57 protein-coding genes and 1 pseudogene (2 of these 58 cut by a window edge) are annotated in these 54,341 nt (G+C 65.6%); 26 read left to right on the forward strand and 32 right to left on the reverse strand.

Annotated elements, in window-relative coordinates; translation table 11 throughout:
* Positions 1–305: the 3' end of a phytoene/squalene synthase family protein gene (locus ACSC1Y_RS14000; RefSeq protein WP_435335538.1), read on the forward strand. 763 nt of this gene lie to the left of the window's left edge; 305 of the gene's 1,068 nt are visible here — the last part of the coding sequence; its start codon lies beyond the left edge, outside the window; its stop codon occupies positions 303–305.
* A 28-nt stretch (positions 306–333) separates the two neighbouring features.
* Here ACSC1Y_RS14000 and ACSC1Y_RS14005 read toward each other — a convergent pair whose 3' ends face one another.
* On the reverse strand, positions 334–735 hold the full coding sequence (locus tag ACSC1Y_RS14005) for a DUF7522 family protein (RefSeq protein ID WP_435335539.1): 402 nt from the start codon (positions 733–735) through the stop codon (positions 334–336).
* A gap of 55 nt (positions 736–790) precedes the next feature.
* Positions 791–2,107, reverse strand: coding sequence for a hypothetical protein (locus ACSC1Y_RS14010; protein ID WP_435335540.1), 1,317 nt, complete (start codon positions 2,105–2,107; stop codon positions 791–793).
* A 58-nt stretch (positions 2,108–2,165) separates the two neighbouring features.
* Between ACSC1Y_RS14010 and ACSC1Y_RS14015 the strand changes: the two genes are divergently transcribed.
* The gene (locus ACSC1Y_RS14015; protein WP_435335541.1) at positions 2,166–2,993 is read left to right on the forward strand and encodes a hypothetical protein; all 828 of its coding nucleotides are present in this window, start codon (positions 2,166–2,168) and stop codon (positions 2,991–2,993) included.
* 24 nt (positions 2,994–3,017) lie between these two features.
* Here the strand turns inward: ACSC1Y_RS14015 and ACSC1Y_RS14020 are convergent, their stop codons facing one another.
* Together ACSC1Y_RS14020 and ACSC1Y_RS14025 are read right to left on the reverse strand one after the other, a co-directional pair.
* Positions 3,018–4,265 carry a hypothetical protein gene (locus tag ACSC1Y_RS14020; protein ID WP_435335542.1) on the reverse strand — a complete coding sequence of 416 codons (1,248 nt, stop codon included), beginning with the start codon at positions 4,263–4,265 and terminating at the stop codon, positions 3,018–3,020.
* A gap of 183 nt (positions 4,266–4,448) precedes the next feature.
* Positions 4,449–5,312: a 3-hydroxyacyl-CoA dehydrogenase family protein gene (locus ACSC1Y_RS14025; RefSeq protein ID WP_435335543.1), complete on the reverse strand. Its 864-nt coding sequence runs from the start codon at positions 5,310–5,312 to the stop codon at positions 4,449–4,451.
* 145 nt (positions 5,313–5,457) lie between these two features.
* Here ACSC1Y_RS14025 and ACSC1Y_RS14030 point away from each other — a divergent pair, with 145 nt between their 5' ends.
* The 3 genes from ACSC1Y_RS14030 to ACSC1Y_RS14040 all read left to right on the forward strand — a co-directional run bounded on the left by ACSC1Y_RS14030 (position 5,458) and on the right by ACSC1Y_RS14040 (position 7,855).
* Positions 5,458–6,015 (forward strand): DUF7409 domain-containing protein, encoded by a 558-nt coding sequence (locus tag ACSC1Y_RS14030; RefSeq protein ID WP_435335544.1) that lies wholly within the window; start codon positions 5,458–5,460, stop codon positions 6,013–6,015.
* Between the two features lie 182 nt (positions 6,016–6,197).
* Positions 6,198–6,992: a class I fructose-bisphosphate aldolase gene (locus ACSC1Y_RS14035; protein ID WP_435335545.1), complete on the forward strand. Its 795-nt coding sequence runs from the start codon at positions 6,198–6,200 to the stop codon at positions 6,990–6,992.
* Positions 6,989–7,855, forward strand: a complete 867-nt coding sequence (locus tag ACSC1Y_RS14040; protein WP_435335546.1) for a class 1 fructose-bisphosphatase — start codon at positions 6,989–6,991, stop codon at positions 7,853–7,855. Before ACSC1Y_RS14035 ends, ACSC1Y_RS14040 begins: the two co-directional genes overlap by 4 nt.
* Before the next feature lie 33 nt (positions 7,856–7,888).
* Here the strand turns inward: ACSC1Y_RS14040 and ACSC1Y_RS14045 are convergent, their stop codons facing one another.
* Entirely contained in the window at positions 7,889–8,209 is a 321-nt protein-coding gene (locus tag ACSC1Y_RS14045) for an ArsR/SmtB family transcription factor (protein WP_435335547.1), read from the reverse strand.
* Positions 8,210–8,467: 258 nt separating this feature from the next.
* Between ACSC1Y_RS14045 and ACSC1Y_RS14050 the strand changes: the two genes are divergently transcribed.
* The gene (locus ACSC1Y_RS14050; RefSeq protein ID WP_435335548.1) at positions 8,468–8,782 is read left to right on the forward strand and encodes a hypothetical protein; all 315 of its coding nucleotides are present in this window, start codon (positions 8,468–8,470) and stop codon (positions 8,780–8,782) included.
* 185 nt (positions 8,783–8,967) lie between these two features.
* Complete coding sequence (locus ACSC1Y_RS14055) at positions 8,968–10,689, forward strand: acyl-CoA carboxylase subunit beta (protein WP_435335549.1); 1,722 nt, start codon at positions 8,968–8,970, stop codon at positions 10,687–10,689.
* A gap of 295 nt (positions 10,690–10,984) precedes the next feature.
* Here the strand turns inward: ACSC1Y_RS14055 and ACSC1Y_RS14060 are convergent, their stop codons facing one another.
* From ACSC1Y_RS14060 to ACSC1Y_RS14075, 4 genes are all read right to left on the reverse strand, one after another.
* Complete coding sequence (locus tag ACSC1Y_RS14060; protein WP_435335550.1) at positions 10,985–11,125, reverse strand: hypothetical protein; 141 nt, start codon at positions 11,123–11,125, stop codon at positions 10,985–10,987.
* A gap of 157 nt (positions 11,126–11,282) precedes the next feature.
* Complete coding sequence (locus tag ACSC1Y_RS14065) at positions 11,283–11,843, reverse strand: PH domain-containing protein (RefSeq protein WP_435335551.1); 561 nt, start codon at positions 11,841–11,843, stop codon at positions 11,283–11,285.
* Entirely contained in the window at positions 11,840–12,595 is a 756-nt protein-coding gene (locus ACSC1Y_RS14070; RefSeq protein WP_435335552.1) for a PH domain-containing protein, read from the reverse strand. The genes ACSC1Y_RS14065 and ACSC1Y_RS14070 overlap by 4 nt, the downstream gene beginning before the upstream one ends.
* Before the next feature lie 82 nt (positions 12,596–12,677).
* Positions 12,678–15,125, reverse strand: coding sequence for a heavy metal translocating P-type ATPase (locus ACSC1Y_RS14075; protein WP_435335553.1), 2,448 nt, complete (start codon positions 15,123–15,125; stop codon positions 12,678–12,680).
* 285 nt (positions 15,126–15,410) lie between these two features.
* Here ACSC1Y_RS14075 and ACSC1Y_RS14080 point away from each other — a divergent pair, with 285 nt between their 5' ends.
* Positions 15,411–16,022 carry a J domain-containing protein gene (locus tag ACSC1Y_RS14080; RefSeq protein ID WP_435335554.1) on the forward strand — a complete coding sequence of 204 codons (612 nt, stop codon included), beginning with the start codon at positions 15,411–15,413 and terminating at the stop codon, positions 16,020–16,022.
* On the opposite strand, the gene ACSC1Y_RS14085 is transcribed toward ACSC1Y_RS14080, so the two are convergent.
* From ACSC1Y_RS14085 to ACSC1Y_RS14095, 3 genes are all read right to left on the reverse strand, one after another.
* On the reverse strand, positions 16,019–16,639 hold the full coding sequence (locus ACSC1Y_RS14085) for a toll/interleukin-1 receptor domain-containing protein (protein WP_435335555.1): 621 nt from the start codon (positions 16,637–16,639) through the stop codon (positions 16,019–16,021). The two genes, ACSC1Y_RS14080 and ACSC1Y_RS14085, sit on opposite strands and share 4 nt — an antisense overlap.
* A gap of 106 nt (positions 16,640–16,745) precedes the next feature.
* A complete protein-coding gene (gene tpiA / locus ACSC1Y_RS14090) occupies positions 16,746–17,390 on the reverse strand; it encodes a triose-phosphate isomerase (protein WP_435335556.1) in 645 nt (214 codons plus the stop codon).
* A gap of 146 nt (positions 17,391–17,536) precedes the next feature.
* The gene (locus ACSC1Y_RS14095) at positions 17,537–17,935 is read right to left on the reverse strand and encodes a YlbF/YmcA family competence regulator (RefSeq protein ID WP_435335557.1); all 399 of its coding nucleotides are present in this window, start codon (positions 17,933–17,935) and stop codon (positions 17,537–17,539) included.
* Positions 17,936–18,151: 216 nt separating this feature from the next.
* Between ACSC1Y_RS14095 and ACSC1Y_RS14100 the strand changes: the two genes are divergently transcribed.
* From ACSC1Y_RS14100 to ACSC1Y_RS14115, 4 genes are all read left to right on the forward strand, one after another.
* Positions 18,152–19,798: a Na+/H+ antiporter NhaC family protein gene (locus tag ACSC1Y_RS14100; RefSeq protein ID WP_435335558.1), complete on the forward strand. Its 1,647-nt coding sequence runs from the start codon at positions 18,152–18,154 to the stop codon at positions 19,796–19,798.
* 115 nt (positions 19,799–19,913) lie between these two features.
* On the forward strand, positions 19,914–20,429 hold the full coding sequence (locus tag ACSC1Y_RS14105; RefSeq protein ID WP_435335559.1) for a DNA-binding transcriptional response regulator: 516 nt from the start codon (positions 19,914–19,916) through the stop codon (positions 20,427–20,429).
* 75 nt (positions 20,430–20,504) lie between these two features.
* A complete protein-coding gene (dph2, locus tag ACSC1Y_RS14110) occupies positions 20,505–21,542 on the forward strand; it encodes a diphthamide biosynthesis enzyme Dph2 (RefSeq protein ID WP_435335560.1) in 1,038 nt (345 codons plus the stop codon).
* A gap of 84 nt (positions 21,543–21,626) precedes the next feature.
* Positions 21,627–21,911, forward strand: coding sequence for a DNA-directed RNA polymerase subunit L (locus ACSC1Y_RS14115; protein ID WP_435335561.1), 285 nt, complete (start codon positions 21,627–21,629; stop codon positions 21,909–21,911).
* 55 nt (positions 21,912–21,966) lie between these two features.
* On the opposite strand, the gene ACSC1Y_RS14120 is transcribed toward ACSC1Y_RS14115, so the two are convergent.
* Complete coding sequence (locus tag ACSC1Y_RS14120) at positions 21,967–22,767, reverse strand: hypothetical protein (protein WP_435335562.1); 801 nt, start codon at positions 22,765–22,767, stop codon at positions 21,967–21,969.
* Between the two features lie 89 nt (positions 22,768–22,856).
* The gene (gene hisF / locus ACSC1Y_RS14125) at positions 22,857–23,672 is read right to left on the reverse strand and encodes an imidazole glycerol phosphate synthase subunit HisF (RefSeq protein ID WP_435335563.1); all 816 of its coding nucleotides are present in this window, start codon (positions 23,670–23,672) and stop codon (positions 22,857–22,859) included.
* Between the two features lie 92 nt (positions 23,673–23,764).
* Here hisF and ACSC1Y_RS14130 point away from each other — a divergent pair, with 92 nt between their 5' ends.
* From ACSC1Y_RS14130 to ACSC1Y_RS14140, 3 genes are all read left to right on the forward strand, one after another.
* The gene (locus ACSC1Y_RS14130; RefSeq protein WP_435335564.1) at positions 23,765–23,989 is read left to right on the forward strand and encodes a DUF7550 family protein; all 225 of its coding nucleotides are present in this window, start codon (positions 23,765–23,767) and stop codon (positions 23,987–23,989) included.
* 114 nt (positions 23,990–24,103) lie between these two features.
* Positions 24,104–25,042: an ABC transporter ATP-binding protein gene (locus tag ACSC1Y_RS14135; RefSeq protein WP_435335565.1), complete on the forward strand. Its 939-nt coding sequence runs from the start codon at positions 24,104–24,106 to the stop codon at positions 25,040–25,042.
* Entirely contained in the window at positions 25,039–25,812 is a 774-nt protein-coding gene (locus tag ACSC1Y_RS14140) for an ABC transporter permease (protein ID WP_435335566.1), read from the forward strand. The genes ACSC1Y_RS14135 and ACSC1Y_RS14140 overlap by 4 nt, the downstream gene beginning before the upstream one ends.
* A gap of 20 nt (positions 25,813–25,832) precedes the next feature.
* Here ACSC1Y_RS14140 and nucS read toward each other — a convergent pair whose 3' ends face one another.
* From nucS to ACSC1Y_RS14170, 6 genes are all read right to left on the reverse strand, one after another.
* A complete protein-coding gene (gene nucS, locus ACSC1Y_RS14145; protein ID WP_435335567.1) occupies positions 25,833–26,621 on the reverse strand; it encodes an endonuclease NucS in 789 nt (262 codons plus the stop codon).
* A gap of 99 nt (positions 26,622–26,720) precedes the next feature.
* Positions 26,721–28,892 carry a catalase/peroxidase HPI gene (gene katG, locus ACSC1Y_RS14150; protein ID WP_435335790.1) on the reverse strand — a complete coding sequence of 724 codons (2,172 nt, stop codon included), beginning with the start codon at positions 28,890–28,892 and terminating at the stop codon, positions 26,721–26,723.
* A 225-nt stretch (positions 28,893–29,117) separates the two neighbouring features.
* Positions 29,118–30,149 (reverse strand): S1C family serine protease, encoded by a 1,032-nt coding sequence (locus tag ACSC1Y_RS14155; RefSeq protein ID WP_435335568.1) that lies wholly within the window; start codon positions 30,147–30,149, stop codon positions 29,118–29,120.
* A 90-nt stretch (positions 30,150–30,239) separates the two neighbouring features.
* Positions 30,240–30,959: a cytochrome c biogenesis protein CcdA gene (locus ACSC1Y_RS14160; protein WP_435335569.1), complete on the reverse strand. Its 720-nt coding sequence runs from the start codon at positions 30,957–30,959 to the stop codon at positions 30,240–30,242.
* A gap of 43 nt (positions 30,960–31,002) precedes the next feature.
* Positions 31,003–31,608 carry a TlpA family protein disulfide reductase gene (locus ACSC1Y_RS14165; RefSeq protein ID WP_435335570.1) on the reverse strand — a complete coding sequence of 202 codons (606 nt, stop codon included), beginning with the start codon at positions 31,606–31,608 and terminating at the stop codon, positions 31,003–31,005.
* Positions 31,609–31,716: 108 nt separating this feature from the next.
* The gene (locus tag ACSC1Y_RS14170) at positions 31,717–32,319 is read right to left on the reverse strand and encodes a DUF420 domain-containing protein (protein ID WP_435335571.1); all 603 of its coding nucleotides are present in this window, start codon (positions 32,317–32,319) and stop codon (positions 31,717–31,719) included.
* 160 nt (positions 32,320–32,479) lie between these two features.
* On the opposite strand from ACSC1Y_RS14170, the gene ACSC1Y_RS14175 reads away from it, so the two are divergent.
* Positions 32,480–32,896: a cobalamin B12-binding domain-containing protein gene (locus ACSC1Y_RS14175; RefSeq protein ID WP_435335572.1), complete on the forward strand. Its 417-nt coding sequence runs from the start codon at positions 32,480–32,482 to the stop codon at positions 32,894–32,896.
* Entirely contained in the window at positions 32,893–33,951 is a 1,059-nt protein-coding gene (gene meaB / locus ACSC1Y_RS14180) for a methylmalonyl Co-A mutase-associated GTPase MeaB (protein ID WP_435335573.1), read from the forward strand. Before ACSC1Y_RS14175 ends, meaB begins: the two co-directional genes overlap by 4 nt.
* Before the next feature lie 50 nt (positions 33,952–34,001).
* On the opposite strand, the gene ACSC1Y_RS14185 is transcribed toward meaB, so the two are convergent.
* Positions 34,002–34,667: a helix-turn-helix domain-containing protein gene (locus ACSC1Y_RS14185; RefSeq protein ID WP_435335574.1), complete on the reverse strand. Its 666-nt coding sequence runs from the start codon at positions 34,665–34,667 to the stop codon at positions 34,002–34,004.
* Positions 34,668–35,094: 427 nt separating this feature from the next.
* Between ACSC1Y_RS14185 and ACSC1Y_RS14190 the strand changes: the two are divergent.
* A pseudogene (locus ACSC1Y_RS14190) lies at positions 35,095–36,033 on the forward strand (alpha/beta fold hydrolase); the annotation flags it as partial.
* Between the two features lie 235 nt (positions 36,034–36,268).
* Here ACSC1Y_RS14190 and ACSC1Y_RS14195 read toward each other — a convergent pair.
* The gene (locus tag ACSC1Y_RS14195) at positions 36,269–36,655 is read right to left on the reverse strand and encodes a Zn-ribbon domain-containing OB-fold protein (RefSeq protein ID WP_435335575.1); all 387 of its coding nucleotides are present in this window, start codon (positions 36,653–36,655) and stop codon (positions 36,269–36,271) included.
* Positions 36,652–37,818: a thiolase domain-containing protein gene (locus ACSC1Y_RS14200; protein ID WP_435335576.1), complete on the reverse strand. Its 1,167-nt coding sequence runs from the start codon at positions 37,816–37,818 to the stop codon at positions 36,652–36,654. The genes ACSC1Y_RS14195 and ACSC1Y_RS14200 overlap by 4 nt, the downstream gene beginning before the upstream one ends.
* A gap of 220 nt (positions 37,819–38,038) precedes the next feature.
* On the opposite strand from ACSC1Y_RS14200, the gene ACSC1Y_RS14205 reads away from it, so the two are divergent.
* From ACSC1Y_RS14205 to ACSC1Y_RS14230, 6 genes are all read left to right on the forward strand, one after another.
* Positions 38,039–38,464, forward strand: coding sequence for a DUF7541 family protein (locus tag ACSC1Y_RS14205; protein ID WP_435335577.1), 426 nt, complete (start codon positions 38,039–38,041; stop codon positions 38,462–38,464).
* 54 nt (positions 38,465–38,518) lie between these two features.
* Entirely contained in the window at positions 38,519–38,848 is a 330-nt protein-coding gene (locus tag ACSC1Y_RS14210) for a DUF6684 family protein (protein ID WP_435335578.1), read from the forward strand.
* 79 nt (positions 38,849–38,927) lie between these two features.
* The gene (locus ACSC1Y_RS14215) at positions 38,928–40,778 is read left to right on the forward strand and encodes a cbb3-type cytochrome c oxidase subunit I (protein WP_435335579.1); all 1,851 of its coding nucleotides are present in this window, start codon (positions 38,928–38,930) and stop codon (positions 40,776–40,778) included.
* 77 nt (positions 40,779–40,855) lie between these two features.
* A complete protein-coding gene (locus ACSC1Y_RS14220; protein WP_435335580.1) occupies positions 40,856–41,305 on the forward strand; it encodes a hypothetical protein in 450 nt (149 codons plus the stop codon).
* Between the two features lie 139 nt (positions 41,306–41,444).
* Entirely contained in the window at positions 41,445–41,729 is a 285-nt protein-coding gene (locus ACSC1Y_RS14225; protein ID WP_435335581.1) for a DUF7520 family protein, read from the forward strand.
* A gap of 135 nt (positions 41,730–41,864) precedes the next feature.
* Entirely contained in the window at positions 41,865–42,107 is a 243-nt protein-coding gene (locus tag ACSC1Y_RS14230; protein ID WP_435335582.1) for a hypothetical protein, read from the forward strand.
* A 15-nt stretch (positions 42,108–42,122) separates the two neighbouring features.
* Here the strand turns inward: ACSC1Y_RS14230 and acs are convergent, their stop codons facing one another.
* From acs to ACSC1Y_RS14265, 7 genes are all read right to left on the reverse strand, one after another.
* Positions 42,123–44,108: an acetate--CoA ligase gene (gene acs, locus ACSC1Y_RS14235; protein ID WP_435335583.1), complete on the reverse strand. Its 1,986-nt coding sequence runs from the start codon at positions 44,106–44,108 to the stop codon at positions 42,123–42,125.
* A 91-nt stretch (positions 44,109–44,199) separates the two neighbouring features.
* Positions 44,200–44,937 (reverse strand): ABC transporter ATP-binding protein, encoded by a 738-nt coding sequence (locus ACSC1Y_RS14240; protein ID WP_435335791.1) that lies wholly within the window; start codon positions 44,935–44,937, stop codon positions 44,200–44,202.
* The gene (locus ACSC1Y_RS14245) at positions 44,937–45,695 is read right to left on the reverse strand and encodes an ABC transporter ATP-binding protein (protein WP_435335584.1); all 759 of its coding nucleotides are present in this window, start codon (positions 45,693–45,695) and stop codon (positions 44,937–44,939) included. The genes ACSC1Y_RS14240 and ACSC1Y_RS14245 overlap by 1 nt, the downstream gene beginning before the upstream one ends.
* Positions 45,695–46,837 (reverse strand): branched-chain amino acid ABC transporter permease, encoded by a 1,143-nt coding sequence (locus tag ACSC1Y_RS14250; RefSeq protein WP_435335585.1) that lies wholly within the window; start codon positions 46,835–46,837, stop codon positions 45,695–45,697. Before ACSC1Y_RS14250 ends, ACSC1Y_RS14245 begins: the two co-directional genes overlap by 1 nt.
* Positions 46,834–47,778, reverse strand: a complete 945-nt coding sequence (locus ACSC1Y_RS14255) for a branched-chain amino acid ABC transporter permease (protein ID WP_435335586.1) — start codon at positions 47,776–47,778, stop codon at positions 46,834–46,836. The genes ACSC1Y_RS14250 and ACSC1Y_RS14255 overlap by 4 nt, the downstream gene beginning before the upstream one ends.
* 67 nt (positions 47,779–47,845) lie before the next feature.
* The gene (locus ACSC1Y_RS14260) at positions 47,846–49,063 is read right to left on the reverse strand and encodes a substrate-binding protein (RefSeq protein ID WP_435335792.1); all 1,218 of its coding nucleotides are present in this window, start codon (positions 49,061–49,063) and stop codon (positions 47,846–47,848) included.
* A 401-nt stretch (positions 49,064–49,464) separates the two neighbouring features.
* Entirely contained in the window at positions 49,465–51,165 is a 1,701-nt protein-coding gene (locus ACSC1Y_RS14265; protein ID WP_435335587.1) for a methylmalonyl-CoA mutase family protein, read from the reverse strand.
* 161 nt (positions 51,166–51,326) lie between these two features.
* On the opposite strand from ACSC1Y_RS14265, the gene tuf reads away from it, so the two are divergent.
* Together tuf and ACSC1Y_RS14275 are read left to right on the forward strand one after the other, a co-directional pair.
* On the forward strand, positions 51,327–52,628 hold the full coding sequence (tuf, locus tag ACSC1Y_RS14270) for a translation elongation factor EF-1 subunit alpha (RefSeq protein WP_435335588.1): 1,302 nt from the start codon (positions 51,327–51,329) through the stop codon (positions 52,626–52,628).
* Positions 52,629–52,730: 102 nt separating this feature from the next.
* Complete coding sequence (locus tag ACSC1Y_RS14275; RefSeq protein ID WP_435335589.1) at positions 52,731–52,958, forward strand: hypothetical protein; 228 nt, start codon at positions 52,731–52,733, stop codon at positions 52,956–52,958.
* A gap of 311 nt (positions 52,959–53,269) precedes the next feature.
* Here ACSC1Y_RS14275 and ACSC1Y_RS14280 read toward each other — a convergent pair whose 3' ends face one another.
* Both ACSC1Y_RS14280 and ACSC1Y_RS14285 read right to left on the reverse strand, forming a co-directional pair.
* Complete coding sequence (locus ACSC1Y_RS14280) at positions 53,270–54,070, reverse strand: CBS domain-containing protein (RefSeq protein WP_435335590.1); 801 nt, start codon at positions 54,068–54,070, stop codon at positions 53,270–53,272.
* 92 nt (positions 54,071–54,162) lie between these two features.
* Positions 54,163–54,341 carry the end of a DHH family phosphoesterase gene (locus ACSC1Y_RS14285; protein WP_435335591.1) on the reverse strand. It continues 1,303 nt past the right edge of the window, so the window shows 179 of its 1,482 coding nt (coding positions 1,304–1,482); the start codon falls outside the window, past its right edge — the gene reads right to left on this strand; the stop codon is at positions 54,163–54,165.

Raw genomic sequence — 54,341 nt, forward strand, 5'->3', positions numbered from 1 at the left:
TCGTCGACCACGCCTCCAGCTACCTCGACGACACGCAGGCGTACCTGGAGAACCTGCCCGAGCACCGAGGAAACACGCTCTCGGCGTGGGGTATCCCGTACCTGCTCGCCGTGGCGACCCTGCGGGAACTCCGGAAGCGCCCGCGAGACGTCATCCGAGAGGGTGGCGTGAAGATCTCCCGGATGGAGGTCCTCGCCATCATCGGCTGGTTCCGCCAGAACGGCGACCGACAGGCCCTCGATCACGTGCGGAAGATAGTCGAGACGAAGCCGCTTCACCAGGCAGACCTGTCGACGGCGACGTAAGTATCGAACACCCGTTCTTCGACTCTCCTCAGAGGAGCGGCGTTACGGCATCGAGCACCGGTCGCGCCGAGATGTTCGGGTCGAGCGCGATGTACATACCCTCGTCACCCCGTGTGTAGCGAATGATCGTCAGGTTCTCGAACAGCAGGACGAACCCCGAGAACCGGCCGGCGTCGACGAGCAGGTCGGTGTACAGCTCATCCTCGCGAAGGTCGAGTCGGAGCGACCTGTGAATCTCCTCGGCGACCTCGAACGCCGCCTCCTCGTTCCCGTAGCGCTGGATGGCCTCCTCGGTGATGAACAGCGGGTTCCAGTCGGGGCCGTGGTACTCGACGACGGCGCGAAGTCCCGACGAGAGGTTCTCCCGGAGGAACGCGGCCACGGCATCCGCGTCGAACTCGACCAGTTCGGAGCGGTTCGAGACAGTCACGAACAGAGAGGAGTGAGTCGGCGGGATGAACCTGACGGCCGTCTCGCGCTGGCGCTCAGAAATCGGGCTCGAACCCACGCCGGCGGGTGACGACACGGCCGAGGACCGCGTAAGGGAGTCCCACCACGACGCAGACGAGCGCCCAGATGGCGAACACCGGGGCCATCAGCGCCTCCATTCCCACGATGGGGGCCATCCGTATCGCCAGCAGGAGCGGCCAGCAGACGACCAGGCCGGCCAGCAGGCGGAACCAGTTGTTGCCGCGGTCAGCGAACGCCCCGAGGGGGAAGAACAGCAGGGCCGGTATCGCCATCGCGGTGACTTCGCCCCAGCCTGCGAGGAACGGGACCCCTTCGACACGGAACATGCCGGCAAAGAGGAACTGTATCGCGAGACCGGCGACGACTGTCGCCACTGCTACCAGCGGCGTCTGCCAGTCCGCACTCACGAGCGCGGCCATCGGGACGAACAGGAACGGGAGTGCAGGGACGAGTGGCTCGAGCAATCGCCACTGGGACATCGATGCGGCGAGGACGAGGCCGAGGCCGACGACCGCCAGTGGAAGCGCCGCGGCTCGAACGATCGACCAGTCGTCGTACCGTCCGAGTTTGCGGACCGAGCCGAGCCCGCTGATGAACAGCGCCATCGGGACGAGCGAGAGGAGGAGCGTGTCCTTCAGGAACCGGGGGCCCAGTCGCTCGACGATGGTCGCCTCCGCGGCGACACGGCCTGCGACCCCGCCCTCGTCGTGGAACGCGACGAACGTCTCCTTCGAGAAGTCGACGCTGTACGGCGGGGTATCGGGTCGAGCCCACGTGGCGGCCTCGTCGCCCGCGTTCGGGGACCCGGGCGGGTCGTTCGAGACGATCGTCCCGTCCGGCCCGCGTATCTCGAACTCGGCGACGTTGAACTCGTAGCCACTGCCCCGAAAGGAGTGGAACCGGTCGACGAGGAGGGTCCCGCCGACGCCACGGGAGGCCACGTCGGGCTCCTCGTACTCGATGGTGAGCGTCTGCCCGTCGAGGCCGTAGGTGTAGGGTGTTCCGTCGGTCGTTTCACCGTACTTCTGGTTCAGCGCCTCGTTGATCGTGTACTCGAGGTGCATCTCGTTCTCCCGGAACCACTCGGCCGTCGCCTCGTCGAGCGTGAGCCGGGCGGTCCACTGCCCGTCTCCGTTCTCGTCGACGGCGAGTGTCGCGGTGGAGCGTTCCACGGTCGGCTGGACGTAGTCCTGGTTCGCGGCTCGCTCGAACTCCTCACCGCAGACCTCACAGAGCGGCTGGGGCGGCGAACTCGCCATCGCCGCCGGCAGTGCCGTGCCGACGAGGACGACGACGGCGAGCATCGCGAGTGCTGCACGTTCGGAGGGCATCTGTCAGATAATTCAGTATCGGTGGCAAATACTTTGTGCACCGAAAAAAGGGGCGCGTATGAAGCGACGGGCCCTCCTCACTCGACTCGGCTGCCTCACAGCAGTAGCCGCGGCCGGCTACACCGGTCAGTTGAGAGGTACGAACGACGGTTCCGACACGACACCTGCCCCGACGCCATCTCCCGACCGGTTCTCCATGTCTCGGGCGTATCTGCGAGATGCGTTTCTCTCCGTTTCCGGTGCCGACACGGCGACTGTCTCCTCGAAACCGGACGCACGCGTTCTCTTCGCCTCCGTCAGGAACTCGTCGGGAGCCACATTCAGCGAAGACGAGTTCGTCCTCCGCCTCGGGAACAGCGAGGTCGCTGGTGAGACTCAGTTCGACCCGCAGAGTCGAACCGCGTTCCGGTTCGTCGACGACGGCGGCGGTGTCCACGCCACCTGCGACGGGGTCGACTCGGGAGAGCAGTGGGTCCTGTTCACCGTGCCCGCGGAACAGCAGATAGAGACGGCGAGGCTCACCGTTCCGGGCGACGGAGATGCGGGCTGGAACCTCGACTCGACCATCGTGGAACGAGTGCGGAAGCCGCTTCCCACCATCTCGCTCTCGTCTGTTTCGGTCCCCGAGTCGGTCGGGTCCGAAGAGCCAGTTCCCGTCTCCTTCGAACTCGTGAACGACTCGTCGTTCGACGGCGTGTTCCGGGCGGCGATGAACGAACACGGCTACTACAACGGCTACTACCCCGTATCGATTCCGGTTCCTGCCGGAGAGTCGGTCTCGAAGACGGTCGAACTCCCGAACCGCGCCCCGGACGCCGAGAAGATGGAGTACGAACTCAAGACGGCGGATAACGAGGAACAGTTCGAGGTGGCGGTCACCTCGTGAGTTCTGCGAGAGAGATGTACAGGGTCAGTACGGGAGCTCCGGTCCAGCCTCCCGGAAGCGCCGTGACGCTTCGCTGATTCTGACGCCGGCGACGTAGAGTGGGGCGCCGAGTGCGGCACTACCGACGGCCCACGCGACGAGCATGGGCGGCGTCACGAAGGAGAACCCGTCACCCACCACGAACGGGAACGCCAGTGCGAACGGCGCGATGGAGACGAACACCGGGAACAGGAACCTGAGCGGGTTCGACCGGGCGGATAGCTGTCCGAACCAGTAGGCGGCCATCGGGGTGGCCACGTAAACCGCAGCGGTCGTCTGTAACGAGTCAGGTCCGAGCGCGACTGCCGACACCAAAACGAGCCAGCAGGTGAGAGAGAGTATCGATAACCCCGTCGCTGCTCCCCCGACGAGTCTCCGATAGACTGCGAGGCCGACGACCGCCAGCGCGGACTGGCCGACGAGTCCGCTCGCGAGCACCGGAAGGAGTTCGAGCACGGGAACGCCGACCCCGAGGATTCGACCGCCGTCGAGGAAGGCGAAGCTGAACCAGACGGCGCTGAGGAGGGCGAGGGTGGTGGTACCGAGGAACGCGACGCGGTCCCTGCCGAACCGGTGATTCTTGGCGAGATGGCCGCCGACGAACAGGAGACCCGTTGCCGAGACCCCGAGAATCACCGACGGGACTCCGGCGAAGCGAGCGAGGGTGGGCCAGAGGAGCGTGAGGGCGGTCAGTCGAAGCGCGAGCACGGTAGCGATTCCCCCGACCGGTCCCGGGTCCGGGGCGAATATCACGGTCGCGGCACTGTCGATATAGGCACCGGCTCCGGTGGTCGACCAGCGGGTACTGTTCCCGTCGGTGCTGGTACTGCCGCTGGCGTGCGTCACCACCGCGTCCGCTGGGCCAGACAGGGTCATCCTGTCGGCGTCGACCACGATCCCGAGCCCTGGACCACGGGCGAACGCATCGAAGACGAGGACGTCAGCCGGCCCGTGGTCGGCGACGGCCGGCGTGTCGAACCGGACCGTCAGCGTGTCTCCGGTGACCGTCGTCGAGAGGTTCCGCGGGTCGTCGAACACGGTCTCGTCGGAGGCGTAGATGGTTCGAACGATTCGGTTCCGGCGCGTCGCGTCGTCAGCGAGTGCGCTCGCTCCTTCGTCGAGTATGACCGTGGCGGTCCAGGTAGCCGACCCTGACTCGTCGAGGTCGCCAGAGAACGTACTCTCAGCCACGCGAACCGTGACGCCTTCCGCCCTCGCAGTCGTCTCGAGCATCTCGCTGCAGACTCCACAGATCCGTTGCCTCGGTTCGTCTGCGGCGGCCACCGATGTGGCACTAGGTCCAACAGACAATATGAGAACAAATGCGAGTAATACGAACGGTCTTCGCATCGGGCCAAACGTTCAGGAGTTCCCCCCAAAAGAGGTTTGGCCGACGTGGTGGTTCGTCGGTGGATTCTACTCGTACTCGTAGAAGCCCTTCCCCGTCTTCTTGCCGAGGTCGCCGGCGTCGACCTTCCGCTTCAGCAGGTAGGCCGGCTTGTACCGGTCGCCGAGTTCCTCGTGGAGCGTCTCGGTCGCGTGCAGACAGATGTCGAGACCGATGTGGTCGGCCAGCTGGAGGGGGCCCATCGGGACGTTCGTTCCGAGTTTCATGCCCGTGTCGATGTCCTCCTTCGTGGCGACGCCCTCGTCGAAGGCGCGGATGCCCTCGTTGATCCACGGCATGAGGATGCGGTTGGCGACGAAGCCGGGCTTGTCGTCGGACTCCCAGGTCTCCTTGCCGAGCGCTTCGGCGAGGTCGTGTGCGAGCTGGAGGGCCTCGTCGCTGGTCTTCTCGCCGTAGACGATTTCGACGCCCTTCATGACGGGCACGGGGTTCATGAAGTGGAGGCCGACGAGGCGCTCCTCGGAGTCGATGGCCGAAGCGATGGTCGTGATGGAGAGCGTCGAGGTGTTCGTCGCGAGGAAGGTATCCTCGTCGACGACACCCTCCAGCTCCGCGAAGATGTCCTGCTTGACCTCCATGTCCTCGAGAGCGGCCTCCACGACGGCCTGACAGTCGGCGAGGTCGCCCATGGCCGTCGTCCCGGTGATGCGCGAGAGGGCGTCGTCGCGGTCGCTCTCGTTCAGCTTGTCCTTGCGGACGAACCGGTCGAGCGAGTCCTCGATGGTCGAGAAGCCGTTCTCGACGTACTCCTCCTCTATGTCGCGCATGACGACCTCGTAGCCGTTCATCGCGGCTACCTGAGCGATGCCGCTCCCCATTGTCCCTGCGCCGATGACGCCGATACGCTCGATGCTGTCGAGGTCGTAGACCATGGGTCGCAATTCTTGCGACCGGTCCAAAGAACTGCCGGTCCGTCTGGCGGTTCGCCCGCTCCGGGACCTCGAGTGCGCCGGTTCCGTCTCGATTCCGGCACGATAAGATTGAAGATGAGGTGGCGTCAGGTACACACGATTACGGATGGCTGCAGACGACGGTGGGGACGAGGCGACGGAGGCTGGTGACCTCGTCGCGCTCGATGGCGTGCCAGAGGCGGCGGCCGCGGAACTCGAAGAGGCGGGCCTCTCGCCCGCGGACGTGACCGAGAAACGGGTCTCGTACGTCGACCTCCTCGAGGCGGGCGTCGACCAGGAGGTAGCGACGGCCATCAGGCGACGGTACTCGCTGACGTGGTCGTCGACCCTGGGTGACGGGCTCGACGACCGGGCGGCCGAGATGGGCGGCCTCCAGCGCGGCGAGCGTGACTGGGTCGCGGCCAGCACGAGCGACTGGGAGGAGCTCGGCGTCCCCGAGTACGACCCCATCGAGCGCGAGCCGGTCGACTACTGGGCGGACCACGACCGGCCGACACCGGTCCGGCAGGTGGTCGACGACTACGTGGCCGACCAGCTTCGCACCGCGGGCATCACCTCAGTCAACCAGCTCGCCGGTGTCGACGCAGCCGCGCTGGCCGAGGCACTGGAGGTGCCCGTGATGCAGGCGAGGACGTGGCGCTTCGCGGCTCGAGAGTCTCGCTGAGAGCCACGCTACCCCGCCACCCAGTGGACAGCAGATATTTACTATGACTGTAGTGTTTTTCGAGCCATCCGTGGCGGCCTTACGAGACCTCTAGAGCCCGTTTAGACGCCACTGAAGCCATTTCTCCCCCGCGCGGGACGACCACTATCCTTTATATGCTGCACGTCGGACGTTTCGAACGAATGCGTCCTATCGACGACTCCCCCACCGTTCGCGACGGAAAGATGCTCATCCTGGCGATGGACCACGGCCTGGAACACGGCCCGGTCGACTTCGAACCCGTCCCGGAGACGATCGACCCCGAGACGGTCTTCGACGTCGCCACACACGACGCCGTCACCGCCTTCGCGGTCCAGAAGGGCGTCGCTGAAGCGTACTACCCGTCCTACGAGGACGACGTCAACCTCCTGCTGAAGCTCAACGGGACCTCCAACATGTGGCGCGGCGAGCCCGACTCGGCGGTCAACTGCTCCGTCGACTACGCGGTCGAGGAGCTGGGCGCTGACGCACTCGGCTTCACCCTCTACGGCGGCTCCAACCACGAGATAGAGATGGCCGAGGAGTTCCGCAAAGCGCAGGAAGCCAGCCGCAAGTACGACGACATCCCGATGGTCATGTGGTCGTACCCGCGCGGCCAGGGGCTCCGAAACGACCGCACGCCGAGCACCATCGCGTACGCGGCCCGGCAGGCGCTCGAGCTCGGAGCCGACGTGGCGAAGGTCAAGTACCCCGGCTCCGAGGAGGCCATGGACTGGGCCGTCCAGAGCGCGGGTAAGACGAAGGTCGTCATGTCCGGCGGCTCGAAGACCGACGACTACGAGTTCCTGAAGACGGTCGAGGCCAGCATGAACGCCGGCGGCAAGGGCCTCGCAGTCGGGCGGAACGTCTTCCAGCGTGAGGACCCCATCGCCATCCTCGACGCGCTCGAACAGGTTATCTTCGAGGGCGCGTCCGCCGAGGAAGCGCTCGACCGATGAGTCAGGTCGACCGCGATTCCACGGTCGACGAGATACTCGAGACGGTCGCCGCGGCCGCCCCCGAGATCCGCCGCGGCCTCGTCGGTCGCCGGAGCAAGGTCGACGGGGAGAACCCGAGCGGCGAGCAGCAGGCCGAGGCCGACGTCTGGGCCGACCGCCTGCTCGAGGAGTGGCTACTCGATATCGACGGCGTCGGCGCGTACGCCAGCGAAGAGCGCGAGGGCATCGTCGAGAGCGAGGACGGCGACGGGCTGTCCATCACCTGCGACCCCCTCGACGGCTCGTCGAACCTGAAGCCCAACGCAGCGATGGGGACCATCGTCGGCGTCTACGAGGGTGGCCTGCCCGCGCCGGGTACGGACCTCGTCGCATCCGCGTTCGTCCTCTACGGCCCAATCACGACGATGACGGTCGCACGTGACGAGACGGTCGTCGAGTACGAGATCGACTCGGACGGCGAGATGCGCGTCATCCGCGAGGGGCTCACGCTCCCGGACGACCCGACCGTGTTCGGGTTCGGCGGCCGCGTCCCGGACTGGACGACCGAGTTCGAGTCGTACGCGCGCGAGATAGAACGGGAGCTGAAGCTCCGCTACGGCGGCGCGATGATCTCCGACGTGAACCAGGTGCTCACGTACGGCGGTATCTTCGCCTATCCGGGGCTGCAGAGCCACCCGGACGGGAAGCTCCGACTACAGTTCGAGGGCATCCCCATCGCGAACATCGTCGAAGCCGCGGGCGGCGCGAGCAGCGATGGAGAACGGTCACTGCTCGACGTCGAACCGACCGAGCTCCACCAGCGCGTCCCGGTTCACGTCGGGAACGAGACGCTCATCGAGCGACTCGAAGCTGCGCTGGCGTAGGTACCCAGCGAACCACTCTCGCCCGGCTCCTTCTCACACGTCGTCGACGAGGTCACGGCGGTAGCTCACGTCGATGGTGAAGCCACCGTCTCGCAGCTCGAAACGGATGCTGTCGAGGGTCGTCTCGTACACCTTGTAGTGTGTCCCCTCTTCGTCGACGCGGTCCCGGGCCTCGAGCAGGTCGTGCTCTGTCAACGCGTCGATGCGCCGGTAGATGGTCGGCTCCGACTCGTCACATCGCGTCGCCAGCTCCTGGGCCGACATCGGTTCGACCGAGGTGAACGCGAGGATTCGGCGAGCCGTCTCCCGTTCCAGTACGTCGAACAGCGTCTCCGCGTCCCAGCCGTCGGTCACGAGTACGATGACGGACCCGCGTCGGAAAAGGCTGGTTCCACACAGGTTTCACTGCGTGAGAATGGACGGGAGCAGTACGGATAACGACCACCCGCCAGAACCGCCCGGTTCTGCCCTCAGAACCGGTGTTCTGCCGGGCGAGAATGGAGCACTCGCAGAATCGCACGGTGGGCCGCGGGGAGACCACCTCGCCGTTTTCACGCGCGACGAATCGTCGCCGCTCACTTTTGCCGTCCGGCCTTCGCTCCGGGTGGGACGATGGCACAACGCTATCGTGGACGTCACGGCACTACGCAACGTGAAGAACTGGACCTCGAACTGGACAGGGAGACGCTCGTGGCACTCCCGACGAGGCACCCGTGGGCCGTGCGGTTCCTCGTATTCGAGCTACTCATGCTCGGCGTCGCGACGACGATTCCGCTGGCGTATCCCGCCAGTGAACTGGCGTCGGTCGGCTTCGGCGCCGTCGTCACGGCGATGCTACTGACCGCTCTCGTCGGACTGGTGGCCGGGCTCGCTTCGGCGGTCAGGTCGCTCGTCGGCCGGTATCGTCGCACGAGAGCGGACCTGTAAGTAGCACCGTCGCAGGGACCACGAGACCACCCGGTGACGACTTCTCGGCTGCGTACCGGAATCGCCCTCCGACCGAACGTGAACCGTAGTGCGGTTCACGGTTCCGTTCCCCACCCCACTCCGGCAAGTGTCACGACTACCGAAAAAGGGAAAGCTTTCTCACCGAACCCTGCGCACCTCGCTGTATGAAGGTCCGTATCAGCGAGGGGGCGTCCGACGAGGAGGCTTCCGCCATCGCCGTAGCGCTCGCAGAGCACGTCGGCGACCAGGTCGAGGTGTACGTCGGCCGCGCCGACGACCCGGCGGCGGTCGAATCTGCCCCGGGCTCCGGCGGCGCCGTGACCGACGTCGACGACTACGACCTCGGGCCGACCGAGCGCGAGGAGACCCTCATCGAAGAGATAGAGGAGATCCTCAAGGGCGGTCCCGAGAAGTACAAGGAACGGCTCCCGGAGCAGGGGAAACTGTTCGTCCGCGACCGCATCGACCTCTGGTTCGGCGAGGACGGCCTGCTGTTCGAAGACGGCAAGTTCGCCGAGTTCGACAACGAGGACCAGCTCCCGGCGGACGGCCTCATCACGGGCGCGGCCGACTTCGAGGGGCGTGACCTGCACTTCATGGCCAACGACTTCACCGTCAAGGCGGGGTCGATGGCAGCGAAGGGTGTCGAAAAGTTCCTCCGGATGCAAGAGCGCGCCCTGAAGACCGGGCGTCCGGTGCTCTACCTGATGGACTCCTCCGGTGGGCGTATCGACCAGCAGACCGGTTTCTTCGCCAACCGACAGGGCATCGGGAAGTACTACTACAACCACTCGATGCTCTCCGGGCGAGTTCCGCAGATATGCGTACTGTACGGACCGTGTATCGCGGGCGCGGCGTACACGCCGATGTTCGCGGACTTCACCATCATGGTCGAGGAGATGTCCGCGATGGCCATCGCCTCCCCGCGGATGGTCAAGATGGTCACCGGCGAGGACATCTCCATGCAGGACCTCGGCGGTCCGCACGTCCACGCCGAAGAATCGGGCAGCGCCGACCTCGTCGCCGAAGACGAGGAGCACGCTCGCGAGCTCGTCTCGCAGCTGGTCACCTACCTGCCGGACAACTCCGACGAGGAGCCGCCACGGGCCGAACCGAAAGCGCCCGCGAAGCCGCCCGCCGGCATCGACGGCGTCATCCCGGAGGAGCCGAACCGCGGCTACGACATGAAGCGGGTCATCGAGCGAATCGTCGACGCCGGTTCGTACTTCGAACTCCGTCCGGACTACGGCAAAGAGATAATCACGGCGTACGCCCACATCGACGGCAGGCCCGTCGCTATCGTCGCCAACCAGCCCGCCCAGCGCGCCGGTGCGATCTTCCCCGACGCGGCCGAGAAGGCTGCCGAGTTCATCTGGAAGTCGGACGCGTTCAACATCCCCCTCCTGTACCTGGCGGACACGCCCGGCTTCATGGCCGGGTCCCAGGTCGAGAAGGACGCCATCCTCGAGAAGGGGAAGAAGATGATCTACGCGACGAGCAGTGCGACCGTCCCGAAACAGTGCGTCGTCGTCCGGAAGGCCTACGGTGCGGGCATCTACGCGATGTCCGGCCCCGCCTACGAGCCCGAGTCCACCATCGCGCTCCCGTCCGGTGAGATAGCCATCATGGGCCCCGAGGCGGCCATCAACGCCGTCTACGCGAACAAGCTGAACGCCATCGACGACCCCGAAGAACGGGCGAAGCGTGAGGCGGAACTTCGCGAGGAGTACCGGCAGGACATCGACGCCCACCGGATGGCGAGCGAGGTCGTCATCGACGAGATCGTCCCGCCGTCTTCACTTCGTGAGGAGCTCGAGAACCGGTTCGCGTTCTACGAAACCGTCGAGAAGGAACTGCCGGACAAGAAACACGGAACGATCCTCTGACCGCTCCCACGGCGATAGTCCTGGGATTCCATCAGTGAGAATCCGTAGACACGTCGCGGAAAAGACACGGCCAGGCTGTTCGAGGACAGCTCACTCCTTCTCGCACTCCTTGTCGTCGAATCGAGCGACCGGGCCGTCCTCTAACGAACCGTTCGTCGGGGCAGCTATCACCGTCTTGGCGCCGATATAGGTAGTAAAGCACTCCCTACTCTCCAGTAACGTCTCACTAGTGTCTCCCGAATGGACACCTCGTATGGTTATAGTTAGCGCATATATATTGGTGTGCCTGTCCTCTCTACTGATGCCCAGGGCGAGCGGACGAATCGCTCGGGTCGGTCATCACTGCCGACCGGGCATCGGGGGAGACGATACGGCCGGTGGTCACACCACCGGACTGGCCGGCGGCGAGGGGGCCGCTGGCCGGATAGAGGTTCATCGTAGCCGACACCGCAACGGTATCGGCACACCTGTCACGGTTTAATACGTATCGGCGTTTCGGGGGGAGCGCCGATAACGGTCGTCTCTCGCTCCGGGCCTTTTGAGGAACGACGCACCAGAACGACGAGCGAACGCCTCTCGTCGGGTCGCGTGCGTCACTCCCGGTACGTGCGTTCGACGAGCCGTCTGAGCACGCGGACCTCGTCCCTGATCGCCTGCCACTGTGCGAGCGTGCCAGGGATCTCGGGTTCGTCGTGCCGTGCTCTCTGCTCGCTCAGCAGTTTCTGGACCGCTCGCGGGTCGTCGACGTTCCAGAAGACGAGTTCCTGTCCGAGCCCGCCAGCCGTGTCGACGGTAACTGACCCGTAGCCGAACTGCGTCCCGAGAATACCCTGTTCGTAGGAGGAGTTCTGGACGCTCTCGAAGTCGACGGAGATGACGCGCCGCGAGAGCCCGCCAGTCTTCCGGTAACAGCCCTGGTTCGTCACGACGTAGCGGGTGTTGATCACGTAGAAGTAGGCGAGCAGTGGTGGCCCCAGCCCGAGGAGAGCGACCGCAAGAAGCGGTGTCGGTAGCTCGGCGACGGTCACGAGCGCGACCGCACCCAGTGCGACGACCAGGCCGAGAACGGCCGCAGGTAGCACGGACTGGATGCGCGGCGACGCCGACCAGAGTACCTCCTCGCCATCGTCGAGCGTGAGCCAGTCCTCCGTCATCGCTCCTGGTCCGGGGACCGTCCGCGGCCGGTGACGTCTCCGTCGGTCGGGGCCCCATCGTCGACTCGCTCGGCCCGAGCTTCCTCGGCGGCTCCTCCGTCGGGGTCGGGTTCCTCACCCGAGTCCGAGCCGTCAAGTTCGACCGAGGTAGTTGGATGATCGGAGCCCGTCGACCGCTGGTTGGAGCTGGTCGACCGCTGGCCGGTGGCCTCCACGTCGCGCAGACCGGCACCCTCGAACGAAGACCGTATCGCTCGAAGCTCGGCCAGTATCTCGTCAAGCACCTGCGCCTTGTCCGGCTCGTCGTCGTCCGACTGCTTCCGCGACCGCTTGATGTGCCTGTTGACGAGCTCCTGGACCTCTTTCGGGTTCGTGACGGCCTGGAACTGCATCTCGACGCCGGAGCCGCCCGCGGTCGAGATGTCGACGTTGCCGTAGCCGAAGTGCTTCCCGAGGACGCCCTCGTTGAACGAGATGTTCTGGACCTTCTCGAAGTCTATCTTCTGGACGTCGCGAGAGAGCACCCCCGTCTTCTTGTAGAGACCGTCGGTCGTGACGACGTAGTGCGTGTTCTCCCGGTAGAGGTAGGTGCTCGCGATGATGGCGAGCCCGAGGCCGAATACGGGAGTCAGTACGAGCCCGACGGCATAACCGGACAGCACGCTCTTCGAATCGGGTTTGCCGGACCAGACCACCGTCTCGTCCTCGTCGAACGTCAACCAGTCGAAGTCGGAACCGTCCACGTCGCTCATACGCCTGTCGTGGGGCAGGCGCGCGGATAGCTGTTCGGGTAGAAACAGGTCGCGGTGGGCTGAGGCGGTACCTCAGGTCGGTTCACTCGGCCAGTTCGGGCGGCTCCACGCGCGAGAGACGCATCGCGTTCCCGGTCACAGCCGTGGTCATCCCGACGTCGCCCGCGAGGACGACGAACCAGAGCGGGATGGCGAAGACGGGGATGAGCACTGCGAGCAGTGCCTTCGCACCGAGGCTCCCCCAGACGTTCTGGCGGATGACACTGTTCGTCTGCCGGGACAGGTCGACGAGATACGGGAGGCGGGAGATGTCGTCGGTCATCAGCGCGATGTCGGCCGTTTCGATGGCGGTGTCGCTGCCGGCCGCTCCCATCGCGATACCCACGTCCGCGGTCGCGAGCGCGGGCGCATCGTTGATCCCGTCGCCGACCATGGCGACGGTCCCGCGTGATTTCAGCTCGGAGACCGCTTCCGTCTTCTCCTCGGGGAGCAGTCCGGCCCGAACGTCGTCGATGCCGAGTTCGGCCGCGACCGCCTGTGCGGTTCCCTCGTTGTCGCCGGTCAACATCACGACCTCGAGGCCACGGTCTTGGAGCGCCCGGACCGTCCGCTTCGCGTCCTCGCGAACGGTGTCGCTGACCGCGATGACGCCCTCGAGGTCGTCCTCGGTCCCGACGAGGACGACGGTCTTCCCCTGCGACTGGAGTTCGGGGATGGTGTCCTCGACGAGTGCGAGACAGCCCTCTCGCTCGCAGAGTTGGCGGACCTCGGGCCGCGTCTGGCCGCCGTCGGTCGTCAGGTGGACGTGGTCGAGGTCGAACCCGAGGTCGGCGAACAGGGCCGGTTTGCCAGCGTAGTGGGGGACGTCCGAGAGCCGGGCTTTCACGCCCTCGCCGGTCAGACTCTGGAACTCGTCGACCTCGCGGTGTTCGACGCCCGCTGCATCGGCGTGCGCCACGATGGCGTCGCCGATGGGGTGTTCGGAGCGTGCTTCGAGCCCGCGGGCACATCGGAGGACGTCCTCCTCGGAGTTGCCGTTCAGGGGGACGACGTCTGTGACGGTCAGTTCGCCAGTGGTGAGCGTCCCGGTCTTGTCGAAGGCGACGACGTCGACTTCGCCCATGGTCTCCAGGCGGTCGCCTCCCTTGACGAGGATTCCGCGCTTCGCCGCGCTCGTGACCGCGGAGACGACGCTGACGGGCGTCGAGATGACGAACGCACACGGGCAGGCGATGACGAGCAAGCTGATGCCCTTGACCGCCCACTCGACCCACGGTGCGCCCAGCGCGAGCGGCGGAACGACCGCGACGAGTATCGCGACGGCCGTCACGAGTGGGGTGTAGTAATCGGCGAATCGCTCGACGAAGCGCTCGCGCTCGGTCTTGTTGGCCTGGGCGTCGGTCACGAGGTCCGCTATCTTGGCGAGGGTCGACTCGTCGGCCAGCGCCGTCGCCTCGACCTCGAGGTAGCCCTGTTCGTTGACCGTCCCGGCGTAGACCTCGTCGCCGCGGGACTTGTCCACGGGCACCGACTCGCCTGTGATAGGTGCCTCGTTGACGGCGCTCTCGCCCTGTCTGACCTCGCCGTCGACCGGTATCTTGCTCCCCGGCTGGACGATGACGACTTCCCCGACGCGGACCTCGTCGGCGGGAATCTCGACCTCCTCGCCGTCTCGACGGACGCGGGCCGTCTCGGGGGCGAGGTCGAGCAGTTCGTCGAGTGACTGCCGGGCGCGTTGCACCGACAGCTTCTCCAGGAGCTCGGCGACGTTGAAGAGGAACGCCAGCGATGCCGCCTCGACGAGCAGGTTTTCGCCCGGCACGAACACAGTCAGGCCGACCGAGGCCAGGATGGCCGCACTCATCAGGAAGTCGATGTCGAGCGAGACGTTCCTGACCGAGTAGAGGCCGTTCCGCAGGATGACCTGCCCACCCGCGGCGACCGCGCCGAGCAACAGCAGATCGGCGAGGACGTAGGTCTGGCCGAGCACGGTTCCGAGCTCGGGATTCGGGAGCGGACTGGCCCAGACGAGCAGTGCGAGCCCGACGAAGACGCCGGAGACGATGGTCTTCAGGCCACGAGGCGTCCGCCAGACGGAGCCGTCGTCCTCCTCCCCGTCTTCGAGTACATCGTAGCCGGCACCTTCGACGGCGGCCACGATCGTCTCACGGTTGGTTCGTTCCGGGTCGTAGCCGACGACGAGCGTGCCAGTGGTCGGCCGCGGGTCGATGGCGGTGACGCCGTCGACGGTCGAGACGCTGGATTCGACCTTCCCGGCACAGGAGGGGCAGTCCATGTCGGGGACGTCGAGGCGGAGGGTCGCCTCGGCGTCGGCCAGGGAGTCGCCAGCGTTCGTCTCGGCCGAGCAGCTCTCGTCCGAACAGCATCCGGAGTCCGACGCGGTCGCTTCGCACGGCTCTTCGTGGTCCTGGTTTCCGTGCTCGGTGCCGTCGTCTCTCTCGCGGTCGTCGCGGCTGCCGCCGCGGTCGGCGTCACAGCCACACGACCCGTCGTCGCACTCGTCGCTCATTAGGTGAGAGTAGTTCTGCCGAGGTTATTAAATCAGCTGCTATCAAATGCCGTCTCGGTAACTCATCTTAACAATATTTTCGAGCTCGATTGTTAACTCTGGCTCGAGAGTACCGCCGGCGTCCGCGGCGAATCAGGCCGACAGCGTGTCCACGGCGGCGCGAGAGACTGAAGACTAATGTACGCACCTGTCGTACGTGAACACCGATAGATGGCTGTGGCAGAACGACGTGCCTGCGATGGGTGTGACCGCCAGTTTTCGCTCGAGAACCTCTGGTCGGTGACGATGCCTGGCGGGACGAAGTCGGTCTGTTGCCCGGAGTGTCGAACGTACGCAGAGTCGGTCGCCACCCGCGCAGAGATCAGTACCCGACGACGAGAGTGCGACGGCTGTACGACGTCGTATCCCGTCAGCAACCTCGACGAGGTCATCCTTCCCGACGGCGTCAGCGTACTCTGTTGCCCGGAGTGTGTCCAGTACGCGCCAGCGGTCGACGAGTCGGAGACCGTCGACCGGGACCCGAAGGGCGAGGCGGAGACGGTCTCCGACCTCGAAGCGAAAGAGCCCTCCAAGGCGACTCGCCGTAAGAACCTCTGTCTGCAGTGTCGGGAGTGGTACTCCGTCGAACTCTACCGCGTCGTCACCATCGACGGGCGGACCGAGCGCTTCTGTCAGTCGTGTACGGAGCGCGCGAAATCGGACGGCATCGTCAGGAAGGTGAAGATGCGCTCGGCCGAGGCGTACGAGATACTCGGACTCACGTCGGTTCCCGACCCGAACACGCTCCGCGAGGCGTACATCAGCCGCATCAAAGACGTTCACCCGGACCGTGGTGGGAGTCAGGAAGGGTTCAAGCGCGTCCAGCAGGCGTACGAGCGGTTGCGCGACGACGGTTAGTTCTCCGACTGCGTCCCGTCTTCCCGTTCGACGAAACCGAGCGTCGCCGGGTTGAAGAAGTAACGCGACCCGCACTCGTCGCAGGACGCCACGAGTGGCTGTCTGTGCTTGTACTGCTGCCAGAGCGTCTTCTGGGTCGCTTCGACATCCAGCGTCACTGGGTGGCCACAGTCGCCGAAGTTGCACGGGAAGCGGACGAACCAGTTCGGGGTCGACAGCGTACCCAGCGGTGCGAGCACCGACCGGAGCCGACACAGCAGGTTGAAGACGGTCGTCTCCCGCTCGTCGGGATCGAACTCGATACCGTCCTGTCGCTCGATGTAGCCGTCCGGACGGACACCGGGCTCGTACATCGGGAGCACGGGAATGCCGCGAGCCACGGCGAAGCCGACCTCCTGTTGCACCCACGGACTCTCCGCCCCCGCCTCCGTGAGGACGCAGACGACCACGTCGCTGTTCGCCAGCCGTCCCTTCAGGTCTCCCCTCGGCCGGCCGGTCTCGACCTCCTCGGACGCAACGTGGACGCCGACCGGGAGGTTCCGAAGCGTCGAGAACACCGTCTGGACGGCCTCGACGTCGGTCGGCGCGTGGGAGACGTACACCTGCTCGTCGGACATACCTGACACTCTCGGGTCGGCCACAAAATACTTGCTCACGGTACGGTCGCCCGCTTCAGGCCGTCAGGTTGGATGAAGAAGGAACCGACAACGTGGAGACGAGTCCTTACAGCGTGGAGACGAGGTCCTCCAGCGCGGCCCTCGGGTCGTCCGCCTTCGCGACGCCGGAGGCGAGCAGGACGCCCGAGGCGCCGAGTTCGGCCGCGGCGGCGACGTCCTCGCCGGTGGAGATTCCCGCACCGCAGAGCACATCGACGTCCTCGTCGACCGCGGCGGCGGCCTCGACCGCGCCAGTCACTATGTCCGGGTCGGCCTGACTGACGGGCGTGCCGGTCCCGATGAGCTCCGGCGGCTCGACGGCGACGGCGTCCGGACCGAGCGCGGCGGCCGCACCGATCTGTCGCGGGTTGTTCGCGCAGACGATCGTCTCCATGTCGTTCCGCTCGGCCGCGCGAAGCGAGGCGTCGATGTCGGCGAGCTTCAGCCGGTTCTCGGAGTGGTTGAGCATCGTCCCGTACGCGCCCGCGTCCGCGGCCGCCTCGGCGAGCGTGCTCCCGGTGTGGCTCCCGTGTTCGACGGGGCTGACGTGCTGGGCCCACGTCTCGACGCCAGTCTCGGCCACGCGTTCGAGGTGGGCGGCCTGCGGGGCGACGGCGACGGTCGCGTCTGTGTCTTCGTTCACTTCGGCGGCGGCGGACGCGACCTCGACGGGGTCGCAGGGGTACGCCTTCAGGTTGACGAGTACGAACATGCCTGAAAGGCCACGAGGACGACCCAAATAGCTACCTGTTCGGGCGAAGCTACTCGGCCGTCGCGGTGGAGATACTACTCGACCTTCGCGGTGGAAGCTGCTCGGCTATCGCGGTGGCGAAACGAGAAAACCGGAGAAGGAACGGTTCAGTCGTTACAGCAACCGGACGCCTCGTCGGCGAAGTCGAGACCGAGTTCGTCGGAGAGGACGTCGTTGACCTTCTCGAGGCGGGCGTCGAGGCGGTTCTGGGCCTCGAGGTACTCGGCCATGGCCGGGATGTCGTGCAGTTCCTGCTGGGTCTCCTGCAGGTTCTTCAGGTCCTCCTGGGTCGCCTGCCCGGTCTGCCGGGCGAGCATGAACTCCTGGCGGACGGACTCGAACTCCGATATCTTCTCCTGGGCCTCGTCGGACGCCTCGACGGCCTCCTGCGCCTCCTGGAACTGCTCGTACTCCGGAAGCTCGCGGAGTGCCGCACCCAGTTCGCGTGCTTTCTCGTCGACCCCGCTCGTCTCGTCGGTCCCGTCGGGCTGCGTCTCGATGCTCATGAGCGCGCTTTCGGGTTGGACGTGTTTCAACCTGCCGAAGCCGGGTGGCCGTCACGGAGCCTCCGGCCGCCCGGTGCATTACTGTCGTCGCCAAACGAGTTAGGCCGGGGTTCCGAGTCGAGAAACGAGAAACCTACAGGCGGTACATCCCATGCTCGAACCGGACACGGAGAGACCTCGCTGTGGTGAACAGACCACGGAGGAGACACGATAACGATGGCCGAGACGTTCGGCCTCATCAGTCTGGTCCCCGCATTGCTCGCCATCCTGCTGACGCTCCTGACGCGACAGGCGCTCCTGTCGCTGTTCGCGGGCGTCTGGATGGGTGCGACCATCCTCGTCGGCTGGAACCCGCTCGCCGGCGCGGCCCGTTCGCTCCAGTTCGTCGTCGAGAACGTCACGGCGACCTTCAACGCGACGATGCTGTTGTTCACGTTCCTCATCGGCGCGATGCTCGGGATGATATTCCTCTCGGGCGGGATGCGGGCGCTGGCCGACCGCATCGTCAGCGCCATCAAGACGAGAAGACAGGCCCAGATCGGGACCGCCGGACTCGGGCTGGTCATCTTCTTCGACTCCTACGCCAGCACGATGATCACCGGCTCCGTGATGCGCCCCGTCACGGACCGCTACAACATCAGCCGCGAGAAGCTGGCGTACATCCTGGACTCGACCACGGCACCGATGGCGAGTATCTCGGTCATCTCGACGTGGCTCGGCTTCGAGCTCGGACTCATCCGAGACCAGTTCCAGAAGCTCGGCGTCGAGCAGTCACCGTTCGTCGTCTTCCTCGAGTCCATCCCGTACCGCTTCTACAGTATCTTCGCGCTCATCCTCGTCTTCGCCGTCGTCCTCGGTGACTGGAACATCGGCCCGATGAAGCGGGCCGAAGAGCGCGCCCGGAACGAGGGCAAGCTCGTCCGCGACGACGCAAACCCGATGATGGAGACACAGGCGGGCGATATCGAGACGCCCGACCATGTGGATGCGAAATGGTGGTACTTCGTCGCGCCCATTCTGGCCGTCGTGGCCACGACCGTGTTCAGTCTGTTCTACACGGGTGGAATCATGAATGGGACCTCGATTCCTGCAGCACTGTGGAGCGCTGTAACCGGGTTGACACTCGCGCCAATCATCGATCCCCTGCTGACTGGGACCGGCCCGACCGAAGCCCTCTCGAACGCAGGAACCGCGAAGTCGCTTCTCTGGTCGTCGATGGCCGGCTGTGCGACCATCCTCTACATCCTCGTCGTCCACGCCCGCATCGCGCTCGAGGACGTGAGCGACTCCATCTTCGAGGGGTTCAAGATGGTCATGTTCCCCATCGCCATCCTCTCGCTCGCGTGGTCGATGGGTGCCGTCAGTTCGGCACTCGGGGTCGGCCCGTACGTCGTCAGCGTCGCAGAGGGCGTCATCACGCCGGGTATCCTCCCCGCCGTGGTGTTCTTCAGCGCCGCGCTCATCAGCTTCTCCATCGGGACCTCGTGGGGGACGATGAGCATCCTGTTCCCGGTCGCCGTCCCGCTGGCGTTCAACCTCGGCACGCCGCTGGCACCCGCCATCGGCGCAATCCTCACCGGCTCGCTGTTCGGTGACCACTGTTCGCCCATCAGCGACACGACCGTCATGTCGAGTATGTTCGCCGCGAGCGACCACGTCGACCACGTCAACACGCAGGTGCCGTACGCGTTCCTCGCGGCTGGCGTCGCCATCGTCTCGTTCCTGCTCGCAGGGATGACGGGCCTCGGCGGCGTCGCCACCGTGGTGCTCGGCGCACTCGTCGTGGTGTCCGTCGCGTACGTCCTCTCGGAGCAGCTGGACCGCAACGTCGGCATCGACGTCGCCCGCGTCTTCGGCGACTGACTGGCCGTCGGTTGCATCCAGGCGATTCTTCTCTCTTCCTGCTGGCGGTTGAACAGGATGAACGGTGCCTGAACGGTAATCGCCATTGATAGTGAGGGTGCCCGTACTCTCCGGTATGACCGAGCGCCAGCCGACCGTCCTCGTCGTCGCCGCGGACGAGCTGACGCGCCGCCGGTACGTCGACTGGCTGGACGGGGCAGATCATCGCGTGGTCGGGACCGGCGTCCGCGACGAGGCGCTCGCGATGGCGAAACGAGCCGCCGTCGTGCTGGTCGATGGACCGCTCGGTGGGACGAGCCACGCGACCATGGTGCGGGCACTCGACAGACAGGGTCGAGCCGGCGCGGTCGTCTCCGTCGGCTCGGCTGGCAGCCCAGGGCTCGACTGCGACGCCGTCCTCGAGTCGCCGGTCGCCCCCGAGGACCTGGCCCGAGTGGTCGACCGGCTGGTCTCCCGGGCGACCTACGTCGACCGACTGGACGCCCTGCTCGCGGCGGCGCGTCGCGCGACCGGGACGACCGCCGAGCCCGGGTCGCGAACGGCCGAACTACAGTCCGAGACGCGGTCGCTCCAGCGCGAGTTCGAGGCGGGTGATTTCGAGGCGATGTTCCGCGCAATCGGTCCCTCGTGAACGGGCGTCACTGCCCCACATACCGCCGTCTGTGAACCGAGGAAGTTAACCGTCCGCTCTGGTTAATCCGGTCCAATGAGCAACGAGTCGTACTCCGAGGGCGACCTCCGCAACACGGGCATGTCCCTCAAGCACGATCGCGAGTGGGATTACGAACTTGAACGCATCGTGGAGGCCGTCGACGAGCGCGACGCCACCAAGGTCGGCTTACAGTTCCCCGAAGGGCTCAAGCGACGCGGCCCGCGGGTCGCCGACGACCTGCGCGAACTGCTGCCCGACGAGGTCACCGTCCTCATCTCGGGCCAGCCGTGTTACGGCGCCTGCGACCTCGACACCTTCCTGATGCGGCGCACCGACGTCTTCGTCCACTTCGGCCACTCTCCGATGAAGGAGTCGGACAAGATCATCTACGTCCCGCTGTTCTCCAACGTCGAGGTCCGCCCCATCATGGAGCGGGCCGTCGAGGAGGAGCTGGAGACGGGTGACGTCGGTCTGGTCACCACCGCCCAGCACATGAACCGCTTCGAGGAGATGAAGGAGTGGCTCACCGAGGAGGGCTTCGACGTCCACACCCGCAAGGGCGACGACCGCCTCACCCACGAGGGCCAGGTCCTCGGCTGCAACTACGCCTCCGCGGACATCGACGCCGACCAGATCCTCTACGTCGGCGGCGGCAAGTTCCACCCGCTCGGCCTCGCGATGGAGCACCCCGACAAGACGGTCGTCATCGCCGACCCCGTCAACAACGTCGTCACCGTGGCAGACACGGAGAAGTTCATGAAACAGCGCTACGGCGCCGTCCACCGCGCCATGGACGCCGAGAAGTTCGGCGTCATCTTCTGTACGAAGATCGGCCAGGGCCGCTGGGAGATAGCCGAGGAGATCGTCGACAACAACGAGAACGCCTACCTCATCACGATGGACGAGGTCACGCCGGACCGGCTGCGCAACTTCAACATGGACGCCTTCGTCAACACGGGCTGTCCGCGCATCACGACCGACGACGGTCCGCAGTTCCACAAGCCGATGCTCACGCCGCAGGAGTACAAGATTGCCATCGGCGAGGAGCCGCTCGAGGACCTCGCGTTCGACACGTTCCACGGGACGTGGTGAGCGGACTGACCGCATTGTCGTCCACCGTATCGCTCCACGACCAGTTCCGAAACCTGTAAACACCGCCACCGACCACGAGAACACATGGAACTCACCGTCACGGAGAACCTCGACCAGGAACTCCACGTCGAGATCGCAGGCGAGGACCACACGTTCATGAACGTCCTCAAGGGCGCGCTCCTGGAGACGGAGGGCGTCAGCGCCGCGACCTACGACATGAACCCGGAGCAGTCCGGTGGCCAGACAGAGCCCATCCTCACCGTCAAGACCGAGGAGGGAACCGACCCCATCGACGCGCTCGCCGCCGCCGCAGAGCGTGTCCAGGAGAAGACCTCGGCCTTCCGCGACGCCTTCGCGAACGCGGCCTGAACGTCTCGTTCTTGCAGCTGCCGATTCGCGTCCATCGAGCGACGCCTGTCCACCGTCAGCAGACCGCGTGGACGACCCAGATGCTCCCGTCCGGTCCGACGTGGACGTCGACGGCGTAGCTCTGATCGGCCGATTCGATGGCCCCGCGTGTGCCCGCGTCGAACACGAGTGCGGCGTAGATGGAGGTCGCGAGCTGGTCCTCCGACTCGAACTCGTCGACGGTGGTCGCCAGTCCATCGGGCGACCTCGAACCAGAGATGATGAGCGATGCCGGTGAGTTACAGCCGAGCGAGAAGTCCTCGACGGAACCGGAGACCGAACCGCCCTCGTAGGTGTCGACCACCCGCTTCTGGTTCTCGAACTCGGCTGCCCGGTCGAGGTCGGACGAGGTGCCGAGTTCGGCGAGTCCCTCGGATTCACGGTGGTCGGCGACGCGCTGGTGAACCGCGGCTTCGACCGCTTCCAGGTCCAGCCCGTTCGCTTCGTCGGCGTGCCCCGGCGCGTCGGAGACTGTCGGCCCGTCGAGGGCATCCATCAGCGGGGTCGGGACGGAGACTACACCGCTGAACAGGAGGGCACCGAGGATTGCGAGGATCGCGAGTGGCAGGAGTGCTGGCTTCGCGTGATCGAGGTAGCTCGAACCAGCGAGTTCCGCGTCGAGATGCGAGTAGTCCGGCGTCTGCTGGTCGAGCGTCATCCCGCCACAGCGCGTGCAGGGTGGATTGTTCCGGTTGTGCTGGGTCTCACAGTCTCGACATCGCCAGACGAACCGCTCGTAGGCTCCAGCGTCACCACCACAGTCGTCGCAGGGAGGTGCCCGCGACGTTTCCGCACAGTGGTCGCATCTCCACGTCATTCATCCGACAATATCAGCGGTAGTGCAAATAGCTGCTGGCTGTTAGCGATGGTCCAGTACCCGGCAGGAGAGATGCGGAAGACGGGCGGTCAGAGCCGGACCGGCACGCCGCGCTCGTCGAGGTACTCCTTCACGTCGCGAATCGTGTACTCGTCGAAGTGGAAGATAGAAGCCGCGAGACCGGCGTCGGCGCCCGCTTCCGTGAATACCTCGTACATGTCCTCCGGGCCGCCACAGCCCGACGAGGCGATGACCGGCGTGTCCACGGCGTCGCAGACCGCCTTCGTCAGCGGGATGTCGTAGCCGTCCTTGGTGCCGTCGGCGTCGATGGAGTTGACGAACAGCTCGCCAGCACCGCGCGACTCGGCCTCCTCGGCCCATTCGACCACGTCGCGCCCGGTCCCCTCGCTGCCGCCTTTCACCGTACACTCGAACCAGCAGGACTCGCCGTCGACCTCGGCGTAGTACTCGCCCTGCTCGTCGTACCGGCGTCGGGAGTCGACCGAGATGACGATGCACTGGCTGCCGAAGGCGCGTGCGCCCTCCTTCACGAGGTCGGGGTTCGCCAGCGCGCCGGAGTTGATGGACACCTTGTCCGCGCCCGCCCGGAGCGTCTCCTTGATGTCCTCGGTCGTCCGGATGCCGCCGCCGACGGTCAGCGGGATGAACACCTCGTCGGCGACCGCCGAGACGGTGTCGAGCATGGTCTCGCGGCCGTCCGAGGAGGCCGTGATGTCGAGGAAGACGAACTCGTCTGCACCCGATTCGTTGTACGCCCGCGCCATCTCCACCGGGTCACCCGTGTACGCCAGGTCCTCGAAGTTGACCCCCGTGTACACCGCCGCGTTGCCGTCCTCGTCCAGGTCTACGTCGATACAGGGGATGATTCGCTTCGTGAGGGGCATTCGTTACCCGTGATTCGTGCGTGGCGGCTTTCACGGTTTCGACCGGGGACAGATTCGATACTTTCAGGTACGCCCTGTCGGAACTGGAACGTATGAGCGACGACGCCGAACACGCGGTGGACCAGAACGCCTCCGACCACTCGGACCACGGCCATGACGACCACGGACACGGCGACCACGAGCACCACGAGGGCGAGACGGAAGGTCGCGTCACCTCGCCGATGCAGGAGTTCTCGATGAGCCAGGTCTCGACCGGTTTCATCGTGGCGCTCGTCGGCATCGTGCTGACCATCGCGGTTCCGCTGCTGCTGATCTGAAGACGTCCAGCTTCTCTCTTCGCGCTCGATGTGCCTCATCGTGAGCGGTGCTTCGGTAGCCCCGGCCGCCGACGAAGCGAACCTTTGTATTCCATCCCGGCCCAAGCGCCGGCAATGACCGACGCCATCGTCGCCGACGGCATCGAGAAGACCTACGGCGACACGACCGCGCTCTCGGGCGTCTCGCTCTCGGTCGCCGAGGGCGAGGTGTTCGCGCTCATCGGCCCGAACGGGGCCGGGAAGACGACGCTGGTCCGTTCGCTGACCGGAACGGTCGCGCCCGATTCGGGAGCGGCACGACTGCTCGGTTCGTCGACCGCGGACGTGTCGAAGGACCGACTCGGCGTGCTTCCCCAGAAGTTCTCGCCGCCGGAGCGACTCTCCGCGCGCGAGGTCGTCGCCTACTACGCCGGCCTCTACGACGAAGCCCGGGACGTCGACGAGATACTCTCCGAGGTCGGCGTCTCGGAGAAGGCGGAGACATGGTACGAGAACTGTTCGGGCGGCCAGCAGCGGCGCATCTGTCTCGGCGCGACTCTCGTCAACGACCCGGACGTGCTGTTCCTCGACGAACCGACCACGGGCATCGACCCGGCCGGCCGGCGGACCATCTGGGAGCGCATCGAGGGACTGGCGTCGGGGGGGACGACCGTGTTCCTCACGACGCACGACATGGCCGAGGCGGAGCGGCTCGCCGACCGGGTGGGGCTGCTGGCAGAGGGGGAACTCGTCGCGGTCGGGACGCCCCACGAGCTGGTCGAGCGGTACGTCGGCGAGGACCGGCTGACGGTCACGGTCCTGGACCGGCCAGGACGAGCCGCGGAGGCGGTGGACTTTGAGGCGACCGTCTCCGGCGACGAGGTCGTCTTCTCGGACGTGTCCCCGCAGGACATCGGTCACGTCGTCGACGCGCTCGACGAACTGGGCGTCGAGTACACCTCGGTCGCGTGGGCCGAGCCCTCGCTGGAGGACGTCTATCTCGAGTTGACGGGTGAACGGTTCGAGGTCGAGAGCGCGAACAGAGCGGTCGCCGCTGGGGAGGTCGAACGATGACCGCAGCGAGACGCATCCGCTCGGAGGCCGTCGCCGCGTGGCACTCGTTCCTGCGGCGGCGGGTCGCCGTCTTCTTCACGTTCTTCTTCCCCGTGCTGCTGGTCGGCATCTTCGGGGCGCTGGTCCAGACGAACCCCGCTGGTGGTGGCCTGTTCGCGGAGGACCCGGCGTACTACGTTCCGGGCTACCTCGCCGTCGTCGTCCTCCAGACCCCACTGTCGCGGATGGGCTCGGAGGTCGCCCGACACCGCGAAGGCAGTCGATTCGAGAAGCTGGCGACGACCCCGCTGACGCGGGCCGAGTGGCTCGCCGCGCACACCCTCGTCAACACCGTCATCATCGGCATCGCCGGCTTCGTCCTGCTCGTCCTGACGGTCGTACTGACAGGCGCGCAGATAACGTACTCCCCGCTCATCCTCGTCTACGTCCTGCTCGGCGTCGCCACCTTCTGCGGGGTCGGTGCGATGCTCGGCTCGTTCGCGGACTCGCAGGACGGTGCCATCACGGCCGCGAACGCTATCGGTCTCCCCCTGCTGTTCCTCTCCGAGACGTTCGTCCCGCCGTCGATGCTCCCGGACTGGTTCCACCCCATCGTGGCACTGTCGCCCCTGACGTACTTCTCGCACGGGCTTCGACAGGTCATCTGGGCTGGCGCCGAGCCGGGGACCGTCGTCCTCGGGCTCGACGGTATCCAGTCGCTTGCGTTGCTCGCGGTACTGGCGGTGGCGTTCTTCGGGTTCGGGGCGCGGGCGATTCCCCAGACGGACTGAGGCCGGGGCGGGGAGACTGCTCAGAAGAACTCTGATAGCGTCTTCTCGCTCGCTTCGCGCTTCTCCACGTCGAACTCGGCCAGCCTGACGAACTCCAGCTCGTCGTCGCGGAGGGTCCGCTTCACCCGGTCGCTGGCCGAGGGCGCGACGAGCATGCCGCGAACCTCGGGGTTCGACTCCCGGTAGAGGTCGACGTACCGCTTCAGCTGGTCGACGTTGTTGAGCGTGGCCTGCCGACGCTTGACCTCGACGACGACGGGGACGGCCTCTGCGTCGCGCGCGAAGAAGTCGATGAAGCCGTACTTCGTCTCGCGCTCGTGCTCGACGATACGGATTCCGTCGCCGAGCGACTCCTCGGGATTGCGCTCGATGTACTCGTGCATCTCGGCCTCGGTGCCGCGCTCCCGGTAGTCGGCGGGGTCGTCGGCGTCGAACCGGGTGAGGAGGTACGGCTCGTGGAGGAAGACGCGCAGGTACTCGTTCGGGTTGGAGCGGCGCGCGTAGAGGAGTGGTGCACCGGCGGCGTCCGGTGCTGACTCGTCGTCGCCGTCCTCGATCTCGACTTTGATGGTCGCGCCGCCGGGCATCCAGTTCACCGGCTTGTGGCCCGAGGGTCGGTGGACGAGCAGCGTCCCGTCCGGTTTGCAGACCACGAGCCGGTCGCCGGGTGCGAGGTAGCCGCCACTGCGGCCGTCGTACTCGACCTCGCACTCGGCCATCACCGAGATCATGGCCCCGTCCCTGAGCCCTTCGCGAACGACGCGCTCGACGGTCTGGGCGTCGGGCGCGTGGTGTCGTTCCGTCGTCATAGCTCTCGGGTTCCCACCTGTGCACGAAAAAGGTGTCCGGTTCGCAGTCGCCGTCCGGGGCAGGTGGCCCTCTCGGCTGCCAGCTCTCCGCCGGTCAGCTCACTCGAGGTCGAAGCGGTCGAGCGTCATGACCTTCTCCCACGCGGCAACGAAGTCGCGAACGAACTTCTCCTCTGCGTCCTCGGCCCCGTAGACCTCCGCGAGCGCCCGAAGGCGGGAGTTCGAGCCGAAGACGAGGTCGACGCGGGTTCCCCGCCACTCGACCTCGCCGGTGTCGCGGTCACGGCCGACGTACACGTCGTCGTCGTCCGAGGACGGCTCCCACTCGAGGTCGTTGTCGAGCAGGTTCGCGAAGAAGTCGTTGGTCAGCGTCTCCGGCTCGTCGGTGAAGACGCCGAGGTCGGAGCTCTCGTAGTTCGCGTCCAGCACTCGCATGCCGCCGACGAGCACCGTCATCTCGGGGGCCGTCAGCGTCAGGAGGTCGGCCCTGTCGACCAGCTGCTCCTCAGCCGCCCGGTCGTCGTCGCCACCGAGGTAGTTCCGGAACCCGTCCGCGTCCGGCTCGAGCGCCTCGAACGAGTCGACGTCGGTCTGCTCTTGCGAGGCGTCCGTCCGGCCCGGTTCGAACGACACGTCCACGTCGTAGCCGGCATCGCTCGCGGCCTCCTCGACGGCCGCGTTGCCGCCCAGGACGATGAGGTCCGCGAGCGAGACGCGCACGTCGTCGGACCGGGAGCTGTTGAAGTCCTCCTGGATGGCCTCCAGCGTGTCGAGCACGGCCTCGAGCTCCGCCGGCTCGTTGACCTCCCAGTTCTTCTGGGGGCGGAGGCGGATGCGGGCGCCGTTCGCGCCGCCGCGCTTGTCGCTGTCGCGGTACGTCGACGCGGCCGCCCAGGCGGTCTTGACCAGCTTGGAGACCGAGAGGTCCGACGCGAGAATCTCCGCTTCGAGCTCGGCGACCTCGTCTTCGCCGATGCGGTCGTAGTCCGCGTCCGGAAGCGGGTCCTGCCACAGCATCTCCTCGTCCGGGACCTCCGGGCCGAGGAACCGCGTCGGCGGGCCCATGTCGCGGTGGGTCAGCTTGTACCAGGCCTTCGCGAAGGCCTGCTGGAACTCGTCCGGGTTCTCGTGGAAGCGCTTCGATATCTCCCGGTAGTCCGGGTCCTCCTTCAGGGCAAGGTCCGTCGTGAGCATCATCGGCGGGTTCGACGCCGACGAGTCGTGCGCGTCCGGCACGTCGTCCTCGGCGGACTCGTCCTTCGGCCGCCACTGCCACGCGCCGGCGGGACTCTTCTCCAGCTCCCACTCGTACTCGAACAGGTTCTCGAGGAAGCCGCTGTCCCACATGGTCGGGGACGAGGTCCACGCACCCTCCAGCCCGCTGGTGATCGTGTCCGGCCCCTTGCCCGAGCCGTGTTCGCTGTCCCAGCCGAGGCCCATCTCCTCGATGGGTGCCCCCTCCGGGTCCGGGCCGAGGCTGTCGTCCGGGGCCGCACCGTGGGTCTTACCGAACGTGTGGCCGCCGGCGATGAGCGCGACGGTCTCCTCGTCGTTCATCGCCATCCGGCTGAACGTCTGCCGAATGTAGTCGGCCGCCTTGGCCGGGTCCGGCTCGCCGTTCGGGCCCTCGGGGTTCACGTATATCAGGCCCATGTGGTCGGCGCCGAGGGGTTCCTCGAGGTCGCCGTCCTCGTCGTGGCGTTCGTCTGCGAGCCACTCGTCCTCGGGCCCCCAGTCGACGGCCTCGTCGGGCTCGTAGGCATCCTCGCGCCCGCCGGCGAAGCCGTAGGTCTCGAAGCCCATCGACTCCAGGGCGACGTTGCCCGTCAGTATCATCAGGTCGGCCCACGAGAGCTTGCGGCCGTACTTCTGCTTGACCGGCCAGAGGAGTCGGCGCGCCTTGTCGAGGTTCACGTTGTCTGGCCAGCTGTTGAGCGGGGCGAAGCGCTGCCGTCCGGAGGCCGCACCGCCGCGGCCGTCGCTGGTCCGATACGTGCCGGCGCTGTGCCACGCCATCCGTATGAAGAGCGGACCGTAGTGGCCCCAGTCGGCCGGCCACCACTCCTGCGAATCCGTCATCACCGCCTCGATGTCCTCCTTCACCGCGTCGAGATCGAGCGACTCGAACGCGTCGGCGTAGTCGAACTCGTCGTCCATCGGGTCGACCTGCCGAGCGTTCTGGTCGAGGATCTGCACGTTCAGCTGATTCGGCCACCAGTCCTGGTTGGACCCATTCATCATCGGGCACTTGTTCCTATCGCGTGTTAAGATTGTCTAACTCGGAAACGAAGGCGGCCATCAGGCGAAAAATTCTATTGGTTCTATGAACTAATGTCCGCGATAGGAGCACCGCTTCTTTCCGGGCGCTCAAGAGCGGGAGACGTGGTCTCCGGGCTCATCGCGGGCCGGTAGCGCGTTTCCTTCCGGCAGCCCTCTCGTTCACCGACGGACGTCTCTGGACGGCCGGGGGACTCTTTCAACCGCTCGGCAACTCCCTCACTCGACCGGGATGCGCCGGCCCCCGCCGCCGGTCCCGTCCTCGCCGCCATCAGCGCCGCTCTCTCCATCACCGTTCCCGTGAGAGTTCGCGCGGTCGGTGACGACGAGTCGCTCGGTCGTCTCGCCGGCTGCTCGCTGGATGGTCAGCTCCACCGTGTCACCGGGCCGGACTTCGGTCATCAGGTACCTGACGAGCTCCTCGTGCGCGTGAAGCTCGTGGCCGTCGATACCGGTGATGACGTCGCCACCGACCGGCACCTCACGACCTCGCACCACCGTCGCGGTGTGACAGCCACCGAGGACGCCACTGGCTGGACCCTCGCGGACGTCGACGACGAGGACGCCGCGGGGGACGTCGAGCCCGTTCGCCTCGGCCACCGTGGGCGAGACGTCCATCGTCCGGACGTGGAGGGTCGCGTGGTCGGCCTTCCCGTGGGCGAGTAGATCAGGAACGACCCGGTGGACGAGCGCGGGCGAGATGGCGAAGCCGATGTTGTCACCCTGTCTGGCCCGGTTGACGCCGACGACCTCGCCGTCGAGGGTGACGAGCGGGCCGCCGGAGTTGCCCGGGTTTATCGGCGCGTCGGTCTGGACCGTGTCGGGGATGGTGAAGCCCTCACCCGTGGGCATCGACCGGTTGACGCCGGAGACGATGCCCGCCGAGATGGTCCCATCGAGGCCCATCGGGTTGCCCAGCGCGGCGACCGGGGTCCCTGGCACTGGATTCGCCGCGGCGACGGGGAGCGGGGTGACGTAGTCCGGGAGGTCCTCGACGCGGACGACGGCGAGGTCGGTCGCCGGGTCGGTGCCTACGACGCTGGCGGTTCGCCACTCGCCGTTGGAGAAGCGACACTCGACCTCTGTCGCGCCGTCGACGACGTGGTGGTTCGTGACGACGTGGCCCGACTCGTCGTAGACGAATCCCGAGCCTGCGCCGTGGTGGTTGTCCCCGGTCGCCGGGTAGATGGAGACGACCGCGGGAATCGTCGTGCGGTACAGCTCCGTGTAGGTGTGGTCGGTCCGTTTCATGTGGGGTGCGACCAGTTCGCACTAACCTCTGGTAAGTTTCGTTCGTATTTAACCGAGACGGTGGTGCCGGTGGCGTCACCCCGGCGAGCCTCAGCCCGTCAGTGGACCGAAAACGGCATCGAAGAACGGCGAGACGGCGTCCGAGACGCCGACCACGTCGAAGACGACGAGCAGGTAGTAGCTCGCGACCAGCAACATCACCGCCCCCGTGACCCGGTTGATGGTCGAACTGTGCTTCGCGAGGCCCCGGGTCGCCCGCTGGCCGGCCGATTGCGAGACGAGCCCGAAGGCGAGCAACGGCGTGCCCATCCCGAGACCGAACGCCAGGAAGCCGAGGAACCCTGCGAGCGGAGTGTCGAACAGGACGGGTGCGCGGGCGAAGAACAGCGCCAGCAGTCCGGGATTGCACGGGAGTACGATGGCCCCGAAGAAGAACCCGTAGCCGAACGCCGTCAGCGCGGGGTGGCTCGACTGGGGCGGCTCGGCCGTCGGCAGCCGGTGCGCGAGGTCGAGGTCGAACAGGAGCGCGACGCTCACGAGGAGCAAAACGACGAAGGCGATGGGGGAGACGACCTCGACGACGACCGTCAGCGACTCCTGCAGCAGGAACGAGAAGACGACGCCGACGGCCGCCATGAAGGCGATGACGCCGAGGGTGACGAGGCCGGCGAGGACCCCGGCGGGGAGCCGTCCCTCTTCCCCCTGTGAGGAGAGGTACGCAAGGAAGCCGGGGTAGAGCGGGAGGGCGCACGCCGCCGTCAGCGGCGTCCCGACGCCGAGCACGAATACCTCGACGAACCGGTCTAACATCGGTGTCCCTCCCGCCGGCTGACCGACGGTGTCACCCGCCGGTCTAGCATTCGTCGGTCTGCTCGACGAGGTAGTCGGTCGACTTGTGTCCGTCCTTGAGGCGGGTCGTCTCTCCACCGGGGCAGTGGAGTAGCATCGGGACAGACGGCGCACTCGCCATCGTCGAGCCGAACTCGTCGGTCAACTGTTTCGTCACGTCGGACGGGGAGACCGCGTAGTACCAGTCGTACCCGTGGGACTCGGCGTGTGCCTTCACCTTCTCGGCGCTCTCGTTCGGGTCGATGTCGAGGGCGACGCTCACCACGTCGTCGCCGACCTCGTCGTGGAACGTCTTGAGCTCGTCCTGCTGTCGCTTACAGTTCGAACACCAGACGGCGAACGTCTCGACGAGGACCGGTTTCTCGAAATCGGCGATTCGGAACGTCTCGCCGGTCAGGACGTTGGTCAGTTCGGTCTGCTGCCAGTTCGTCGACCCGCCCGTCTCGCCGCCGCCGTTCTGGCCACCGCCACCGTCCGTATCACCGTCCCCAGCAGACCCACCGTCGCCGCCCATGCCGCCGTCGTTCGAACCGCCACCGAGACAGCCCGCCAGTCCGAGCGTCCCGAGACCCGCGAATCGGAGGGCGTCGCGCCGAGAGATGTCAGTCATGCTTCTCCTGAGGGAGGCTCGGGACAAAATCACATCTCGGTCGGGCGCGCTCGGCGCACGACCGACCGGGGGTACGGAACCGACCCGCCAGTCGCCGAGGCCATGGGGTCAGAGCGGAACGCCGACGAACATGAACCGGTAGCTGTAGATGTGGTTCAGCATGACGTAGGTCACGACGCCGAGGCTGAGCGACAGGATCCACGCGCCGGCGGCGATGCGGCCGATCTTTTTGTGGGGCGTGTTCCGGAGCTCTGCCGGCGTGTGGGTGAGTCCGAGTACGAGCGCGTAGAGGACGACCGGAACCGAGACCACGGAGAGGACGATGTGGATGGCGAGCATCACCAGGTACGCGACGTAGACGATACCCGTCGCGCCCACTATCTCCTTCTCGCCGCCGCCGCCGACCTTCACGAGGTAGAGCGCGAGGAAGACGAGGATGAGCGTGAACGAGGTGAGCATCGCTGCTCGATGTTTCGCGACCTCGCCCGCGCGAATCCAGTACCAGCCGAGTGCGAGCGAGACGGTCGCGATGGTGTTGACGACCGCGATGGCGTGCGAGAGAATATTGACGGTCGCGTGGTCGATGGTCGGGTAGATGGGGACGAGTCCGGCGAACGTGCCCAGCACGAGGGCGTAGCCGACGACCGTCAGTACGATGGTCGTCTCGCGGACGTTGTCCCGAACCGTCGCTCTGACCTCGGTGCTGCTCATTGGCGGGGGGTTGGGACGAGGGGAGTATCCCGTTTTCGCTTCGGGGTGTCGGCCAGAATTCCAGTTTCGTTGCACTACATCAGGTGAAATTGTAGAATCGGCACCCGAAGGCGGGGGGCCTTCCGTTAGAGTAAAACCTGCCGCAAGGGAAAGCGATTGTATGAGCAGCGACCAGGACCAGCGGTCGATTCGTTGTCTCGTGGCCAAGGTCGGACTCGACGGGCACGACAGAGGGGCGCACGTCATCGCCCGCGCGTTCCGTGACGCAGGGTTCGAAGTAATCTACTCGGGCCTGCACAAGGCGCCGGACGAGATCGTACAGGCCGCCGTCCAGGAGGACGTCGACGTCCTCGGCATCTCCATCCTCTCGGGCGCACACAACACGCTCGTCCCGAAGATCGTCGACGGCCTCAAGGAGTACGAGGCGTTCGAAGACACACTCATCCTCGTCGGCGGGGTCATCCCCGAGGACGACAAGGCCCACCTCAAGGAGCTCGGCGTCGCAGAGGTGTTCGGCCCCGGTACCTCGATGGACGAGACCGTCAAGTTCGTCCGCGAGAACGCCCCGGAACGATGAGCACGCCGACGGACGACCTGCTGGACGACCTCCTCGCCGGAAAGCACCGTGCGCTCGCCCGCGCCATCTCGGTCATCGAGAACCGCGAGGACGGCTATCGGGAACTCGTCTCCGCCCTCTACGAGCACACCGGTGATGCGGAGGTCATCGGCATCACCGGGAGCCCCGGCGCCGGCAAGTCGACGCTCGTCGACAAGATGGCGAGCACCTACAGAGAGCGCGGCGAGACCGTCGGCGTCGTCGCCATCGACCCGTCCTCACCGTTCACGGGTGGCTCTGTCCTCGGCGACCGCATCCGCATGGCCTCGAACGTCGGCGACATGGACGTGTTCTTCCGGTCGATGAGCGCCCGCGGCAACCTCGGCGGACTCTCGACCGCGACGGCGGACGCCGTGAAGGCGATGGACGCCTTCGGCAAGGACAAGATCATCGTCGAGACGGTCGGTGCGGGTCAGAACGAGATAGACATCGTCCGGACGGCCGATACGGTCTGCGTGCTCGTCCCGCCCGGTGCGGGCGACAACGTCCAGATGCTCAAGGCCGGCATCCTCGAGATCGCCGACGTCTTCGTCGTCAACAAGGCGGACATGGACGGCGCCGACCGGACCGTCCAGGAGCTGCTGGAGATGGTCCAGATGGGCTCGGGCGCGATGCGTATCGACGCGAGCCACCACGGGTTCGGCGACGTGGACGTCGACGTCGACATGCCGGGCTCGGCCGACGCCGGCGAGGCGGACGTCGAACCGTGGCAGCCGCCCGTCCTCGAGACGGTCGCGACCGACGGACAGGGCGTCGACGAACTGCTCCAGACGCTCTCTGACCACCACGGACACATGGTCAGTACGGGCCAGCTGGAACGCAAACGCCGCCAGCGCGTCGCCGAAGAGATCCGAACGCTCCTCCGGGACGACGCGGCCGGCCTCGTCCGACAGGAGCTCGATTCGAGAGGCGGCATCGGCGCGTTCGTCGACCAGGTGATGGCCGGCGAGACAGACCCGTACGCCATCGCCGACGACGTCATCCAGCCCATCGCGGACTGCGTCGAACAGAACTAGGTCGCGGAACGCTTCGTTCCCGCCGGGAGGTGGCCTCGGCGAAGCAACACTCAATCTGCGGTCGCGTCCTCTTGCGGTGCGGTGTACACGGTCTCCTGCGTGAGCGTCTTGACCGCCCGTCGGAACCGCTCGGAGGCCGCGTTCTCCGAGATGCCGAGGCTCGACGCGAGTTCGGCGAGCGAGCTCCTGCGTGGAATCTCCAGATACCCCGTCTCGATCGCCGCCTGCAGCACGTCTCGCTGTCGTGGTGTCAGCCCGTAGATGACCGACCCACCCTCGACCTGCCCCGAGAGCCGTTGCAGGTCCATCACCACTTCACTGTCCCGACAGTAGTCGGCGAACCCGGCGAACGACTCGTGGTCCGGGAAGGCGAGACGATACGTCCAGCCGTCGACGGTGCCGACGATCTCGTCGACGAGCCCGCCGCGTTCGACGAGGTCGGTGTAGACCGCTGCAGCGCGCGCGGTCGGTTCGAGGGTGGCCGTGTACAGGCGGCGGTCGTCGAGGACCGCGACCTGTTCCGGCCGGCCGAGACTCTCGTCGCGCTCGAGCGCACGCTCGAACGTATCGAGGTTACACCCACTCGCCCAGAAAAGCAGCTGGAAGTGGTCTGTTTCGAGCATATCCGACCGCTCCCACTGGACGGTCGTCTGTGGACACGCTCGCAAGCTCGCACGGAGCAATCCAGTGTCCAGTGTGAGTTCGACGAGCAACATCGATTCTTGGCGAGCCTCGGCACCGTAATTACTTAAAAACCCTTAATCTGCAGCCCTACATTTTCATGTGGCGGGAATATTCCCGCTCGCAACTTATCCGCTCTTCCCACCAACAGTGAATTGCCTCGTGGTCCGTGAAGAGAAACGGTGGCCGACACGGCCTCCAGCGACCCGGACCGGGGCAACGACCACGGCCGCAACACCCGATCTCCCCCGCTGCACCACCCACCCCCGGTCCAGCGGTGAATGTCCGTCGGTCACAGACGAGCAGGTGGCCGGTGTGACGCAGGATTGATCGTGTATCCACCCCCCCGACCCAACGGCCGTCGGTCCGATCGCCCGTTTTCTACATACTATCGTCGAGACGACCGTCGAGCCGGGCTTCAACTGTCGGCAGGATTAAGTTACAGCCCGGCGAATTGCTTGTATGAAGTTCAAACGTGCGATAGCTACAGCAGGCGTGACCGTCGGTGCCGTCGCCACGGCGAACGCACTTCTCTCCCGATCCGCAGAGCAGCTCGAGGCTCCCCTGCCCGGCGAGCAGCGGACCTACCGATGGCGCGGGATGGACGTCTCCTACACGGAGGCGGGTGACCCGGACGCACCCGACCTCCTGTTCCTCCACGGCGTGAACGCGGCGGGCTCCAGCCACGAGTGGCGGGAGATATTCGAGGCTCTCTCGAAGGCGTACCACGTCATCGCGCCCGACTTGCCAGGGTTCGGTGCCTCCGACCGTCCCCCGCTCGTCTACACCGCCGAACTGTACGACGACTTCGTCGCCGACTTCGTGCGCGACGTGACCGACCGTCCCACAGTCATCGCGTCGTCGCTCTCGGGCGCCTACGCGACCCGCGCCGCCAGCTCGACAGACGTCCGTCGACTCATCCTCGTCTGCCCGACGGCACAGACCATGCCCGGCGGACGAAAAGCCGGAGTCAGAACCCTGCTTCGCTCACCGCTCGTCGGCGAAGCGCTGTTCAACGCCATGGCCTCGAACAGGTCGCTCGTACACTTCAGCGCCGACCACGGCTACTACGACGTGACGAACTACACGTCCAACAAGCGGGACTACCAGTGGCAGACCGCCCACCAGCCGGGTGCCCGGTTCGCCCCCGCATCGTTCGTCGCCGGCTATCTGGACTCCGACCTCGACCTCGGAACCGCCCTCGCCGAGCTCGACGTCCCCGTGACACTGGTCTGGGGGCGTGAAGCAGAGACGAACCCGCTCTCTGAGGGCCGCAGGCTCGCCGACGCGACCGGCGCGAGACTCGTCGTCGTGGACTACGCCAAACTCCTCCCGCACGACGAACACCCGGACAAGTTCGTCGAAGCCATCGAGGACGACCTCCCCGAAATCTCAGCAGAGACCTTCCGCGAGGAACGGAAACGGAGCCTGGAACGACGCCGCGAGCGCGAACTCGGGTCTCAGGAGGACGTCAGCGTCACCGTCGAGAGCGCTCGAGGCTCGTCGGACGCTGGAGACGACCCCGTCCAGATAGACGTCGAAGAGACGGGCGACGCGGAGAACTGAGCGGCAAAAAAACCCGTTGAACAGGACCAACCGCGCGGAACCGGGCGGCCGCGCGGGCCCGGACGACTCGTTATTGTGCCCGGAAGACGATCACGCGGTCGCCGGTCGTCTTCGTCTCGTCGACGCCGACCGAGACGCTCATTCCGACCTCTACGTCTTCGATGTCGACGCCGGTGACGATACCGGTCACGCGGACCGGCCCGAAGCGGGCGATGGCGGTCGCGAACGGCGCGTCCTCCGAGAAGTTCGGCGTCGGGACGTGCACGATGGTGAACGTCTCGACCTCACCGGTCGCCGGCAGGTCCTTCCGGGCGAGGTCGGTCGAACCTGTCGCGGGGTCGACCCGCCGCGGCGGGAGCCAGCCGTCGCCCTCGGGGCCTTCGAGGTAGTACGGTTCGCCAGCCTCGACGGCGTCGAGCCAGTCGTCGTAGCCGGCGTTGACGACGTCTTCGCTCATGCGACCACCTCCAAAACGTGCACGACAGCACTCGCGACCGTGCCACCCGCGTTGTGGGTGACGCCAGTCTCGGCCTCGGCGACGAACGAGCTGTTCGGGTGGTCGCCGCGCAGGAGCTGGGTCAGCTCTGCGATCTGCGAGGCGCCGGTCGCACCGACCGGGTGACCCTTCGCCTTCAGGCCGCCGGAGAGGTTGACGGGGAGTTCGCCGTCTTGCGTGGTCTTCCCCTCCCGGGCGGCCGAGATTCCTTCGCCGACCTCGAACAGGCCGAGCGACTCCATCGCCAGCACCTCTGCGATGGTGAAACAGTCGTGCACCTCGGCGACGTCGACGTCCGACGCGGAGATGCCCGCGTCCGCGTACGCCTCCTCGGCCGCTTCGTCCGCCGCGGGCGAGCGCGCGAGGTAATCACGGTCGTGGAGCGCCATCAGGTCGCCGCCCTGGCCGGAGCCGGTGATGGCGACTGGGGCGTCGAGTCCGTGTTCCTTCGCGAACTCGTCCGAGACGAGGACGAGCGCGCTCGCGCCGTCGGAGATGGGACACGAGTCGTACAGCCCGAGCGGCTCTGCGACCATGGGGGCCCCCAGCACGTCGTCGGGGGTGATCTCGCGCTGGTACTGTGCTTTCTCGTTCGGGAGGGCGTTCTGGTGGTTCTTGACCGCGATGGCCGCGAGGTCCTCGCGCGTGCCACCGTACTCCGAGAAGTAAGCGTTCGCCATCAGAGCGTACGCGCCTGGGAACGTCATCCCGGCTTTGACCTCCCAGAGGTCGTCCGCGGCGATGGCGAGTGCTTCGGTCGCCCCGGCGGTTCCGAGGTTCGTCATCCGCTCGGCGCCGCCGACGAGGATGACGTCTTTCTCCCCATTCCGGACGTTCTTGACGGCCTCCCGGACGGCGACCCCGGAGGACGCACACGCTGCCTCGTACCGGGTCGCCGGGGCGTCGACGCCGACCGCTTCGGCCATCAGCGGCCCCTGGTGACCCTGGTGCTCCGCGAGTTCGCCCATGAAGTTCCCGTAGAAGAGGGCCTCCACGTGGTCCTGGTCGACGCCCGCATCCGCGAGGGCGTCGAGACCCGCCTCCGCGAACAGGTCACGACCTGTCCGTTCCGGGGACGCGCCGAACTTGGTCAGCCCGACTCCTGCGATTCGTACCTCTGTCATCGTCTCCGAGTAGTTCACGCGCCGTTTAATATGTCGTGGTTAACGATTAGAGTCTACCGTCGGCCACCGGTTCCCGATTACCGTCTGACTCTTCGGCGACGACACCACCGTTTCGTGTGAAAGGTGGGACAGGTTCCCCCCGCCGCCGGAGAGACGGCACGTCAGGCACGGTGCGAGCGGCTTCGTGACCTGTTTATACCTCCACACCGAACCACCGGCCATGGAATCGGAGACGCCCGACCAGACGCCGTCGAAACCGAAAGCGAGCGCCTGGCCCATGCTCATCGCGGTCGGCCTCGCCATCTCGGAGGTCGGTGTCGTGTTCGCCGTCCTCCCCGTCTCGGTGTTCGGACTGCTCCTGTTCTGCGGGAGCGTCGCGGGAATAGTCTCGGAGTCCGGCTACGTCGACGAGCCGTGGGGGCTGATGGTCGGCTTCGCGGCTGTCCTCGTCCTCGTCGGGGCCGGACTGTTCATCGGGTACGGTGGCACCATCGGCGGGGAGAGCCTCATCGGTGTCAGTGCTGGAACCACCGCTGGCGGCATCGCCTATCGGGGCGTCGCAATCGCCCTCGCGGGTGTCGTGACCCTCGCCGCATCGCTTTACGGCTGGTTCTACGCCGAGACCCAGCCCGGTGCCGCTCGCTGAGCGCCGGCACGAACCAACAACCTATTTGTCCGGCACTGCCAACTGCCGACCAAGATGGAACAAGAACGGAGCGTCTTCGACAAGGAGACCCTGCTCGACCTCACGGTGAACGTCATCCCGCTAGGCATCATGCTGTTCTTCTTCATCCTCTTCATCCCGTCCGTCTACGGCCCGTGGCCATGGGAGTCGACGTACTCGCTGCTCCAGATCGCGCTCATCGTCATCCCGTTCATCGGGCTCGCGGTCCTCACGTACTTCTCGGCGAAGGCCATCGAGGGCGACGCGATCAAGAGCGGTTCGAAGGGGCACGCAGACAGTCCCGAACGGCCGGCAGCGGGCGAGAAGGCGAGCGACGAGGACGAGCAGGTCGCCACCGCAGAGTAACGAGACCGACACCGTCTCTGTGTCACACACCGACGACGGATACGAACCTTTCTTTAGGGAGTAATCCCGAGCCACTCACATGGACCTCAGCGGACAGATAGTGCTGACAGGCCTCATGGCGCTGTTCCTCTTCGGCGTGTTCTTCTTCGTCACGCGTCTCGAGGACTGGCGTTCCTACACGCCACTGGCGGGTGGTGGCTCGGGTCTGGTCAGCCGTGAAACCGGGTACGGACACGCAGAGAAACCCGGCGGTCTCATTCGGTGGTTCACGACCGTCGACCACAAGGACATCGGCATTCTGTACGGCATCTACGGCGTCATCGCGTTCGCGTGGGGCGGACTCGCCGTCGTCATCATGCGCACCGAGCTCATGACACCTGCAGTCGACGTGACCTCGGCGCTCGCGAGCCCGATGGGCGTCGGCCAGGGTCAGCTGCTGTACAACTCCCTCCTGACGAGTCACGGCATCACGATGCTGTTCCTCTTCGGGACCCCCATCCTCGCGGCCTTCTCCAACTACCTCATCCCCCTCGTCATCGGCGCAGACGACATGGCGTTCCCGCGCATCAACGCCATCGCGTTCTGGCTGCTGCCGCCGGGTGCGGTGCTCATCTGGGCAGGCTTCTTCCTCGCCCCGTTCGTCGACGGCATCGCGCCGTCGATGACCTCGTGGACGATGTATCCGCCGCAGTCGACCACACAGACTGCGTCCGGAGGCGTCGCGCAGTCCATCTCCGCGCTCAACCCAGGGACGGACCTGATGCTCCTCGGCCTGCACCTCACGGGTGTCTCGGCCACCATGGGTGCCATCAACTTCATCGCGACCATCTTCGCAGAGCGCAGTGAGGACGTCGGCTGGGACAAGCTCGACATCTTCTCGTGGACCATCCTCACGCAGTCCGCGCTCATCCTGTTCTCGTTCCCGCTCCTGGGGAGCGCGATCGTCATGCTCCTCATGGACCGCAACCTGGCGACGACGTTCTTCACGACCGCAGGTGGCGGGACCATCCTCTTCCAGCACCTGTTCTGGTTCTTCGGCCACCCCGAGGTGTACATCCTCGTGCTGCCGCCGATGGGCATCGTCAGCTACGTCCTGCCCCGCTTCGCGGGCCGGAAGCTGTTCGGCTTCAAGTTCGTCGTCTACTCGACGCTCGCCATCGGCGTGCTGAGCTTCGGTGTCTGGGCGCACCACATGTTCGCCTCCGGCATCGACCCGCGCATCCGCGCCTCGTTTATGGCCGTCTCGCTCGCCATCGCGATTCCCTCGGCAGTGAAGACGTTCAACTGGATCACGACGATGTGGAACGGGAAGGTTCGCCTGACGACGCCGATGCTGTTCTGTATCGGCTTCATCTCGAACTTCATCATCGGCGGCGTCACCGGCGTCTTCCTCGCCGCGGTCCCCGTCGACTTCCTGCTCCACGACACCTACTACGTCGTCGGTCACTTCCACTACGTCATCATGGGTGCCATCGCGTTCGCGGTCTTCGCGGGCATCTACTACTGGTTCCCGCTCGTCACCGGGCGCATGTACCAGGTGTCCCTCGCGAAGGGCCACTTCTGGCTGACGATGGTCGGGACGAACCTGACCTTCTTCGCGATGATCCTGATGGGCTATGCCGGGATGCCGCGCCGGTACGCCGGCTACGCGGGAATCACGGTCGGCCCCATCGACATGATCACGCTGATGCACGTGCTGGCCTCGGTCGGTGCGTTCATGCTGCTCGTCGCGACCATCATCTGGCTGGTCAACATGGTCCAGTCCTACTACGAGGGCCCCCACGTCGACCACGACCCGTGGAACCTCGAGGCGGACGGACTCCCGTCGCGTGAGTGGACCTGGTTCGCCGACCGGCAGGAGACCGCACTCGCCGACGGCGGTGAGGAGCGCGAGGTCGCCACGGACGGCGGCCGCGACACCGACGAATAATCCGGACGAACTCTCTGTTCTTTCGCGGACGCATACCTTCCAGAAAGAGTTTGTCGCTTTACCCACACGTTCGTGACATGGCACGAACTCGCTGGCCTTATCACTGGACCATCGCGCACGTCGTCGCATCCTGTGTCGTCACGGCCGGCGCATTCCTGCCGTGGATCGCGATCGACACCGCAGCCGAGGCGGCTCCAGGGGTCGCGCCGTCGTCGATGGTTGCCCTCCGACAGAGCCTTCCGTTGCTTCTCATCCCCGTGTTTCCAGTTCTGCTCTGGGCGCGCAGCTTCGACGTTCCCTGGCTCGGCGCCGCTGGGGCCCGGATCTGTGCAGGCGGAGTCACCGTCGCAGCAGGGCTGTCGGTACTGGGTGAGTATCCGCCGGGCCAGTCACCGTTCTACGCGACGACCGGCGTCTACGTCACCATCGCGGGCGGGCTCGCGCTCGCGACTATCGCCGCACTCGAATCGACGGTGCGAGTCGATTCGGCCGGTGACCGGACGTCCGACGCTGAGAACGTTAGCTGAGGACGAGGACGAACCCGGTGATGAACATGAGGGTGACGATGGCACCGAGGACGAGACCGATGAGTTCCTTCTCGCTCATTACCCACCCTTCGGACCGGAGAAGGAAAGGCTAATCGTTGCGAGGTCCCGACTCTGGGACGTGAGCCAACGCTTCGGCGGACGGTTTGCGGGAGAGCGCATCGTCGGCACCATCTACGTCGCCGTCGTCCTCCTCTCGGGCATCTTCGGCGCGGCGGTCGGCGTCCTGTTACCGGCCGACGCGGGCCGCGACGTGAACACCGCGAGTATGGCGGGCTTCGAGTTCGCCATCACGCCCCTCAACTTCGCCATCTACGGCATGCTGATGGTCGGCGTGAGCCTCGGCGTCCTGCTGCTCGCGGTCAGGTTCGTCTCGCGGTACGACGACGAACGGCCGGACCGGTGAGGGTCGCCGGCTTCCGTTCTGGTTCGTCATCGTTTCGGTAGCACTACCGAGCGATGGGGAACGCTCCCCGCCGGAACGTTTCCACATATATCAGAAATTGCATCCTTTTTCCCGGTCGAGCGTGTGGCGACCCGTATGGCACTGTCACAGTACGTCGGGAAGGCGGTACCGAACGAGGGTGGAACTGTCGTCCACGTCACACCGCACAGCCACTGGCGTCCGGGGCAGGAACGGACGGAACCGTGTTCGAACTGCGGAACGGTCCTGACGCTCAGCGAGAAGCACGTCCTGGTCGAACTGGAGACTCCCGATACGGACGAGCGAGTGAGACGGTACTTCGAGAACGAACGCTGTCTTGGCGAGTGGCTGGAGGCCTGACGAGGACCTCCCGCGCTACTCGCCGCGGACTTTCGCGGCGATCTCGTCGACGATCTCCGGGTTGCGGAGCGTCGAGGTGTCTCCCAGCTCCTCGTCGTTCGCGATGTCCTCGAGGAGTCGGCGCATGATCTTGCCGGAGCGGGTCTTCGGCAGTTCGGGCGTGAAGATGACCTGCTCTGGCTTGGCGATGGGGCCGATGGCCTCGTCGACGCCGTCGATTATCTTTTGTCGGAGCTCGTCGTCGCCGTCGTAGCCGTCTTCGGTGATGACGTAGGCGTAGACGGCCTCTCCCTTCACCTCGTGGTCGCCGCCGACGACGGCGGCTTCCGCGACGCCCTCGACGCCGACGATGGCGGACTCGATCTCCATCGTGCCGAGGCGGTGGCCGGAGACGTTGATGACGTCGTCGACGCGCCCCAGCACCGTGATGTAGCCGTCGTCGTCTATCTTCGCACCGTCTTCCGGGAAGTAGACCCAGGTGTCGGAATCGGGGTCAGAGTACTCGGTCCAGTACTCCTCGATGAAGCGCTCGTCGTTGTTGTACAACGTACGGAGCATCCCCGGCCAGGGTTGGTCCACGGTGAGGTAGCCGGCGCGGCCGGGTTCGACCTCCTCGCCCTTGGCGTCGACGACCTTCGCGGAGATGCCGGGAAGTGGCGGACCTGCCGAACCGGGTTTCATGTCCTTGATGCCAGGGAGTGTGGTTATCATCATGCCGCCGGTCTCGGTCTGCCACCAGGTGTCGACGACGGGACACCGCTCGTCGCCGATGTGCTTGTGGTACCACTTCCAGGCCCGCGGGTTGATGGGTTCGCCGACGGTTCCGAGCAGCCGGAGACTGGAGAGGTCGTGCTTCTCGGGGTACTGCTTGCCCCACTTCATGAAGGCGCGAATCGCGGTCGGCGCGGTGTAGAACACGTCCACGTCGTAGCGGTCGACCAGTTCCCAGAGGCGGTCACGCTCCGGGTAGTCCGGCGTCCCCTCGTACATGAGTGTCGTCGTCCCGAGCGCGAGCGGGCCGTAGACGATGTAGGAGTGGCCGGTGATCCAGCCGATGTCCGCAGAACACCAGTAGGTGTCCTCCGGTTTGACGTCGAGGACGGCGTGGCTCGTCCAGGCGGCGTACGAGAGGTAGCCGCCCGTGGTGTGCTTTACGCCCTTCGGCTCGCCGGTCGTGCCGGAGGTGTACATCAGGAACAGCATGTCCTCCGCGCCGCGTTCGACCGGTTCGACCTCCTCGCCGTCGTGGTCGTCGACCAGCTCGCCGTAATCGTGTGCGTGGTCGCCGAGGAAGTGCTTCAGTTCGTCCCCGAGGCGGTCGACGACGACGGTCTCGACGTCGTGGTCGACGCCGCGCAGCCCCTTGTCCGCCTTCTCCTTGTGGTTGAGGGGGTCGCCACGTCGGTAGTAGCCGTCGCAGGTGACGAGGTACTCGGACTCGGCCGCGTTCATCCGGGTAGCCAGCGCGTCGGCCGAGAAGCCCGCGAAGACGACGGAGTGCGGTGCACCGATGCGCGCACACGCCAGCATCGCGATGGGCAGTTCGGGGACCATCGGCATGTACAGGGTGACAACGTCGTCTTCCTCGACGCCGAGGTCTCGCAGTGCCGCTGCGAACGCGTTCACCTCGCGGTAGAGGTCCTGGTAGGTGTAGGTCCGTCGCTCGCCCAGTTCTCCCTCCCAGCGGATGGCGGCCTGGTTCTTCCGACCGTCCTCGATGTGCCGGTCGATGCAGTTGTACGAGGCGTTCAGTGTCCCGTCCCCGAACCACTCGTAGAACGGCGCGTCCGAATCGTCGAGCACCTCGCTGTACGGCTGTTCCCAGTCGAGCATCTCGGCCGCACGTTCCCAGCACTCGGGCCAGTTCTCTTCGAACTCCTCGTAGATGGCCGGGTCGGAGACGTTCGCCTGTTCGACGAACGACTCGGCTGGCTCGAACGAGTCCTGCTCTTGGAGACGGGCCTCCAGCTCTACTTCGGGTGCATCGGTATCGTCGGCCATGGTACGTGGTGACCTTCACGGAAAAAGGAGATAAAAATTGCCCCGCGGCCGGAGAGCGGGGTGTCAGCGGCCGTATCCTTCGACTATCCCATCAGACGCCGAGGTACCGCCTCCGGGTCTCCTCGTCGGCTTCCAGTTCGCTCGACTCGCCTTCGAAGACGACCTCGCCCTGGTCGATGACGTAACACCGGTCCGCTATCCGCATCGCGGCGCGGGCATTCTGTTCGACGAGGAGGATGGTCTGGCCGTCGTCGCGGATGCGACGGATGGCGTCCTCGACCGACTGGATTATCTGCGGGGCGAGCCCCTCGTACGGTTCGTCGAGGAGTAACAGGTCGGTCGGCTGTCTGAGGGCCCTCGCGATGGCGAGCATCTGCTGTTCACCACCGGAGAGCGTTCCGGCGGTTTGCTCCTGTCGCTCCTCGAGTCGTGGGAAGTACTCGAAGACGGCGTCGAGCGAGAGTCCGGTACGCGTGCTCGCAGCGCTTCGGCCCCACCGGTTCGAGGGGTTCTGTGCGACTTCGGGTAGTTTGAGGTTCTCTGCGACGGTCAGCTCGGAGAACACGCGGCGTTCCTCGGGGACGAACGAGATTCCCCGGGCGGCGACGTCCTCCGGATAGTCGCCGGTGACGTCCGTGTCCCTGAACCGCACCGTTCCGCTCCGGACCTCCGGTGGTTCGGCACCGGCGATGGAGCGAAGCGTCGTCGTCTTCCCCGCCCCGTTGCGCCCCAGCAGGGCGCATATCTCTCCCTCCGAGACCTCCATCGAGACGTCACGCAGGATGTGACTCTGCCCGTAATGGGCGTTGACGTCTTCGAGTTCGAGCATCACTGTTCGACACCTCCGAGGTAGGCCTCCTGCACTGCCGGATTCTCCCTGATTTCGTCCGGTGTTCCTTCGGCGATGACCTCACCACGGTTGAGGACGATGATGCGGTCCGAAACCTCGAAGACGATCTCCATGTCGTGTTCCACGAGCAGGAACGTCAGGCCCCGTTCCCGCTTGACCCGTTCGATGAGCTGGACCGTCGCATCGGTCTCTTCCGGGGACATCCCCGCCGTCGGTTCGTCCATCAACAGCAGGTCGGGTTCCGCAGCGAGTGCGATACCGATCTCCAGCCGCCGTTTGTCACCGTAAGGCAGGTCCGACGCGCGTTGGTGTCGCTGTGCCCAGAGTCCGACCGACTGGAGCGTCTCGCGGGCGACCGTCTCGACCTCGTCGTACGAGTCCAGCCGCCGGAAGAAGTTGAACCGGAACGCGCCGTGTTCCGCCCCCAGTGCAGCGATACGGGCGTTGTCGACCACCGACAGCTCCGGGAAGATAGACGCCGTCTGGAACGACTTGCTCACGCCGCGCTGGACGACCTCGTGCGGGTCGAGCCCGAGGATGGACTCGCCCTTGAACCGGATGTCGCCGTCCGTCGGCTCGAGCCGCCTGGTCATCAGGTTGATGAGTGTCGACTTGCCGGCCCCGTTCGGGCCGATGAGGCTGACGCGTTCGTCCTCCTCGACCGAGATGGAGACGTCGTCTGTCGCGGTGACGCCGCCGAAGTGCTTGACGAGTCCGTCGGTTTCGAGTAGTGCCATCAGCGGTCACCTCCGTCGGCCGGAATCGGTGACGAGTCGTCGTCAGCGGACAGCCGGGCTCGGATGTCTTGCACGCCACCCCAGAGGCCGCGCGGGACGAGCCAGACGACCAGCACGAAGATGATACCGAGCAAGAGGTGCCAGCTGTCCCCGACGCTAGAGCTCAGGACGTTCGACATGTAGAGGTAGAGGCCGGCACCGAGGAACGCCCCGAACAACGTCCCGACCCCCCCGAGGATGCTCATGATGACGACTTCGCCACTGATGAGCCAGTAGAACATCGACGCGGAGGTCGAGCTGTTGTAGATGGTGAACAGCGCGCCGGCGACGCCGGCGAATGCACCGGATATGATGAATGCGACGAGCTTGTACCGCCAGACATTGAGCCCGACGAACTCGGCTCGCTGTTCGTTCTCCCGGATCGCCCGGAAGACGAGTCCATAGGGTGACTTCAGGATTCGGTAGGCGATTCCGACCGCGACCACGGTGAAGATGGCCACGAGGAGGTACAGCCAGCTCCCGACGAGCCCGAGCGGGGTAAGAATCGGGACCCCCGCCGAGAGCGGGATGACCCCGAGCAGGTTCCCCACGTCGAGCAACAGACCGTCCTCGCCACCCGTGATGGGTCCGAGTGGGCCGAAGATTGTGAAGTACAGCATCTGCCCGAACGCGAGCGTCAGGATGGAGAAGTAGATTCCGCCGCGCCGGAGCGAGAGGAACCCGAGCAGCCACGCGACGAGGATGCTCGCGAGCAGTCCCGCCGCCACGAGTACGAGGGGATAGTCGATGCCGCCGTACTCGATGAGCAGGCCAGCGACGATGCTTCCGGTGCCCCAGAAGGCCGCGTGACCGAACGACAACAGTCCGGTGTAGCCGTGGAGCAGGTCGAATCCCATCGTGAAGATGCCCCAGATGAGGATGAGCGTGGTGAGACCGTAGTACCCGTTCAGCAGGTCGCTGACGACCGGCGCACCCGCGAAGAGATAGGGGAAGACGAGGACGCCGACGAGGGTGAGCAAGAGCACCGCTCCCTCGTCCCCGACCATCGCCGAGAACTGCCCGTACAGTCCATCTGTCTGCTCTTCTGGCCGTGGTTCGACGGTGGCAGGTTCGTGTCCGCCGTCAGCACTGCCTCCCGTCATGCGGTGCTCACCTCGTCACCGAGGATTCCCTGCGGCCGCCACAGCAGGATGACGGCTGCCATCGCGTAGATGGCGACCTGCGCCCACGGTGCCGTGTTGTAGCCGCCGATGGAGAACTGGATGAAGAAGGACTGTATCAGTCCCAATGTGACTCCCCCGAGGACCGCCCCGCGGATACTGCCGACACCCCCGATGACGACGGTCACGAATGCCGGAACGAGGACGTCGGTCCCGGCGGTCGGATTGATGGGATTCAACGGCCCACCGACGACGCCGGCGACTCCCGCCAGCGCGGCACCGATACCGAAGACGATGACGTAAGGGCGGGTGATCCGGATGCCGAGCAGTCGGACCATCTCGGCGTCCTCGGTGCCGGCCCGGACGACCAGCCCGAAGTCAGTGTACTCGATGAGCAGGTAGACACCGAGGACGAGGACGGCGGTGATGCCGATGACGGCGATTCGCCACCAGGTCGTGGCGACGCCCTCGATGGGGACCGACCCCTGTATCGGCTGGGCGAACGTCTGGCTGCTGGAGCCGAACAGCAGGCGGAGCGCCTCCTGCACGACGATGGCAAGGCCGAACGTGACCAGTATCTGGTCCGTATCCGGTCTGTCGTAGAACGCCCTCGCCACGAACCGCTCCATCAGCAAGCCGATGAGGAAGACGACCACCACGACGGCGACCATCGCGGTGAGGAATCCAGCGCCGAGCCCGATGGTGCTGAGCCCCTGTTCGGAGAGGTACCCCTCCGAGAGCGTCAGGTTCCCGGCGACGTACAGCCCGAAGTACGCCCCGATGATGTAGAGTGCGCCATGGGCGAAGTTGACGAACTCTAATGTCCCGAGGATGATCGACAGCCCGACCGCCAGCAAGACGTAAATCGAGCCCTGTTGGAGGCCGTTCAACAGTATCGAAACGACGTCGGTTGCGAGACTCATGTACTACTCCAAATATTGTATGACATTTTCTAGCTGTGAGAGGTACCGAAACTACTCGTCTGGCGGTTCACTTGTACGGACCCAGGTCACACTCGCCGGCTGGACCTTCGTCGCAACCGTAGGTGACCTTGTCCGCGGGGGTGAGTTCGACGATCTCGTAGTAGTTTCCGGTCTCTATCTCACCTTCTGGTAGTCCGCGAACGACGGGGACCGCTCGCTGGGCCTGGTGGTCGCAGGCTCGCATCGTCTCCTTCCCCATACCGAGGTTGTCGTACGAGTGACCCTCCAGCTCCTTGATGACCTTCTCCGGGTGGAACGAGCCCACCCGTTCGACGGCCGCGGAGTACTGAAGCGTCTGCGCGTACGCTAGCTGGGCCGGGCCGGACGGTATCCGGCCATCGTACTCCTGCTTGAACGCCTCCGTGAACTGTTTCGACGGCTCGTTGTCGATAGCGGAGTCCCAGGCGACGGTGCCGAACACGCCCGAGATGGCCGAGCCCGCCGCCTTCGCCATCGGCCGGTTGTAGAGCGGGACGACGATGGTCATCTCGTCTTTCAACCCGGCGTCGACGGCCTGCGTGAGCGACTTCGCGAGGTCGAGCCCGTAGTGGTCGAGCATCAGTACGTCTGCGTCCGAGTTCGAGACCTTCGACAGGTACGAGGAGTAGTTCTTCGTCCCCAGCGGGGTCGCGACGGAGTCTATCTGACTCCAGTTCGCCTCCTCCGTCATGAACTGGCGCATCGACTCCTCGACGGACTTCCCCCAGGTGTAGTCCGCGTACAGCTGGTAGAACTTCTTGTCCTCGCCGTATTCGCTCTTGAGGACCGGTGCGAGTGCTGCCGCCGTATGGTACGCGTCGAACATCTCACGGAACCCGTACCGTACACAGTCGGACCCGGTCGTGTCGTTCGAGTGGGTCAGACAGGCCATGAACAGCACCTTCTGTTTCTGACACTCCGCCTGAACGTTGATCGCGACCGAGGAGGACGACCCGCCAGAGATCATGATGACGTTGTCGCGCTCGATGAGCTGGCGTGCGTTCTCCTTGGCTTTCGTCTTGTCCGTGGCAGTGTCGGCTTTTACCCAGTCGATCTTCTTGCCGGCGACACCGTCGCCGGAGAGGTCGTCGAACTGTGTGTCCACCCAACCGCCACCCTCGTTGAGGTGCTTGACTGCGAGTTTGTACGCACGGAGTTCGTCTTCACCCTCCGACCCGTACGGTCCCGAGAGCGGGACGTTGAAACCGTAGGTCGCTGTGTCCCCCTCTATCGGATAGTTCCCAATCTGTTCCTGGCTGCCACCGCTCGTCAGGCTCCCGGTACACCCTGCGAGTGCCGCCCCGATTCCGGTTGCGGTCGTCGCTTTCAGCAGGTCACGTCGGGAGTGCTGGTCATTTGGTGCCACGTCACAAGCTACCATGAAACAATCGGCAATAAGTTTTTCGAGGTTTAATTAAATCCGTATATTAACGCCAGAGCCGAACGAAAACTCGGTGCAGACACCGGGTTCGAACGGGTGGATAGATGTTACTGAAACCTGTAATTTCTGGTCTGAACATAGGATACCGAGGAAGACGGCGGTGGAGTGGACCCCGAGATGGACGACCACACCCGGGGGGACGAAGCGTCAGCGAACATGGGTGATAGTCGTCAGGGAACGAACTCGGTGACGGTCGCTCGCGCCCTTCAGGCCAGTCCGATCTGCTCGGAGTACGCCCCGTACTCCGACTCGAACACCTTCATGATCTCGCCCATCGTCGCGTACTCCTTGACCGCCTCGACGATGGCCGGCATGACGTTCGCGTCGGACTGGATGGCGTCACGCAGGTCGTCGAGACACGCCTGGACGGCGTCGTCGTCGCGCTCTTCTTTGACCTGGGCGAGCCGTTCGAGCTGCTTCTCCTGTGCGGCCTCGTCGACCTTGAGGATCTCCGGCTCCGTATCCTCGGAGATGGTGTACTTGTTGACGCCGACGACGATCTCCTCGTCGTCCTCGACCCGGCTCTGGTACTCGTAGGAGGCCTCCTGTATCTCGCGCAGGAAGTACCCCTGGTCGATGCCCTCGAGGACGCCGTCTCGCACAGAGCCATCGCCCATCTCCTTGATCTCCTCGATGTAGTCCATCGCCTGCCGTTCGACCTCGTCGGTGAGCGCTTCGATGGCGAAGCTCCCGCCGAGCGGGTCGACGATGTCGGCCGCCCCCGACTCCTCGGCGATTATCTGCTGAGTCCGCAGGGCGACGCGGACGGCCCGCTCGGAGGGTAGCGCGAGCGCTTCGTCGAAGCTGTTCGTGTGCAGGGACTGGGTCCCACCCATGACGCCGGCGAGGGCCTGGATGGTCACACGGACGACGTTGTTGAGCGGCTGCTGGGCCGTCAGGGACTGGCCGGCGGTCTGGGTGTGGAACTTCAACCGCTTCGACTCGGGCTTCTCTGCACCGTACCACTCCGACATCACGCGGGCGTAGATGCGCCGGGCCGCGCGGAACTTCGCGACCTCCTCGAAGATGGCGTTGTGGGAGTTGAAGAAGAACGAGAGCTGGGGGGCGAACTCGTCCACGTCGAGCCCGCGCTCTATCGCGTCCTCCACGTAGGCGAAGCCGTCGGCGAGGGTGAACGCCAGTTCCTGGACCGCCGTCGAGCCGGCTTCGCGGATGTGGTAGCCCGAGATAGAGATGGGGTGTATCTTCGGCGCCTCCTCCATCGCGAACTCGACCGTGTCGGTGACGACGTCCAGCGAAGGTTCGGGCGGGATGACCCACTCCTTCTGCGCGATGAACTCCTTCAGCATGTCGTTCTGCATCGTGCCGCTGAGCTCGTCGCGCGGGACGCCTCGCTGGTCGGCGAGCGCGACGTACATCGCGAAGATGACCGGGGCGGAGGGGTTGATGGTGAACGAGGTGGAGACCTCCGAGAGGTCGATGCCGTCGAACAGTATCTCCATGTCGCGCAGGGTGTCGACGGCGACGCCCTCCTTGCCGACCTCGCCGTCGGAGAGCGGGTCGTCGGAGTCCTTGCCCATCAGGCTGGGCATGTCGAACGCAGTCGAGAGGCCGGTCTGGCCCTCCTGGATGAGGTAGTGGAAGCGTTCGTTCGTCTCCTCCGCGGTCCCGAAGCCGGCGAACTGGCGCATGGTCCAGGTGCGACCGCGGTACATCGTCGGGTACGGGCCGCGCGTGAACGGCTCCTCCCCGGGGAAGCCAAGGTCGTCCTCGAAGTCGAGGTCGGCGATGTCGTCCGGGGTGTACAGGCGGTCGACCTCCATGTTCGACACCGTGGCGAAGCGGTCCTTTCGCTCACCGAAGCGGTCGAGCACGGGTTCTAGCGTCTCGTCCTCCCACTCCTCGCGAGACTTGCGGATGTCAGCGAGGTCGTCCTCATCGTACATACACGCAAATTCTGCCAGACAGGGCAAAAGCGTTCGGTTAACCCCGACCGTCCCTGGTGACGAATCCTCGCTGGTCCTCTTGCATGCCACCGCAGGAGTAAGGGTAATCCTCTTACACGAACTATTATGAATATTGCCGCGGACACGCGGCAGTGATACCCATGGCAGAGAAAGTTCACCAGAACCTCGCGATAATCGGACACGTCGACCACGGAAAGAGCACACTCGTCGGACGACTGTTGTTCGAGACAGGGAGCGTCCCGGAGCACATCATCGAGCAGTACAGAGAAGAGGCGGAGTCCCGCGGAAAAGGCGGCTGGGAGTTCGCCTACGTGATGGACAACCTCGCGGAGGAACGTGACCGCGGGCTGACCATCGACGTCGCCCACAAGCGCTTCGATACGGACAAACACTTCTTCACCATCGTCGACACCCCCGGTCACCGAGACTTCGTGAAGAACATGATCACGGGTGCGTCACAGGCCGACAACGCGGTCCTCGTCGTCGCCGCTGACGACGGTGTCGCACCGCAGACTCGCGAGCACGTCTTCCTCTCGCGCACGCTCGGCATCGCGGAACTCATCATCGCCGTGAACAAGATGGACCTCGTCGACTACGACGAGGCCCGCTACGACGAGGTGAAAGAGGACGTCATCAAGCTCCTGAAGCAGGTCAACTTCAAGTCCGACGACGCGACCTTCGTCCCCATCTCGGCGTTCGAGGGCGACAACATCTCCGCGCACTCCGAGCACATGCCCTGGTACGAGGGGAAGACGCTCCTGGAGGCCATCGACGACCTCCCGGCCCCCGAGAAGCCGACCGACGCGCCGCTTCGGCTCCCCATCCAGGACGTCTACACCATCTCCGGTATCGGAACGGTCCCCGTCGGCCGCGTCGAGACCGGCACGCTCGAACCCGGGATGAAGGTCACGTTCATGCCGTCGGGCGCATCGGGCGAGGTCACCTCCATCGAGATGCACCACGAGGAAGTGAAGCAGGCAGTCCCCGGCGACAACGTCGGCTTCAACGTCCGCGGCATCGGCAAGGACGACATCAAGCGCGGCGACGTCTGCGGACCCGCAGAGGAACCGCCGACCGTCGCCGAGACGTTCACCGCGCAGATAATCGTCATGCAACACCCCTCGGTCATCACGGCCGGCTACACCCCGGTGTTGCACACCCACACCGCACAGGTCGCGACCACCTTCGAGTCCATCGACAAGAAGATAGACGCGAAGACCGGCGAGGTCGTCGAAGAGAGCCCCGACTTCATCGAGGCCGGCGACGCCGCCATCGTGACCCTGCGTCCGCAGAAACCGCTCGTCGTCGAGAGCTCGTCCGAACTCCCTGAGCTCGGGAGCTTCGCGCTCCGCGACTCCGGCCAGACCATCGCCGCAGGGAAGGTTCTCGAGGTGACGCCGAAGCAGATCGGGAAGGACAAGGGGAAGAAGCCCGCCGCCTGAGCAGGGTTCTGCTCTCTTCGACGTGTTCGCTTCTCCGGGCTATCTCTCTTGGCTGGGGGTCCATCTATCAGCAGCCCCTCGCTACAGGTGAGGTAATTCCCCATGTCCCTCACAGACGCGCAGCAAGAGACGACGTTCGCTCGCCTCGAGAACGCGCTGGAGGAGTACGGTGAGGTGATGATCCGGACAGCGTCCGGTGAGGAAGGAGAGCTCCACCTCCATACCGTCGAGTTCGAGGACGAACCGTACATGAAGGTCGAAGCGGAGGACAAGACTCGCTGGGTGAACACCGAGTTCGTCGAGACGTTCTGGATACACGAAGATTACTGATTCCAGAACACCGACCGACACCCTGGAGCTGCTGTCCGTGTACCGCCCACGAATACATCATCTGGCACCCGTTCCCGGGCCCGGACCCGGCACCGGATTTCCGGGCTCATATCTGGCACCGATGTCCCGACCCCGGACCTGACAGCCGCACCCCTGTCCCACCACGTTCCGGTGTCACCCTTTTTGAGTGAAGACGCGGCAACCGTCGACGTGACCTGACAGCCGCCGCGAGTCGGTCAGCGGGTGCGTAGTGACCCGGCTCGCGTGGAACCGACAGCTACCTGCTCGCCAACTTCAGCAGCCGACAAGCCTCACTGCAGCCGCTTCGTCGTCTCGACCAGCGGATGCCGCGCGTAGTCGACCACCTGTACGTCCGACAGCGAGTGGAGTCCCTCGCGCTCGGCCGTCTTCGCCATCCCGAGCTCGATCGGGTCTGCGATGACGATGACGTAGGCGTCCATCTCCTCGACACCGATGCGGTCGGCCGCCATGACCCGGTGGTGACCGTCTGCGAGCAACAGCGTCCCGCCGTTGTCGATGACGACCAGCGGCTCGGCCAGCTTGCGCTCCAGCTCGTATCGTCGGCCCTCCAGCTCGTCCGCGTAAACCTTCTTCTGCGTCGGCGTGAGCGCATCGAGCGAGACCTTTCGCCGTTCTTGCGAGAGCGTGATGCCGTGGATGCTCTCGAGCGTCCGTCGCAGTTTCCCCACCTTCTCGGGGGTCGCGCGTTCTATCTGGCTCCGGATGACGTCAGCGTTGGAGATGATACCGACAAGGTTCCCGGCGTCGTCGACGACCGGAAGCTTCTGGATGCCCGACCGGAGGATGACGCGCGCCGCGTCTGTCACCTTCATGTCCGGGTGAGCCACGATGAGGTCCGTCGTCATCACCTTGAATATCGGCTCGTCGTCCTCGGCGAGCAGCAGGTCCCGGGCGCTGACGAACCCCTCGACGCGACGACGGTCACACACCGGGAATCCACTGTGCTCGTCGCTCTCGGCGATGCGCGTCGCGACCGCACCGACAGTCGCGTCAGGCGAGACGGTCACCACGTCCTGTGTCATGTAGTCCTTCACGAGTGGCTTCCCGTGGTCGCTCGGCTCGTCGTCCATATATCCACCAACTGGTCCAGATGGGAAAAGCCCTTCTGCGTCGTTCGTCCACGGCCGTCGTTCCCTCGTCGACTTCTACCGGTGGTGTGCGGCTATTCCCCTCGGCTCGGCCCGGTGTCAGAGCGGGCGGCCTCGTGGTCGATATTCCGACGGTGAGACAGCGACCCCGGCACGGAACGGATCGCGTCGAAGAACCGGTCCTCGATGACCTCCCGGATGGCCACGTCGCGGTCCTCCTCGGTCTCGAACTCGCCGAACGCCTGTGTGATCG

Origin of the sequence: Haloarchaeobius lipolyticus, from assembly GCF_051208015.1 — an archaeon.
Taxonomy (GTDB): Archaea; Halobacteriota; Halobacteria; order Halobacteriales; family Natrialbaceae; genus Haloarchaeobius.

What these genes read in the sequence shown, in the direction of transcription:
- ACSC1Y_RS14245 (WP_435335584.1), bottom strand. Translation starts at nt 45,695, where the DNA reads ATGGCACTACTCGAAACCGACGGACTCGTCAAGCACTTCGGCGGCGTC.
- ACSC1Y_RS14255 (WP_435335586.1), bottom strand. Translation starts at nt 47,778, where the DNA reads ATGAGTCTCGCAACCGACGTCGTTTCGATACTGTTGAACGGCCTCCAA.
- ACSC1Y_RS14170 (WP_435335571.1), bottom strand. Translation starts at nt 32,319, where the DNA reads ATGAGCAGCACCGAGGTCAGAGCGACGGTTCGGGACAACGTCCGCGAG.
- ACSC1Y_RS14030 (WP_435335544.1), top strand. Translation starts at nt 5,458, where the DNA reads ATGGCTGCAGACGACGGTGGGGACGAGGCGACGGAGGCTGGTGACCTC.
- ACSC1Y_RS14165 (WP_435335570.1), bottom strand. Translation starts at nt 31,608, where the DNA reads ATGACTGACATCTCTCGGCGCGACGCCCTCCGATTCGCGGGTCTCGGG.
- hisF (WP_435335563.1), bottom strand. Translation starts at nt 23,672, where the DNA reads ATGCCCCTCACGAAGCGAATCATCCCCTGTATCGACGTAGACCTGGAC.
- ACSC1Y_RS14085 (WP_435335555.1), bottom strand. Translation starts at nt 16,639, where the DNA reads ATGTCCGACGAGCAGGTGTACGTCTCCCACGCGCCGACCGACGTCGAG.
- ACSC1Y_RS14140 (WP_435335566.1), top strand. Translation starts at nt 25,039, where the DNA reads ATGACCGCAGCGAGACGCATCCGCTCGGAGGCCGTCGCCGCGTGGCAC.
- ACSC1Y_RS14195 (WP_435335575.1), bottom strand. Translation starts at nt 36,655, where the DNA reads ATGAGCGAAGACGTCGTCAACGCCGGCTACGACGACTGGCTCGACGCC.
- ACSC1Y_RS14080 (WP_435335554.1), top strand. Translation starts at nt 15,411, where the DNA reads ATGCCTGGCGGGACGAAGTCGGTCTGTTGCCCGGAGTGTCGAACGTAC.
- ACSC1Y_RS14230 (WP_435335582.1), top strand. Translation starts at nt 41,865, where the DNA reads ATGGCACTGTCACAGTACGTCGGGAAGGCGGTACCGAACGAGGGTGGA.
- nucS (WP_435335567.1), bottom strand. Translation starts at nt 26,621, where the DNA reads ATGACGACGGAACGACACCACGCGCCCGACGCCCAGACCGTCGAGCGC.
- dph2 (WP_435335560.1), top strand. Translation starts at nt 20,505, where the DNA reads ATGAGCAACGAGTCGTACTCCGAGGGCGACCTCCGCAACACGGGCATG.
- ACSC1Y_RS14025 (WP_435335543.1), bottom strand. Translation starts at nt 5,312, where the DNA reads ATGGTCTACGACCTCGACAGCATCGAGCGTATCGGCGTCATCGGCGCA.
- ACSC1Y_RS14105 (WP_435335559.1), top strand. Translation starts at nt 19,914, where the DNA reads ATGACCGAGCGCCAGCCGACCGTCCTCGTCGTCGCCGCGGACGAGCTG.
- ACSC1Y_RS14240 (WP_435335791.1), bottom strand. Translation starts at nt 44,937, where the DNA reads ATGCTCGAACTCGAAGACGTCAACGCCCATTACGGGCAGAGTCACATC.
- ACSC1Y_RS14205 (WP_435335577.1), top strand. Translation starts at nt 38,039, where the DNA reads ATGGAATCGGAGACGCCCGACCAGACGCCGTCGAAACCGAAAGCGAGC.
- ACSC1Y_RS14065 (WP_435335551.1), bottom strand. Translation starts at nt 11,843, where the DNA reads ATGACGGAGGACTGGCTCACGCTCGACGATGGCGAGGAGGTACTCTGG.
- ACSC1Y_RS14135 (WP_435335565.1), top strand. Translation starts at nt 24,104, where the DNA reads ATGACCGACGCCATCGTCGCCGACGGCATCGAGAAGACCTACGGCGAC.
- tuf (WP_435335588.1), top strand. Translation starts at nt 51,327, where the DNA reads ATGGCAGAGAAAGTTCACCAGAACCTCGCGATAATCGGACACGTCGAC.
- ACSC1Y_RS14035 (WP_435335545.1), top strand. Translation starts at nt 6,198, where the DNA reads ATGCGTCCTATCGACGACTCCCCCACCGTTCGCGACGGAAAGATGCTC.
- ACSC1Y_RS14215 (WP_435335579.1), top strand. Translation starts at nt 38,928, where the DNA reads ATGGACCTCAGCGGACAGATAGTGCTGACAGGCCTCATGGCGCTGTTC.
- ACSC1Y_RS14200 (WP_435335576.1), bottom strand. Translation starts at nt 37,818, where the DNA reads ATGACAGAGGTACGAATCGCAGGAGTCGGGCTGACCAAGTTCGGCGCG.
- ACSC1Y_RS14250 (WP_435335585.1), bottom strand. Translation starts at nt 46,837, where the DNA reads ATGACGGGAGGCAGTGCTGACGGCGGACACGAACCTGCCACCGTCGAA.
- ACSC1Y_RS14015 (WP_435335541.1), top strand. Translation starts at nt 2,166, where the DNA reads ATGAAGCGACGGGCCCTCCTCACTCGACTCGGCTGCCTCACAGCAGTA.
- ACSC1Y_RS14020 (WP_435335542.1), bottom strand. Translation starts at nt 4,265, where the DNA reads ATGCTCGAGACGACTGCGAGGGCGGAAGGCGTCACGGTTCGCGTGGCT.
- tpiA (WP_435335556.1), bottom strand. Translation starts at nt 17,390, where the DNA reads ATGTTCGTACTCGTCAACCTGAAGGCGTACCCCTGCGACCCCGTCGAG.
- meaB (WP_435335573.1), top strand. Translation starts at nt 32,893, where the DNA reads ATGAGCACGCCGACGGACGACCTGCTGGACGACCTCCTCGCCGGAAAG.
- acs (WP_435335583.1), bottom strand. Translation starts at nt 44,108, where the DNA reads ATGGCCGACGATACCGATGCACCCGAAGTAGAGCTGGAGGCCCGTCTC.
- ACSC1Y_RS14275 (WP_435335589.1), top strand. Translation starts at nt 52,731, where the DNA reads ATGTCCCTCACAGACGCGCAGCAAGAGACGACGTTCGCTCGCCTCGAG.
- ACSC1Y_RS14095 (WP_435335557.1), bottom strand. Translation starts at nt 17,935, where the DNA reads ATGAGCATCGAGACGCAGCCCGACGGGACCGACGAGACGAGCGGGGTC.
- ACSC1Y_RS14055 (WP_435335549.1), top strand. Translation starts at nt 8,968, where the DNA reads ATGAAGGTCCGTATCAGCGAGGGGGCGTCCGACGAGGAGGCTTCCGCC.
- ACSC1Y_RS14050 (WP_435335548.1), top strand. Translation starts at nt 8,468, where the DNA reads ATGGCACAACGCTATCGTGGACGTCACGGCACTACGCAACGTGAAGAA.
- ACSC1Y_RS14130 (WP_435335564.1), top strand. Translation starts at nt 23,765, where the DNA reads ATGAGCGACGACGCCGAACACGCGGTGGACCAGAACGCCTCCGACCAC.
- ACSC1Y_RS14175 (WP_435335572.1), top strand. Translation starts at nt 32,480, where the DNA reads ATGAGCAGCGACCAGGACCAGCGGTCGATTCGTTGTCTCGTGGCCAAG.
- ACSC1Y_RS14070 (WP_435335552.1), bottom strand. Translation starts at nt 12,595, where the DNA reads ATGAGCGACGTGGACGGTTCCGACTTCGACTGGTTGACGTTCGACGAG.
- ACSC1Y_RS14075 (WP_435335553.1), bottom strand. Translation starts at nt 15,125, where the DNA reads ATGAGCGACGAGTGCGACGACGGGTCGTGTGGCTGTGACGCCGACCGC.
- ACSC1Y_RS14265 (WP_435335587.1), bottom strand. Translation starts at nt 51,165, where the DNA reads ATGTACGATGAGGACGACCTCGCTGACATCCGCAAGTCTCGCGAGGAG.
- ACSC1Y_RS14210 (WP_435335578.1), top strand. Translation starts at nt 38,519, where the DNA reads ATGGAACAAGAACGGAGCGTCTTCGACAAGGAGACCCTGCTCGACCTC.
- ACSC1Y_RS14100 (WP_435335558.1), top strand. Translation starts at nt 18,152, where the DNA reads ATGGCCGAGACGTTCGGCCTCATCAGTCTGGTCCCCGCATTGCTCGCC.
- ACSC1Y_RS14010 (WP_435335540.1), bottom strand. Translation starts at nt 2,107, where the DNA reads ATGCCCTCCGAACGTGCAGCACTCGCGATGCTCGCCGTCGTCGTCCTC.
- ACSC1Y_RS14185 (WP_435335574.1), bottom strand. Translation starts at nt 34,667, where the DNA reads ATGTTGCTCGTCGAACTCACACTGGACACTGGATTGCTCCGTGCGAGC.
- ACSC1Y_RS14040 (WP_435335546.1), top strand. Translation starts at nt 6,989, where the DNA reads ATGAGTCAGGTCGACCGCGATTCCACGGTCGACGAGATACTCGAGACG.
- ACSC1Y_RS14160 (WP_435335569.1), bottom strand. Translation starts at nt 30,959, where the DNA reads ATGTTAGACCGGTTCGTCGAGGTATTCGTGCTCGGCGTCGGGACGCCG.
- ACSC1Y_RS14220 (WP_435335580.1), top strand. Translation starts at nt 40,856, where the DNA reads ATGGCACGAACTCGCTGGCCTTATCACTGGACCATCGCGCACGTCGTC.
- ACSC1Y_RS14115 (WP_435335561.1), top strand. Translation starts at nt 21,627, where the DNA reads ATGGAACTCACCGTCACGGAGAACCTCGACCAGGAACTCCACGTCGAG.
- ACSC1Y_RS14120 (WP_435335562.1), bottom strand. Translation starts at nt 22,767, where the DNA reads ATGACGTGGAGATGCGACCACTGTGCGGAAACGTCGCGGGCACCTCCC.
- ACSC1Y_RS14060 (WP_435335550.1), bottom strand. Translation starts at nt 11,125, where the DNA reads ATGAACCTCTATCCGGCCAGCGGCCCCCTCGCCGCCGGCCAGTCCGGT.
- ACSC1Y_RS14155 (WP_435335568.1), bottom strand. Translation starts at nt 30,149, where the DNA reads ATGAAACGGACCGACCACACCTACACGGAGCTGTACCGCACGACGATT.
- ACSC1Y_RS14280 (WP_435335590.1), bottom strand. Translation starts at nt 54,070, where the DNA reads ATGGACGACGAGCCGAGCGACCACGGGAAGCCACTCGTGAAGGACTAC.